The 57,671-nt window shown below is 61.3% G+C and carries 51 protein-coding genes and 4 pseudogenes; 3 read left to right on the forward strand and 52 right to left on the reverse strand.

The genetic code is table 11. The features are described 5' to 3' along the window. Positions 1-290: 290 nt before the first annotated feature. From rpmJ to N688_RS18610, 38 genes and pseudogenes are all read right to left on the reverse strand, one after another. Positions 291-407, reverse strand: coding sequence for a 50S ribosomal protein L36 (gene rpmJ, locus N688_RS18425; protein WP_052890652.1), 117 nt, complete (start codon positions 405-407; stop codon positions 291-293). Between the two features lie 568 nt (positions 408-975). Then, positions 976-1,197, reverse strand: a complete 222-nt coding sequence (gene infA, locus N688_RS18430; RefSeq protein ID WP_052890653.1) for a translation initiation factor IF-1 — start codon at positions 1,195-1,197, stop codon at positions 976-978. Positions 1,198-2,004: 807 nt separating this feature from the next. Then, on the reverse strand, positions 2,005-2,754 hold the full coding sequence (gene map / locus N688_RS18435; RefSeq protein WP_052890654.1) for a type I methionyl aminopeptidase: 750 nt from the start codon (positions 2,752-2,754) through the stop codon (positions 2,005-2,007). Between the two features lie 88 nt (positions 2,755-2,842). Then, the gene (locus N688_RS18440; protein ID WP_052890655.1) at positions 2,843-3,514 is read right to left on the reverse strand and encodes an adenylate kinase; all 672 of its coding nucleotides are present in this window, start codon (positions 3,512-3,514) and stop codon (positions 2,843-2,845) included. 51 nt (positions 3,515-3,565) lie between these two features. Further along, entirely contained in the window at positions 3,566-4,897 is a 1,332-nt protein-coding gene (secY, locus tag N688_RS18445) for a preprotein translocase subunit SecY (protein ID WP_052890656.1), read from the reverse strand. Positions 4,898-5,163: 266 nt separating this feature from the next. After that, the gene (rplO, locus tag N688_RS18450; RefSeq protein ID WP_052890657.1) at positions 5,164-5,700 is read right to left on the reverse strand and encodes a 50S ribosomal protein L15; all 537 of its coding nucleotides are present in this window, start codon (positions 5,698-5,700) and stop codon (positions 5,164-5,166) included. Beyond that, positions 5,697-5,882 carry a 50S ribosomal protein L30 gene (rpmD, locus tag N688_RS18455; protein WP_052890658.1) on the reverse strand — a complete coding sequence of 62 codons (186 nt, stop codon included), beginning with the start codon at positions 5,880-5,882 and terminating at the stop codon, positions 5,697-5,699. Before rpmD ends, rplO begins: the two co-directional genes overlap by 4 nt. 359 nt (positions 5,883-6,241) lie before the next feature. Continuing rightward, positions 6,242-6,739, reverse strand: a pseudogene (gene rpsE / locus N688_RS18460) (30S ribosomal protein S5); the annotation flags it as partial. Between the two features lie 33 nt (positions 6,740-6,772). Then, positions 6,773-6,928, reverse strand: a pseudogene (locus tag N688_RS24065) (50S ribosomal protein L18); the annotation flags it as partial. Positions 6,929-7,159: 231 nt separating this feature from the next. Beyond that, positions 7,160-7,402 (reverse strand): annotated as a pseudogene (locus N688_RS18470) (50S ribosomal protein L18); the annotation flags it as partial. A gap of 192 nt (positions 7,403-7,594) precedes the next feature. Continuing rightward, positions 7,595-8,179, reverse strand: coding sequence for a 50S ribosomal protein L6 (gene rplF / locus N688_RS18475; protein ID WP_052890660.1), 585 nt, complete (start codon positions 8,177-8,179; stop codon positions 7,595-7,597). Positions 8,180-8,194: 15 nt separating this feature from the next. Beyond that, complete coding sequence (rpsH, locus tag N688_RS18480) at positions 8,195-8,590, reverse strand: 30S ribosomal protein S8 (RefSeq protein ID WP_052890661.1); 396 nt, start codon at positions 8,588-8,590, stop codon at positions 8,195-8,197. A 266-nt stretch (positions 8,591-8,856) separates the two neighbouring features. Then, positions 8,857-9,042, reverse strand: coding sequence for a type Z 30S ribosomal protein S14 (locus tag N688_RS18485; RefSeq protein WP_052890662.1), 186 nt, complete (start codon positions 9,040-9,042; stop codon positions 8,857-8,859). 5 nt (positions 9,043-9,047) lie between these two features. Beyond that, positions 9,048-9,590 (reverse strand): 50S ribosomal protein L5, encoded by a 543-nt coding sequence (gene rplE, locus N688_RS18490; RefSeq protein ID WP_052890663.1) that lies wholly within the window; start codon positions 9,588-9,590, stop codon positions 9,048-9,050. Positions 9,591-9,595: 5 nt separating this feature from the next. Further along, complete coding sequence (gene rplX, locus N688_RS18495) at positions 9,596-9,994, reverse strand: 50S ribosomal protein L24 (protein ID WP_420341007.1); 399 nt, start codon at positions 9,992-9,994, stop codon at positions 9,596-9,598. 28 nt (positions 9,995-10,022) lie between these two features. Further along, positions 10,023-10,391, reverse strand: a complete 369-nt coding sequence (gene rplN, locus N688_RS18500; protein WP_052890664.1) for a 50S ribosomal protein L14 — start codon at positions 10,389-10,391, stop codon at positions 10,023-10,025. Continuing rightward, the gene (rpsQ, locus tag N688_RS24070; protein ID WP_420341023.1) at positions 10,388-10,717 is read right to left on the reverse strand and encodes a 30S ribosomal protein S17; all 330 of its coding nucleotides are present in this window, start codon (positions 10,715-10,717) and stop codon (positions 10,388-10,390) included. Before rpsQ ends, rplN begins: the two co-directional genes overlap by 4 nt. Positions 10,718-10,818: 101 nt before the next feature. Beyond that, positions 10,819-11,028, reverse strand: coding sequence for a 50S ribosomal protein L29 (gene rpmC, locus N688_RS22470; RefSeq protein WP_156025507.1), 210 nt, complete (start codon positions 11,026-11,028; stop codon positions 10,819-10,821). Continuing rightward, positions 11,015-11,446, reverse strand: coding sequence for a 50S ribosomal protein L16 (rplP, locus tag N688_RS18510; RefSeq protein ID WP_052890665.1), 432 nt, complete (start codon positions 11,444-11,446; stop codon positions 11,015-11,017). The genes rpmC and rplP overlap by 14 nt, the downstream gene beginning before the upstream one ends. A 687-nt stretch (positions 11,447-12,133) precedes the next feature. Continuing rightward, positions 12,134-12,862 (reverse strand): annotated as a pseudogene (gene rpsC, locus N688_RS23675) (30S ribosomal protein S3); the annotation flags it as partial. A gap of 41 nt (positions 12,863-12,903) precedes the next feature. Then, positions 12,904-13,254 (reverse strand): 50S ribosomal protein L22, encoded by a 351-nt coding sequence (gene rplV, locus N688_RS18520; RefSeq protein WP_052890666.1) that lies wholly within the window; start codon positions 13,252-13,254, stop codon positions 12,904-12,906. 61 nt (positions 13,255-13,315) lie between these two features. Further along, on the reverse strand, positions 13,316-13,603 hold the full coding sequence (gene rpsS, locus N688_RS18525; protein WP_052890667.1) for a 30S ribosomal protein S19: 288 nt from the start codon (positions 13,601-13,603) through the stop codon (positions 13,316-13,318). 48 nt (positions 13,604-13,651) lie between these two features. Next, complete coding sequence (rplB, locus tag N688_RS18530) at positions 13,652-14,485, reverse strand: 50S ribosomal protein L2 (RefSeq protein ID WP_052890668.1); 834 nt, start codon at positions 14,483-14,485, stop codon at positions 13,652-13,654. A gap of 14 nt (positions 14,486-14,499) precedes the next feature. Next, the gene (rplW, locus tag N688_RS18535; protein ID WP_052890669.1) at positions 14,500-14,799 is read right to left on the reverse strand and encodes a 50S ribosomal protein L23; all 300 of its coding nucleotides are present in this window, start codon (positions 14,797-14,799) and stop codon (positions 14,500-14,502) included. 3 nt (positions 14,800-14,802) lie between these two features. Continuing rightward, a complete protein-coding gene (gene rplD, locus N688_RS18540) occupies positions 14,803-15,558 on the reverse strand; it encodes a 50S ribosomal protein L4 (protein ID WP_081838996.1) in 756 nt (251 codons plus the stop codon). Positions 15,559-15,567: 9 nt separating this feature from the next. Continuing rightward, entirely contained in the window at positions 15,568-16,362 is a 795-nt protein-coding gene (gene rplC / locus N688_RS18545; protein ID WP_052890670.1) for a 50S ribosomal protein L3, read from the reverse strand. A gap of 263 nt (positions 16,363-16,625) precedes the next feature. Beyond that, positions 16,626-16,943: a 30S ribosomal protein S10 gene (rpsJ, locus tag N688_RS18550; protein WP_052890671.1), complete on the reverse strand. Its 318-nt coding sequence runs from the start codon at positions 16,941-16,943 to the stop codon at positions 16,626-16,628. 64 nt (positions 16,944-17,007) lie between these two features. Beyond that, the gene (gene tuf, locus N688_RS18555) at positions 17,008-18,222 is read right to left on the reverse strand and encodes an elongation factor Tu (protein ID WP_052887444.1); all 1,215 of its coding nucleotides are present in this window, start codon (positions 18,220-18,222) and stop codon (positions 17,008-17,010) included. Between the two features lie 571 nt (positions 18,223-18,793). After that, positions 18,794-20,869, reverse strand: a complete 2,076-nt coding sequence (gene fusA / locus N688_RS18560; RefSeq protein WP_052890672.1) for an elongation factor G — start codon at positions 20,867-20,869, stop codon at positions 18,794-18,796. Between the two features lie 9 nt (positions 20,870-20,878). Continuing rightward, the gene (gene rpsG / locus N688_RS18565; RefSeq protein ID WP_052890673.1) at positions 20,879-21,328 is read right to left on the reverse strand and encodes a 30S ribosomal protein S7; all 450 of its coding nucleotides are present in this window, start codon (positions 21,326-21,328) and stop codon (positions 20,879-20,881) included. A gap of 1,557 nt (positions 21,329-22,885) precedes the next feature. Then, positions 22,886-23,344, reverse strand: coding sequence for a 30S ribosomal protein S12 (gene rpsL / locus N688_RS18575; protein WP_052890675.1), 459 nt, complete (start codon positions 23,342-23,344; stop codon positions 22,886-22,888). An 82-nt stretch (positions 23,345-23,426) separates the two neighbouring features. Then, positions 23,427-27,773: a DNA-directed RNA polymerase subunit beta' gene (gene rpoC, locus N688_RS18580; protein WP_052890676.1), complete on the reverse strand. Its 4,347-nt coding sequence runs from the start codon at positions 27,771-27,773 to the stop codon at positions 23,427-23,429. 404 nt (positions 27,774-28,177) lie between these two features. Beyond that, complete coding sequence (gene rpoB, locus N688_RS18585; RefSeq protein WP_052890677.1) at positions 28,178-31,675, reverse strand: DNA-directed RNA polymerase subunit beta; 3,498 nt, start codon at positions 31,673-31,675, stop codon at positions 28,178-28,180. Between the two features lie 690 nt (positions 31,676-32,365). Continuing rightward, entirely contained in the window at positions 32,366-33,220 is an 855-nt protein-coding gene (locus tag N688_RS18590) for a hypothetical protein (RefSeq protein ID WP_052890678.1), read from the reverse strand. Between the two features lie 379 nt (positions 33,221-33,599). Beyond that, positions 33,600-34,535: a cysteine synthase A gene (gene cysK, locus N688_RS18595; protein WP_052890679.1), complete on the reverse strand. Its 936-nt coding sequence runs from the start codon at positions 34,533-34,535 to the stop codon at positions 33,600-33,602. A 27-nt stretch (positions 34,536-34,562) separates the two neighbouring features. Further along, on the reverse strand, positions 34,563-34,985 hold the full coding sequence (locus tag N688_RS18600; RefSeq protein ID WP_052890680.1) for a response regulator transcription factor: 423 nt from the start codon (positions 34,983-34,985) through the stop codon (positions 34,563-34,565). A 152-nt stretch (positions 34,986-35,137) separates the two neighbouring features. Further along, positions 35,138-35,578: an RrF2 family transcriptional regulator gene (locus tag N688_RS18605; RefSeq protein ID WP_052890681.1), complete on the reverse strand. Its 441-nt coding sequence runs from the start codon at positions 35,576-35,578 to the stop codon at positions 35,138-35,140. Positions 35,579-35,791: 213 nt separating this feature from the next. Further along, entirely contained in the window at positions 35,792-37,462 is a 1,671-nt protein-coding gene (locus N688_RS18610; protein WP_052890682.1) for a cytochrome c biogenesis ResB family protein, read from the reverse strand. A 450-nt stretch (positions 37,463-37,912) separates the two neighbouring features. On the opposite strand from N688_RS18610, the gene N688_RS18615 reads away from it, so the two are divergent. Next, on the forward strand, positions 37,913-39,016 hold the full coding sequence (locus N688_RS18615) for an aminopeptidase (protein WP_052890683.1): 1,104 nt from the start codon (positions 37,913-37,915) through the stop codon (positions 39,014-39,016). An 82-nt stretch (positions 39,017-39,098) separates the two neighbouring features. Here N688_RS18615 and N688_RS18620 read toward each other — a convergent pair whose 3' ends face one another. From N688_RS18620 to N688_RS18650, 7 genes are all read right to left on the reverse strand, one after another. Beyond that, positions 39,099-39,902, reverse strand: coding sequence for a class I SAM-dependent methyltransferase (locus N688_RS18620; RefSeq protein WP_052890684.1), 804 nt, complete (start codon positions 39,900-39,902; stop codon positions 39,099-39,101). 55 nt (positions 39,903-39,957) lie between these two features. Next, on the reverse strand, positions 39,958-40,269 hold the full coding sequence (locus N688_RS18625) for a hypothetical protein (RefSeq protein ID WP_052890685.1): 312 nt from the start codon (positions 40,267-40,269) through the stop codon (positions 39,958-39,960). A 66-nt stretch (positions 40,270-40,335) separates the two neighbouring features. Continuing rightward, entirely contained in the window at positions 40,336-41,268 is a 933-nt protein-coding gene (locus N688_RS18630; RefSeq protein WP_052890686.1) for a WD40 repeat domain-containing protein, read from the reverse strand. Positions 41,269-41,546: 278 nt separating this feature from the next. Then, positions 41,547-42,032 carry a molybdopterin adenylyltransferase gene (gene mog / locus N688_RS18635; RefSeq protein WP_052890687.1) on the reverse strand — a complete coding sequence of 162 codons (486 nt, stop codon included), beginning with the start codon at positions 42,030-42,032 and terminating at the stop codon, positions 41,547-41,549. A 9-nt stretch (positions 42,033-42,041) separates the two neighbouring features. Then, positions 42,042-42,788: a CpXC domain-containing protein gene (locus N688_RS18640; RefSeq protein ID WP_052890688.1), complete on the reverse strand. Its 747-nt coding sequence runs from the start codon at positions 42,786-42,788 to the stop codon at positions 42,042-42,044. A gap of 184 nt (positions 42,789-42,972) precedes the next feature. Further along, a complete protein-coding gene (locus tag N688_RS18645) occupies positions 42,973-44,244 on the reverse strand; it encodes a DNA double-strand break repair nuclease NurA (protein ID WP_052890689.1) in 1,272 nt (423 codons plus the stop codon). Then, positions 44,234-47,356, reverse strand: a complete 3,123-nt coding sequence (locus N688_RS18650) for an AAA family ATPase (RefSeq protein ID WP_052890690.1) — start codon at positions 47,354-47,356, stop codon at positions 44,234-44,236. The genes N688_RS18645 and N688_RS18650 overlap by 11 nt, the downstream gene beginning before the upstream one ends. A gap of 335 nt (positions 47,357-47,691) precedes the next feature. Here N688_RS18650 and N688_RS18655 point away from each other — a divergent pair, with 335 nt between their 5' ends. Next, a complete protein-coding gene (locus N688_RS18655) occupies positions 47,692-48,696 on the forward strand; it encodes a LolA-like protein (RefSeq protein ID WP_156025508.1) in 1,005 nt (334 codons plus the stop codon). A 278-nt stretch (positions 48,697-48,974) separates the two neighbouring features. Next, a complete protein-coding gene (locus tag N688_RS18660) occupies positions 48,975-49,919 on the forward strand; it encodes a DUF6612 family protein (protein ID WP_052890692.1) in 945 nt (314 codons plus the stop codon). A 192-nt stretch (positions 49,920-50,111) separates the two neighbouring features. On the opposite strand, the gene N688_RS18665 is transcribed toward N688_RS18660, so the two are convergent. From N688_RS18665 to N688_RS18690, 7 genes are all read right to left on the reverse strand, one after another. Continuing rightward, positions 50,112-51,659 (reverse strand): SPFH domain-containing protein, encoded by a 1,548-nt coding sequence (locus N688_RS18665; protein ID WP_081839000.1) that lies wholly within the window; start codon positions 51,657-51,659, stop codon positions 50,112-50,114. A gap of 33 nt (positions 51,660-51,692) precedes the next feature. Then, positions 51,693-52,745: a PSP1 domain-containing protein gene (locus tag N688_RS18670; protein ID WP_202901969.1), complete on the reverse strand. Its 1,053-nt coding sequence runs from the start codon at positions 52,743-52,745 to the stop codon at positions 51,693-51,695. A 398-nt stretch (positions 52,746-53,143) separates the two neighbouring features. Further along, entirely contained in the window at positions 53,144-53,725 is a 582-nt protein-coding gene (locus N688_RS18675; RefSeq protein WP_052890694.1) for an ANTAR domain-containing response regulator, read from the reverse strand. Between the two features lie 444 nt (positions 53,726-54,169). Beyond that, positions 54,170-55,243, reverse strand: a complete 1,074-nt coding sequence (aroF, locus tag N688_RS18680; RefSeq protein WP_052890695.1) for a 3-deoxy-7-phosphoheptulonate synthase — start codon at positions 55,241-55,243, stop codon at positions 54,170-54,172. 146 nt (positions 55,244-55,389) lie between these two features. Next, entirely contained in the window at positions 55,390-55,539 is a 150-nt protein-coding gene (locus N688_RS23030; RefSeq protein ID WP_156025511.1) for a hypothetical protein, read from the reverse strand. 260 nt (positions 55,540-55,799) lie between these two features. Next, a complete protein-coding gene (locus tag N688_RS18685; protein ID WP_052890696.1) occupies positions 55,800-56,705 on the reverse strand; it encodes a hypothetical protein in 906 nt (301 codons plus the stop codon). Next, positions 56,702-57,412 carry a GlcG/HbpS family heme-binding protein gene (locus N688_RS18690; RefSeq protein ID WP_052890697.1) on the reverse strand — a complete coding sequence of 237 codons (711 nt, stop codon included), beginning with the start codon at positions 57,410-57,412 and terminating at the stop codon, positions 56,702-56,704. The genes N688_RS18685 and N688_RS18690 overlap by 4 nt, the downstream gene beginning before the upstream one ends. Positions 57,413-57,671: the final 259 nt, after the last annotated feature.

The raw sequence follows: 57,671 nt of genomic DNA on the forward strand, positions 1-57,671 counted from the left end.
TTCGTGCGTGCGATCGCTCTGCTGGTCTGGTGATCACCACTGGCGGTGAACTCCACGTAGAGCTTGCTTCACCGCCTCCCCAGACCTTGCCTCTCGCAAGAGGCCACACGGACAAACGAACAAAGATAAGTGTAAGGCAAACACAGGCTACAGAGCGGCGCTCGCTGTTGGGCCGGCTGGCCTCAGCCAGCAATTGTCATTTGCCCGCTCAGCTCAGTCCGGCAGCCAGACCGCCACAGGGCCTGTCGGCTACCATTGCCGCTACGGCTCAGCCCGTACCCGAGCACACTCTAGCCCTGACGCTGCTTATGCTTCGGGTTCTTGGTACAAATCACGATCACCACGCGATTGCGGCGAATGATCTTGCAGTGCTCGCAGCGTGGTTTCACCGAGGCGCGTACCTTCACGGCTCCCTCCTTCCTTCCTTCGTTTCTGCTCTTGACTTCGCCAGTATCAATAGATATTGCGTTGCATCGAAGCGCTTGCCTGAAGCATCCAGTTACGTCGAGCCAAGCGAGAGAAGCGGAGCGCAGCAGCGCAGAGTCAGACCAGGCCGGCCCGACTAACGCAGGCCATCGAAGACGAAAGGGCGGGTGCCGACGCGACGCGACGCAGGCGCTGGCTCTTGCTCTCGCTCCACTGGCTGGATCAGTCGCCAGCCCGGCTTCGCCCGGTTTCACCCTGCCCCCCTCACCCGATGTGGAAGCCAGAGCGCGGGAGCCATCCCTGACGGTGCAGAAGCTGCACAGACGAATCTGAGCTGTGACATGGGAGCGAGGCGCCGGAGCCAACGTTCTGCGGGCCGGGCCGAACCACTCTCGTGTGGACTCAGGCCCAATGCTGTCTGCTCTCTGTCTGCTCTCTGCTAATGCTGAACAGCTCGCTTGCCTTGCCGTAGTAGGAAGCGGCGCAACAACAAGGCCGGTCTTGCTTTCTCTGCCTCTGCGGCTGCGGCGATCCAGGGAGCCGCTTCGGTCAGGGCTTGACGCGCCAGGTGATGCGGCCCCGTGTCAGGTCATAGGGCGAGAGCACCACCTTGACCCGGTCGCCGGGGACGATGCGCACGAAATTCATGCGGATGCGTCCCGACAGCGTCGCCAGAACCTGATGGTTCTCGTCGATCTTGACCCTGAACATCGCATTTGGGAGGGCTTCGGTCACCTCGCCCTCCACCTCGATCTCATCCTTTTTCGGCATAGCACCCTTTCGTCGTCACCTGTTGCAGTGGCTCATCGAAGCGTTCCAACAGCAGGTTGTACACAAACGATCCACTCCACTCCCTCCACCCACCTCAGCCAGGTCCACCCACTCATCTACTCTACGCTGCCGCCGTCTTCTCCTCCCCTTCCCCGCTTCCTGCTGGCGTTGGCTAGCTCGTTGGCTGACCGGCGGATACGGATTCGATTCCCCATACGAGGCTACCGGGCCGTTCTGCCTTGCCCGTCCGGGCAGGCAGACAGGTGACCCACTCCTGCACTACGCCGCATATGAGGAAACAAGGCGAGTTCGTTCTCTATGAGAAGGTCGTTTGTCCCTACGACTTGTGTGCTTTTCCAGAGTGGCAAAAAGCAGCAGGGAAGACTGCTGCGACCAACTGCGAATTATAGCACAAACCTTTGGGAAAGTCGAGGGGCAGACCCTCTTTCTACCACAACTGGATGCCTTGTTCCTCTGCTGAAGCAGCCAGTCGCCACCGTGCCGAAGCACCTGACGCATCGTTCACCCGTTTGCAGGCTGCTCCTGCCCGCGAGCCAGTCAGTCAATCAGTCAGCCAGTCAGTCAGTCAATCAGTCAGCCAACAAACAAACAAGCAGGCAAGCAAGTAGCTTCTTGGTGGCCTTCTTGAGCCTGCCCGTACCCTGGAGCCTGGCGCAGGAGAGGCTCACCAGGCCAAGCCAAGCCAAGCCAAGCCAGACCAGGCCAGAGAGGTCCACGTGGTAAGAGGCCTGCTCGCGCCGGTCCTGTCCGTCTCGCCATGCACGTCTGCCTTCTCCTGGCTAGTTGTCAGAGTGTCAGGATCTCAGCATCGCCTTCCGTGATGGCGACAGTATGCTCGAAATGGGCGGAGTAGCTATGATCAGCCGTAACCACGGTCCAGCGATCGGCGAGGACGCGCGTCTCCTTTCCACCCATATTGACCATCGGCTCGATGGCCAGCACCATTCCGGGCCGCAGGGCAGGATTGGGCAGCCCAGGCTCGACATAGTTTAGCACCTGGGGATCTTCATGCATACTGCGACCAACCCCGTGGCCGCCGTACTGACGCACCAGGGAGAAGCCGGCGCTCTCCACGAATTGCTGAATAGCGCGGCTAATATCCAACAGGCGATTGCCGGCCCGAGCCGCTGCAATGCCGCGATAGAGGGCATCCTCGGTCACCTTGAGCAGGCGCTTCAGCTCGGGGCTAATCTCTCCCACTCCGACTGTGACCGCGGCATCGGCATGCCAGCCCTGATAATGAGCGGCGAGGTCGATGCTGATCACATCGCCTTCCTGGAGCACGCGCTTGCCCGGGATACCATGCACCACCTCATCGTTGACCGACGTACAGAGGTGACCAGGGTAGCCGTGGTAGCCAAGCGAGCTTGATTTTGCCCCATAGCGCTGCAGGGCCTCCGCCGCCAGGCGGTCCAGGTCAGCGGTGGTGATACCGGGGCGGACCGCGCTGCGCAGCTCAGCCAGAACGGCGGCCACAATTCGCCCTGTCTCGCGAATGCGCTCGCGCTCTTCCTTTGATTTTAGGATAATCGCCACTATCAACTCTCCTCATGGGTGGCCGGGCTGGGGCGAGCCAGAGCGTGCACCGCCAGCCCTCCGGGCCTGCCTGCTGCGGGCTGACGGATCAGGCCGACCCATGCTGACCTTGTTCATAGCCTTTGATGGTCGAGAGCAACTCTTGATGAACCTCGTCAATGCTCTGATTGCCATTGACTTTGACCAGCTTCCCCTGTGCCAGGTAGTAGTCGAGCAGGCGAATGGTCTCATGAAAGAAGATATCCAGTCGCCGCTCGACCGCTTCGCCGACATCGTCGGAGCGCTGGTAGAGTTCGCTTCCATCGATATCGCAGACACCCGGAACCTTAGGTGGCTTGCTATAGATGTTGTAGACATGCTGGCGGGCGCGACAAATGTAGCGACCCGACAGCCGCCGCACTAATTCCTCCCGTGGCACCTCCAGATAAACGGTCAGATCGACCTGCCTCTGAACGGCCTGCAGCCTTTTATCCAGAGCCTCCGCCTGGGGAATGGTTCGCGGGAAGCCATCCAGCAAGGCCCCCCTGGCACAATCGGGACGGGCCAGTCGACCCATGATCATGGCGATCGTCAGCTCGTCAGGGACCAACTCGCCGCGATCCAGATAGTCTTTGGCTTTCAGGCCCAGCTCACTGCCTTCAGCGACTTCCTTACGAAACAGATCTCCGCTGGCTACATGCGGAATCCCAAGTTCCTCAGAGAGCGCTTTCGCCTGGGTCCCTTTGCCCGACCCTTGAGCGCCAATGAGAATGATCAGCACCGTTTCTCCTCCGATGGAAGCGGACGAGGCGCACCATCGCGCCTCGCCGACCTACGACAGGAAACCCGAGTAATTGCGCATGACAACTTGTGCTTCAAGCTGTCTGATGGTATCCAGCGCCACTGCCACGACGACCAGCAGGGCGGTCGAGCTGAGCATCTGGGTTCTGGCCAGATAGGGCAGGACCGCCAGAATGCCCAGGAAGAGAGCGCCGCCAAGTGTTATCCGCCTCAGCAGCGTTTTCAAGTAGATCCGCGTCTGCTCGCCCGGGCGATAGCCAGGAATGTGAGCCCCCTGCTTCTGCAGATTCTCAGCAATATTCTGCTGTTCCCAGACCAGATCGGCGTAGAAGTAGGTGAACCCGACCACCAGCAAAAAGTAGAATAGCCAGTACCAGGGCAGCGTTGTATTGAGCAAGGTACTGCTGAGCCAACTCGCCGCCGTCGTGAGCCAGCTGGCATTGCTGCTGGCCAGGTACTGGGAGATCACGGTTGGGAAGAGCAAGACCGAGTTGGCAAAGATCAGCGGGATCATGCCGGCGCTATTGACCATCATGGGAATATAGGTGGTCTGCGCCGAGCCGACCAGCATCCCCCGTCCCACGATGCGCTTGGTAGGATACTGAATCGGAATACGTCGCTGTCCCAGGTAGATATAGACGATGCCGGCAATGGTGACCACTGTGATGAGGCCCAGCACGACCAGATTGAGAATGCTGCTACTCGTGCCGCCTGTGGTGGTGCTGGAAAGGTAGCCCTGCTGCACCAGGGTGGGCAGACGGGTCACAATGTTGCCCAGGATGATAATGGAGATGCCATTGCCGACGCCATACTCCGTGATGAGCTCGCCAAACCAGACCAGGATCATCGTTCCCGTGGTCAGCGAGAGCAGAATGGCCAGCGTCTGCAGCCAGTTAGGGCCAAAGAGGTTGAAGGTGCTGGCGTCGAGAACGCCCACCCTCACAAAGATGGCCGCGCTACCCAGCGCCTGGAGAAAAGCCAGAGGGACCGTGATGATGCGCGTAATCTGGCTGAACTTGAGCCGTCCGGCCTCACCCTCTTCCATGAGACGGTGGAGAGCCGGAATGATCGGCGCGAGCAGCTGCATCACGATGGTCGCCGTGACGTAGGGGTAGACGCTCATGGCGATGATCGAGTAGGTCTGGAGCGATCCCCCTGAAAAAATGTCCAGAAGGCCGAGTAACTGGCCCAGATTCTGATTTTGACCGTTCGTGAAGAGGCTGGCCAGCGTTTGCTCCTGCTGGTGGGTCAACGGCACAGTGATGTGCGCTAGGAGCCGCATGAGCAGCAGGATGACTAGCGTAAAGATAATTTTCTTGCGCAGGTCGGGAATAGACCAGACACTGAGCAGCCGTCCTAACATGGATGGCTCCTTTCACAACAGGCGTCGCGCGGATAAGCAGCCTCCAGGCTCGGGGCCAGAGCCTGGGGTCCTTCCCTTCCCGGCCAATAGGAGCAGTAGCTCTGGCCGCGCTGATGGTTGGTCACTGCCCTCATCATGCTCCTCAGAGATCGATTCGATCGCCTGGCTGGTTGCTGCTCACCGCGTCAGACCAGGCTGGCCGGCCAGCGCTCTGGCTGACCCGCCGCCTGGGGAACAGGAAAGGCAGGCCCAGGCGGGCGATATGCTCAGGCCTGGGCCTGTGCGCCTTGGGCCAGCTTCCCTTGATCTTTGCGGCGCTTCGTCTTCTCGTAGACCTTGACCGGGATCACTTCGATACTGCCCCCGGCGGCCTCGATCTTGGCACGCGCGCTTTCTGAAAACTTGTGGGCCCGGACCGTCAGCGGGCGATGCAGCTCGCCGTCGCCCAGAATCTTGACCAGGCCGCGGCTCTCAGTTGACGAGAGCAGGTGCTTCTCGGCCAGCGTCTCTGGCGTCACCTGAGCCCCTGGCTCAAAGAAGCGCTCCAGGCTCTCGATGTTGACAACGGCGTATTCCTTTCGGAAGGGAGCGTTGCTATTGCCAATGCCCCGCAGGAAAGGCAGACGCTGCGACAGCGGCGTCTGACCTCCGCCAAAGGCCTGGCTGACCTTCCCGCCGGTGCGCGCCTTCTGACCCTTGGTACCGCGGCCCGCGGTCTTACCGCGTCCCGAGCCATGTCCTCGCCCAACTCGTTTCGACCGCTTATGCGAGCCAGGAGCTGGTCGCAGATCCGACAGTTTCATGAGGCTATCTCCTCCACCTTGACCAGGTGTCTCACCTTCTGAATCATTCCGCGAGTCGTGGGCGTATCCTCGCGCACCACTTCCTGCTGGAGCTTGCGCAGTCCAAGCGAACGGATAGTCTCGCGCTGATCCTGCGCGTAGCCAATCGTACTCTTCACCCACTTGATACGCAGCTTTGCCATAACAGTCTCTCTCCTCAACACTCCGGCGTTCATCCTGCTCTGCTCAGCACCGCTCTGCCGCCGACCCCAGTCTGCAGGGCCAGGGAGGGCCACCTCACCAGCCTCAGCGCTACCAATCGAGCAAGCCAGGTCAGGCTCGAGCGAGCGGCGAGGCTGAGCAGAAGCAAACGAACGAGCGAGCAAGTGAGTGGGGTCTAGCGACGGCGTTCCCCACGGCGTTCCCCGCGCTCGGCGCGCTCGCGGGCAGCCCGGCGGAGGGCACGCTGCTCGCGCGCCTCCTCTTCGCGGGCGGCACGCAGGGCCGCTGCCTGTTCGGCAGCGCTGGCCGCAGCCGCCGCCAGGCGTTCCGCACGGCGCCGTCCCAGGAGCTCGACGACGGTCTTTCCACGCAGGGCCGCCACTTCCTCGGGCGAGCGCAGCTCCTTGAGGGCCTCAATGCAGGCGCCAACGGTATTGGCGCGGTTGGAGCTGCCAATCACCTTCGTGAGGATATCGCGAATGCCAGCCAGCTCCACTACGGCGCGCACCGCTGCCCCAGCGATGACCCCGGTACCGGGTGCGGCGGGCTTGAGCATCACCTGCGAGGCCCCGAAGGTCGTCCTGACCATGAAGGGGATGGTGGTGCCGGTCAATGGAACCTGAATCAGATGCTTTTTGGCATCCTCAGCGGCCTTGCGAATCGCTTCGGTATACTCGGCGGCCTTCCCCATGCCATAGCCAACGTGGCCATTGCGGTCCCCAACTACCACGAGCGCCCGGATACTGAAACGGCGCCCGCCCTTAACGACCTTGGAGACGCGGGTGACTTCGACCACGATCTCTTCCAGGTTCAGCTTCGACGCATCTATTCTCGGCATGTTCCTCCTCGTGCTCGTGCCTACCTACCTGACCTAGAACTGTAGGCCGCCTTCACGCGCCCCTTCGGCGAGGGCGGCTACGCGCCCGTGATAGGCGTAGCCTCCACGATCAAAGACGACCTTCTCGATCCCCTTCTCTTTCGCGCGCTGCGCGAGCAACTTGCCAACCTCACGCGCAACAGCGACTTTGCGATTATAGGCAATAGCGGCCAGGGCCTCGACGGGCGTTTTCTTCTCGCCTTTTTGAGCGCTGGGCAGAACGGTCTTGACCTGAGTCGGCGGGCGGCCCCGCTGCTGCTGACCACCTTTGCCACCACGGGCCGGCTGCGTCTGAGCCTGGGCCCGCGCCGCCCGAGCAGCCTTGCGCGAAGGAGCTGCCTCCGCCGCGCTCTCAACGACTACCTCCTCCTCCGCAACGGCTTCCACCTGCTGGGAAGCCGCCGACTCAGGAGGCAGCGCCGGCTGGAAATCGCGCAACGCTGACTCCAACGAGGAGGCCGCTACAAGTGTCTGACCCAAGGTATCATCGATAATCTGGGCATAGATATGACGAGCACTGCGGAACACATTCAAGCGTGGCCGTTCCGCTGTGCCCTCGACTCGGCGACGTATCCGCTGGTGCCGACGCAGCCGCGCCTTGTTCGCATTGAAGGTCTTGATCATGAGAACGTGCCCCTGTTCTTCTATAAGAGTAATAAAGAAAGATGAACCGACGCTGCAAGGGACGTGATCGGCACTACGTCCCTCCTCGTCGCAGCCGTGCTTGTGCCAGCACGAGCGAAGCCCGGCAAACCGGCCCGCCTGGCTGGCAGATCAGCCGGCGGCAAGGCCGACCAGCTTTCCAGCCAGCGCCCCTTACTTCTTCTTCCCGCCAGCCTTGCCCGTCTTGCCGGCCTTACCAGCCTTGCGCCGGATCTCTTCGCCAGCATAACGGATGCCCTTGCCCTTGTACGGCTCCGGCTCGCGAATGCGGCGAATGATGGCCGCCATTTCGCCCACCTTCTGCTTATCGATCCCGACCACGCTGATCTTGGTGGCCTTGGTCACGGAGTCAACCCCATCGACCGTGAAGGAGATGCCTGGCGGCGGAGGCACCTCAATCGGGTGGGAATAGCCCACCATGATCACCAGGTTGTCGCCCACCTTCGTGGCGCGGTAGCCAGTGCCGTGAATCTCCAGCTGCTTGCTGTAACCCTGAGTCACACCGACCACCATATTGTTGATCAGCGTGCGATAGAGGCCATGCTGAGAACGATGCAGCTTGTTATCGGACTGGCGCGCCACCTTAAGCGTGCCATTCTCCAGGGCCAGCGAGAGGGACGAGGGGATCTTGAGAGACAGCTCGCCCTTGGGGCCTTTCACAGTGACCAGATTCTCCTCGTTCCAGCTGACTTCGACCTTCGGCGGGATCGGGATCGGCATACGCCCTATACGCGACACGTGTCTACCTCCCGTCTACCAGACGTGACAGATAACCTCGCCCCCAAGACCGAGCTGATAGGCTTTGCGTCCCGTCATCACGCCCTTGGGAGTGGACAGAATGGCAACCCCCAGCCCACCCCGCACCAGGGGAATATCCTTGCGCCTGGTGTAGACACGCCGTCCAGGCTTACTCACACGCTCCAGCTGGGTCAACACCGGCTTCTTATCGACATAGCGCAAGGTGATCCGGATCGTCCCCTGGGGATTATCCTTGATCACTTCGATATCCTTAATGTAGCCCTCTTCCTTGAGCACACGCGCAATGGCCAACTTCATCTTGGAGGCCGGAATCGAGACCCGCGTGTGCCGCGCGATGATCGCATTGCGGATGCGGGTGAGCATATCCGCGATGGGATCGGTCATGTTCATAGTACAACACCTCCACGATCATGAAAGAACGAGCGTTCGTCGATCAGTGCCACTCTCACCCAGTTCGTTCACGCATTTCTTCGTTCGTGCGTTCGGTCGTTCGTTCGTTCGACTAGCTAGCCCAACAGCTTCGGACAGGCGCTTTGCTCGTGTGCTGGCTGGAGCCATGCGGCCCAGTAGCTCGCCCGCCCCGCTGCAGGCAGTTCGCATGCCCGCTCGTGCGCTCGCTCGCTCTTTCACGCTGCCAACCTGGGCGATAGCTGAACCTACCAGCTTGATTTCGTCACACCGGGCAGCTCACCACGCAAGGCCCGCTCACGGAAACAGATGCGACACAGGCCGAACTTGCGCATGTAGGCACGCGGGCGACCGCAGACCCGACAGCGGTTGTGCTTGCGCACCTTAAAGCGGGGCTTGCGTTGAGCCTTGACGATCATCGAGATCTTGGCCATCGATCCTACCTCCTGAAGGGCATCCCGAGCAGGCTGAGCAGGCGCCGCCCTTCCTCATCGGTGCGTGCCGTGGTCACAATACTGACCTCCATGCCCCGGACCTTATCGATCTTGTCATAGTCAATCTCGGGAAAGACGAGCTGCTCACGCAAGCCTAGCGTATAGTTGCCACGCCCGTCGAAGGAATCAGGAGAAACTCCCTGGAAGTCGCGCAGACGCGGCAGAGCGACATTCATCAGCTTATCAAGAAAGTAGTACATGCGCTCGCCCCGCAGCGTCACCATGCAGCCGATCTGCATGCCCTTGCGCACCTTAAACGAGGCTACCGAGCGCCGCGCATGGGTAATGACCGGGCGCTGACCAGTGATGAGCGAAAGGTCGTTCACCGCCGCTTCCATCGCCTTGGCGTTCTGAATGGCCTCGCCCATCCCAATATTAATGACCACTTTGTGGATGCGCGGCACCTGCATCGGATTCCTATAATTGAATTCCTTCTGCAGGGCCGGTGCCACCTCCTTGAGATACCTCTCCTTCAAGCGTGCTGCCATAATCTCTACGCACTCCTCGTCCGATCAGCAATGACCTTGCCACATTTCTTGCAGATACGCACCGGGCGGAGCTTCTGATCCGCCCCCATCGGACGACGCTCGTGGGCTACACGCGTTGGCTGACCGCACTCTGTGCAGACCAGCATCGTGTTAGAGACATGGATGGGCAGGGCTTTCTCGATAATCCCCCCCTGACGCAGCTGTCCTTGCGGCTTCTGATGCCGCTTCACAAGGTTGACTCCCTCGACAATGACCTTGTTGCGCTGCGGCAGTGCCCTGACCACCGTCCCCTGCTTGCCCCGGTCTTTGCCCGCGATGACCAGCACGGTGTCGCCCTTCTTGATGTTCATTTTGGCCCGGTGCAGAGGCCGCTTCTCTTCCTTCGCTTTCGTCTTGACAGCCATCGTCTCTACCTTCTTTCCTCACCTTCCCTCAGAGCACTTCTGGCGCGAGCGAGAGGATACGGACATAGTTTTTCTCGCGCAGCTCGCGGGCCACCGGACCAAAGATACGTGTTCCTCGGGGGTTGTTGCCAGCGCCGATCAGGACGGCAGCATTATCGTCAAAGCGAATATGAGAGCCGTCCGGGCGCGCGTATTCCTTGGCAACGCGCACCACGACCGCGGTGACTACCTCGCCTTTCTTGACCTGGCCGTTGGGCGCGGCACTCTTGACGCTGGCCTTGATGACGTCACCAACCGTGGCATATTTCTTGTTCGAGGTGCCAAGGACACGAATGCACATGATCTCCTTGGCCCCCGTGTTGTCGGCAACCTTGAGACGAGTCTGGGGCTGGATCATTCGGCTCCCTCCTCTCCTTGCTGCTCACCCGGCCCGCCCAACGCCGCCTGGCCCGTACCCTGCTGTACCCGCTCCAGCTCGCTGGTGATCTCCTGGCCCAGCACTTCTTCAACAGGTACAACACCGCTACCGCGCTTGATGATCTCGACCAGGCGCCAACGCTTGAGCTTGCTCAGCGGGCGGCTCTCCTCAATGCGCACAATATCTCCAATCTGACAGAGGTTGTGCTCATCATGCGCATAGAAATGCTTTGTCTGACGATAGGTTTTCTTGTAGACTGGATGCATCTTGAGCCGCTCAACCGCAACGACGATGGTCTTGTCCATCTTGTTGCTGATCACCAGCCCCACCTTCTGCAGGCGACGGCGCTGCGCTTGCCCTGCGGTCGAGCTGAGCGTGGCCGCATGCTGCTCGGTCGTTCTCTGGGTCATTGCTCAGCCTCCAGTTGTGAGATATGGTGGAGCAGGCGAGCGATATCTTTGCGAGTCTGAGCGAAGATGCGCGTGTTTTTAACCTCCCCGCGCTGCTTCTGCAGGCGCAGATTGAAGAGCTTGGTACGCAGCTCTTTCAGCTCGCGCTGGGCTTCTGGTAACGACATCTCACGAATCTGCTGGCGACGCTCCTTAAGCTTCGGCACGCTCCGCCTCCCCTTTGACTACAAAGCGTGTGGCGATCGGCAACTTATGGCTTGCCAGGCGTGCAGCTTCCCTGGCGATCTCCTCGCTCACGCCACTGATCTCGAAGATCATATGTCCGGGCTTGACCACCGCTACCCAGTGGTCGAGGGCGCCTTTCCCCTTACCCATGCGCGTCTCTGCGGGTTTCGCGGTCACGGGCTTATCGGGGAAGACGCGAATCCAGACTTTGCCGCCGCGCTTCATGAAGCGCGTGATGGCAATACGAGCGGCCTCGATCTGGCGCGCTTCCAGCCAGCAGGGTTCCAGAGCCTGCAAGCCATAGTCGCCGAAGGCGATCGTATTGCCGCGATGAGCGGTCCCCTTGAGGCGACCGCGATGCTGTTTGCGATACTTTGGACGTCTCGGTGCCAGTAACATGGCTGCCTTTTCTCCTCTTTGCCACAGCTAGCCCCGCCTCTTCGTCTGCCTGCCGCTGCCCTCTGCAGCGGTCGGGGCTGATGCATCGGCTCTCCTCGACTGTCGCTAGCCGTCGCTAGCTATGCCAGCTTGCTCTCTGCTGGGCCTGGCTCGCTCGCCTGGCGAGAGCACTCCGCGGCGCTGGCCGCCTATCCACCGCGTCTCTTTCTCCAGCCTGCCCGCTTACTCCTCGGCGCGGCCTGCAGAAGACTGCTCGCCGCCCTGTGGCTGCTCAGGCGCAGGCGGTGGGGCTGTCTGCTCAGACGGGGCAGCCGGTGCCGAGCCCTGGACAGGCTGCTGTGGTTGCGGTTGCCGTTGCTGCTGGTGCTGGTGCTGTCGCTGCTGGTGCTGCTGGTGCTGAGCTGACGGCTGGTTCTCGGACTGCTGGGCCTGGCGCCCCTGCTCGCCGCCGCGCTGACCCTGATCGGCCCGTGGCGGACGAGGAGGACGTGGCGGGCGTCCCTGGCGCCCCTGCTGGCCCTCGCGCTCACCGCGTGGAGGGCGCGGACCGCGCTCGCGCTCCCCTTGAGCCTGGGTCTGTTGACCACCCTGAGCCTGACCGCGCTCCCGCCCAGGACGTCCCTGAGCATGCTCAGGCCGGGGGCGAGGTCCACGCTGCTCAGGCCGCTCGCGGCGCTCGGGTCGCTCGCGGCGCTCGGGTCGCTCACGACGCTCCCCGACACCGACCTCACGCGGCAGCAGTGCTGGCTGGGGGGCCGCCTCGTGTCCCTCGGGACCGGGGCCCTTGCCGGGGAGTACGTCCCCCTTGTAGATCCAGACCTTGACCCCAATCACGCCATAGGTCGTGTGGGCCTCCGTCTGCCCATAGTCGATATCGGCGCGCAAAGTATGCAAGGGAACCTTCCCCTCAACCTCTTTCTCGCTGCGGGCGATCTCGGCGCCTCCGAGGCGCCCACTGACAATGATCTTGATCCCCTTGGCATTGGAGCGCATCGCCTTCTGCACCGCTTGCTTCATGGCGCGCCGGAACGAGACACGCTTCTCAAGCTGCTCAGCAATCGTGCGACCAACCAGGTAGGCATCCAGCTCCGGCTGGCGAATCTCCACAATGTTGAGGCGCACCCGCTTATGGATCTTCGACTCCAGCAGATTGCGCAGCCGGTCCACCTTCTCGCCATTCTTACCGATCACGATGCCCGGCCTGGCGGTATGAATGGTCACCGACACCTGCGTCGCCGCCGCACGCTCGATCTCAATGCGCGAGACCGCCGCGTTGGCCAGCTCGCGATTGATCGTCTCGCGGATCAGCATGTCCTCCGCGAGCAGGTCTTTGTAGTCACGCTCAGCATACCAGCGAGAAAGCCAGGTCTTGATAATGCCGAGCCTGAACCCTGTGGGATGAACCTTCTGTCCCACTGACGTGCTCCTCCTTCACTGCACTTCGCTCGCTCAATTCGTTAGCGTCCCAGGTCGGCTCGATCATCCGAAACGATGACTGTGACATGACTGAAGCGGCGGATGATGTACGACCGCCGTCCGTGCGAACGGAACTTCAAGCGCTTCAGACGTGGCCCTTCGTCTGTCACAATGTTGAGTATGTACAGCTGGTCGGGATCGAGATTGTAGTTGTTCTCTGCGTTAGCTACCGCCGACTGGATCACCTTCTTGACCGGCCTGGCCCCGGCATTGGGCAGGAAATCAAGAACCGGTAGCGCCTCGCTGACGCGCAGTCCCTTGACCGCATCGGTGACCAGGCGCAACTTACGCGGCGAAATGCCTATGTTTCTCGCAATAGCCCTGACTTGCATCTCCTACTCCATCAAAGATGGCTCCGCTGGCCTTCCGCCAGGGGTGGGAGGAGAGAGCAAGCTAGCGAACCGAGGTGGTTCGCTCGCTCTTCCCACCCGAGTGGCCGCGGAAGTGCCGCGTGGGAGCGAATTCTCCCAGCTTATGGCCTACCATGTTCTCGGTGATATAGATCGGCACATGGGTTTTGCCATTGTGCACGCCGATGGTCAAGCCAACCATCTCGGGGAAGATGGTTGAGGCGCGCGACCAGGTCTTGATCAGGCGACGCTCACCGCTGCGTCGCATTGCCAGGACCTTCTTCCTCAGCGATTCGTGGATGTATGGTCCCTTCTTACGCGAGCGCGACATGCTGTCTTTCTCCTCCTCCTACCTGTGCCTGTCTGGCCGGCTTACTCGCTAGCGTCGACCAGCGTTGCGCCGACGGACAATGAAGCGATCGGTCCGCTTGTTGCGCCGCGTCTTGACGCCGAGGGCGGGCTTGCCCCAGGGCGTCTGCGGCTGACCGCCGCGCGGAGCGCGTCCTTCGCCACCGCCATGCGGATGGTCACAGGGGTTCATAGCCGCGCCGCGCACCGCAGGCCGTCGACCCAGATGGCGGGAGCGGCCCGCCTTGCCGATGGTGATGTTCTCATGGTCGGGATTGCCGACCTGGCCAACGGTGGCCATGCAGCGGCTGTGCACGTAGCGCAGCTCGCCCGAAGGCAGGCGGATGAGGGCGTACTCACCCTCTTTGGCCATGAGCTGGGCCCCCACGCCAGCGCTGCGCACCAGTTGGCCCCCACGCCCCGGCACCAGCTCGATGTTGTGAACAGTGGTGCCAACCGGAATGTTCTTGAGCGGGAGAGCATTGCCGGGCTTGATGTCAGCCTCCGGCCCCGACATCACGTGGTCGCCGACCTTCAGCCCAAGCGGCGCGATAATGTAGCGCTTTTCTCCATCGACATAGTGCAGGAGGGCAATGCGGGCCGAGCGATTGGGATCATACTCGATCGCGGCCACTTTGGCTGGCACGCCCAGCTTGTTGCGCTTGAAGTCGATGATGCGATAGGCTCGCTTCGCGCCCCCACCCCGATGGCGGGTGGTGATCCGGCCCTGGTTGTTGCGACCGGCATGCTTCTTGAGCGGCTTGATCAGCGACTTCTCCGGCTCCGTCTTCGTGATCTCTTCGAAGGTGGAAACCGTCATACCGCGCCGCCCGGGTGTCGTTGGCTTATATTGCTTTACTGGCATTGTCTTTCTTCCCCTTACGCCTTCAACGCCTCAATGGTCTGACCCGGCTGGATGGTCACGATGGCCTTTTTCCAGCGCTGCTCGTGGATGACGCGCGGCATGGCGCCCCGTCGGCGCAAGACGCGCTTCTTGCCGGGCACATTGATGATGTTGACCTTGAGCACTTTCACATTGAAGAGCTGCTCGACGGCGCGGCGCACGTCGATCTTCGTGGCCTCTGGCGCCACCTTAAAGGTATACTTGTTCTGCTGTTCCTGGAGCTTGACCGATTTTTCTGTGATGATTCCGTGACGCAGAACCTCGGTGATCTCCACGGCCTACTCCTCCTCGCTGTCGCCGGCGGCCTCACTCTGAGGCTCCTCCTGCGTCTCAGCCTCCGCCTGGGCTTCGACCTCGCCCTCGGCTTCGGCAATCCGTTGGCTGGCCTCCTCGGCGCTCAATCCTTCGCCGAAGACGTATTCCAGCCAGCGCACAGCCGGCACCGGCATGATGACACTGTCGTGCTTCAGCAGCTCCACGACATTGATGGCGCAGATGTGCTCAACCTTGGTGCCCGGAATGTTGCGCGCCGAGAGCAAGACGTTCTCGTCGCGCTGCGGCAGCATCAGCAGCACACGCTTGCTGTCGCCGATGGGCAGCTTGCTGAGCACCTCTAGCATCTCCTTGGTACGTGGCTGCTCCAGCTGGAGCCGGTCCACGACAATTAGACGGTTGTTGGCCACTTTATCCGAGAGCGCCGAGCGAATTGCCAGGCGCCGCATCTTGCGTGGCACATCGTGATGATAGATGCGAGGCCGCGGCCCAAAGACCACGCCACCGTGGCGGAAGTGGGGCGCGCGAATGCTTCCCTGGCGCGCCAAACCGGTGCCTTTCTGCCGGTACGGCTTCTTATTTCCTCCCGAGACCTCGCCGCGGTGCTTGGTGGAGACGGTGCCCTGGCGGCGGTTGACCAGCTGGGCGGTGACCACCTGATGGAGCACCGGGATATGGGGCGTGATCCCAAAGACCTGCTCGTTCAGCTCAAGCTCTCCCACGGCCTCGCCGGCCATGTTATAGACTGTCGTCGAGGGCATCGCCGTTACCTACCTCTTATGCTTCCTAATCATGAGCAGGCCGCCATTCGCACCGGGCACCGAGCCCTTGACTACCAGCAGATTGCGCTCCGGGTCGGCCTGAATCACACGCAGCCGTTTGACTGTGACGCGCGCATCGCCCATGTGACCGGCCATGCGCAGGCCCTTGAGCACGCGCCCGGGGGTGGTGCCGGAGCCAATGGAGCCGGGTGCACGATGACGATCCGACTGTCCATGCGTCTTGGGGCCGCCAGCAAAGCCGTGGCGCTTGATGCCGCCCTGGAACCCTTTTCCTTTGGAGGTGCCGATCACATCGACAAATTCGCCGACCTTGAAGAGGCTGACGTCAAAACGGGTCCCCAGCTCTAGCTTGTCAGGCTCAGCCCCTTCCTGCAGCTTGACCTCCCGCAGGACGCGGAAAGGTCCCAGCTCCGGCCCTGGACGACGCTGGCGGTTCTCCTGCAAGGCCAGCAGCTTCTGAACCTGCTTGTCTGGCTTCTTCTCTTCGGACGCCTGGGCTACGCTCCCGCTCTCAGCTCCCTCTTCCTGGCCGCGGGCCTTGGTGCGCTGCTCCTGCTGGTACTGTTGCAGGCGGCGGCGCTGGGCCCTCAAGAGCGGCAGCCGGTGACCAAGGTGCCCGAGCAGCGGGCGCGTCGCACGCTTGACGGGAATCGGCTCAAAACCGATTTGGACTGCTTCGTAGCCATCACGGGCAGTGGTTTTGATCTGGGTAACGATGCACGGGCCCGCTTCGATAACGGTTACAGGGATGGCATTGCCATCCGGCCCGAACACTTGCGTCATGCCCACTTTCCTGCCCAACAATCCATTGAGCATACTCTCTACCTACTCTCCTCTGCAGGGAGGGATGGAACCAGACGAGGACTCTTCGCCCTGGCTCATCCGCCTCAGCCCACCCGCGCTCGCTCACTCTCTCTGAGGAGAGTGAACGGGACCGAGCGACCTGAGCGACCGCTTGCGCTGCTGCCGTTCTGTCCCGTTCGCTTGCGCTTTGCTGGCAGGCTGACGGCCAGAGGCGAAGATGTGGCTCTCTCTGGCCTATCCACCTACAGCTTGATCTCGATGTCGACGCCTGCGGGCAGATTCAAGCGCGTGAGCGCTTCGACCGTTTTGTTGGTCGGATCGACAATGTCGATCAGGCGTTTGTGGGTGCGAATCTCAAACTGCTCACGCGAGTCTTTATCGATAAAGGGCGAACGGATCACGGTGAATTTCTGGATCTCCGTGGGCAGCGGTACGGGACCAGAGACACGCGCCCCAGTCTGCTGCGCCGTGTCGACGATCTGCATCGCCGACTGATCCAGAATGCGATGGTCGTAGGCCTTCAAGCGAATGCGGATGCGCTGTTTCGCTCCGGTAGCCATTGTCTCTTGCCTCCTTCTTGGCCTGGCCTTGGCCTGTGATCAGGTGAGCTTCTGGCTTCGCCGCTTATTCGAGCACCTCGGTGCAGACGCCCGCGCCGACGGTGCGGCCACCCTCGCGAATGGCAAAGCGCACCCCCGCCTCCATCGCCACCGGATAGATCAGCTCCACCGTCATGTTCACATGATCCCCCGGCATCACCATCTCTACCCCTTCTGGCAACTGGATCGTCCCCGTCACGTCCGTCGTCCGAATGTAAAACTGCGGCTTGTACCCCGAGAAGAACGGCGTATGCCTCCCCCCCTCCTCCTTCGACAACACGTACACCTGCGCCTTGAACAGCTTGTGCGGCTTAATCGACTTCGGCGCCGCCAACACCTGCCCTCGCTCCACTTCGTCTCGCTCCACTCCTCTCAGCAGACACCCCACGTTGTCCCCCGCCAGCCCTTCATCCAGCGTCTTGTTGAACATCTCCACTCCCGTCACCACCACCGTCCTCACCTCATCGCTGAAGCCCACAATCTCCACCTGCTCGTTCACCCGGATCTTGCCTCGCTCAATGCGCCCCGTTACCACCGTCCCTCTCCCCTTGATCCCAAACACGTCCTCGATCGGCATCAGGAACGGCCTGTCTATCGGTCGCTGCGGCGTCGGAATGTAGCTGTCCACCACATCCAGCAGCTCCCAGATGCAGCGCGCATCGGGATCGCTGCGCGTCAGATCCCCTTTGCTCTCCAGGGCCTTGAGCGCCGACCCTCGGATCACCGGCACCTCATCCCCCGGAAACTCGTACTTCGCCAGCAGCTCCCGCACCTCCAGCTCCACCAACTCCAGCAGCTCCTCATCCTCCATCATATCCACCTTGTTCAAAAACACCACCATCGCTGGGACTTCCACCTGCCTCGCCAGCAGAATGTGTTCCCGCGTCTGCGGCATCGGCCCATCGGGCGCGCTCACCACCAGGATCGCCCCGTCCATCTGCGCCGCTCCCGTGATCATGTTCTTGATGTAGTCCGCATGCCCCGGGCAGTCCACGTGCGCATAGTGCCGCTTCTCCGTCTCGTATTCCACATGCGAGATCGAAATGGTGATCCCGCGCTCTCGCTCCTCGGGCGCCTTATCAATCTGGTCAAAGGCAATATACTTATTCACGCTGCTGGGCAGCACCCGCGAGAGCACCCGCGTGATCGCCGCCGTCAGCGTCGTCTTCCCGTGGTCAATGTGCCCGATCGTGCCCACATTCACATGCGGCTTCGTCCGCTCAAACTTCTGCTTCGCCATTGTTCATCCTCACTTCTTAGTGCTCACATGCTCAGTGCAACAGACATACGATAACGTGCCCAGGGGGTGCACCTTGCAACGGCATCGCCTCACGATTACCAACCAAGATAGGGCAGCACGCACTCGCTCAGCGCGAGCCAGGCTGCGTGTAGTGCGAGCGCTTTCGGGAAGCGAGCGCCGCACGACGCGACCAGAGATAGAGTTAGCCAGCGGTCGACTCCTCGCCAGAGGAGGGACCAGGCGAGAGCTGGGCCGGGGCAGCAGCGGGCCTGGTTTGCTCGCTCGTCAGGCTCCATCTGCGGCCTGGACACAGCGCTCGCTCAGAACAGCGCCCTGGGAGGCCGTCCCCTGGCATCGGCTCCAGGGCTGGTGAGTGAGAGCCGGGTCAGCCAGCAACCCGCTCTTCTTGAGGGGCGGGACCGTCCCGCCCAATCAGCGGCGTGAGAGGCGCGGCGCGGACGCGGTTCTTTCTTCTCCCCGGCATAGCTGCCAGGAGAGGGCGCCGGACCTTCAGGCACGCCCATCCCACAACGGGAAGGGAGGCGCTGCCAGTAGCAAGTACGCTCTCTTCCTAGCTGGCAGCCGCCTTAGCGATAATGTCGTCCGCGATATTGCGCGGCACTGGCTCGTAGTGGTCAAACTGCATCGAATAGCTGGCGCGCCCACTGGTCAAGGAGCGCAGATCATTGACGTAGCCGAACATCTCGGCCAGCGGGACATGGGCTCGCACCACATAGACGGAGCCACGGCTCTCCATGCCGAGGATTACGCCACGGCGACGGTTGAGATCCCCGATGATATCGCCATAGAACTCCTCGGAAGTGGTTACCTCGACCAGCATCACCGGTTCCAGCAAGATGGGGCCGGCCTTGCGCGTCGCCTCTTTAATGGCCAGAGACCCGGCGGTCTTAAAGGCCATCTCACTCGAATCGACCTCATGATAGGAGCCGTCGAAGAGCGTGACCTTGACATCGATCATGGGGTAGCCGGCGATAATGCCATTCTCCAGCGTCTCCCGGATACCGATCTCGACCGGCTTGATATACTCCTTGGGGATGACGCCACCGACAATGGCGTTGACAAACTCGAAGCCCTTGCCGGCATTGGGTTCGACGCGAATCCAGACATCGCCGTACTGGCCGCGCCCACCGGTCTGGCGGACATAGCGACCCTGGGCGGTCGCTTCGCGTGTGATGGTTTCGCGATAGGCCACCTGGGGGCGTCCGATATTGGCCTCAACCTTAAACTCGCGGAAGAGGCGGTCGACGATCACCTCCAGATGCAGCTCACCCATGCCGCGGATAATCGTCTGACCACTTTCGGGATCGGTGCGCACCTGGAAGGTGGGATCTTCCTCAGCGAGCTTACTGAGGGCGATCGTCATCTTATCCTGATCCCCGCGCGTCTTCGGCTCGATGGCAATCTCGATCACCGGCTCCGGGAAGGAGATCGATTCCAGGATCACCGGGTGCTGCGGATCGCAGAGGGTGTCGCCGGTGAAGGTATTGCGCAGCCCGACGGCAGCACAAATATCGCCGGCGCGGATCTCGTCGATATCTTCGCGATGGTTGGCATGCATGCGCAGCAAGCGACCGATGCGCTCTGCCTTGCCCTTGGCCGTATTTTCGACCGATGAGCCTTTGGTCAGCGTACCGGAATAGACGCGCAGATAGGCCAGGCGGCCCACGAAGGGATCGGAGACGATCTTGAAAGCCAGGGCGCTGAACGGGGCATCGTCGGCAACCGTTAGCGTGACCTGTTCACCAGTATCGGGATTAACGCCGACGGGAGGAGGAATATCGAGAGGGGAAGGAAGGTAGGCAACCACCGCATCCAGCAAAGCTTGAACACCCTTATTGCGCAGGGAGGAACCACAAAGTACCGGCACCAGAGTGCCGGCAATTGTTGCTTTGCGGAGGGCAGCCCGGATCTCGTCCTTGGTAATCTCCTCGCCCTCAAGATATTTCAGGGTCAACTCCTCGTCGGTCTCGGCGACACGCTCAATGAGCGCATCCCGATGACGCTTTGCCTCTTCTTCCAGACCGGCAGGAATGGGAGTCGGCTCGGGCCGCGTGCCCAACTCGTCGAGGAAAATGACAGCATGCTGCTCGATAAGATCGATGAAGCCCTTGAAGTCGCTCTCCGCCCCGATCGGCAGTTGGATCGGAAGAGGGTTGGCCCCCAGACGGTCACGGATCATCTGAACGGTGCGCCAGAAATCAGCTCCGACGCGATCCATCTTGTTGACAAAGCAGATGCGCGGGACATTGTACTTGTTGGCCTGGCGCCAGACGGTCTCAGACTGAGGCTCGACGCCGGCGACAGCGTCGAAGATCACAATGCCCCCATCGAGGACGCGCAGCGAGCGCTCGACCTCGGCAGTAAAGTCGACGTGACCAGGCGTATCGATGATGTTGATGCGATGGTCGAGCCAGAAGCAGGTAGTAGCCGCAGCGGTGATAGTGATCCCGCGCTCCTGCTCCTGTACCATCCAGTCCATCGTCGCAGCCCCTTCGTGCACCTCACCCATGCGGTGAATCTTCTTTGTGTAGAAGAGGATGCGCTCGGTCGTTGTCGTTTTTCCCGCGTCAATATGGGCGATGATACCGATATTCCGCGTTCTTTCGAGTGAGTATTCTCTAGACATGATTAAGTATTACCAGCGATAATGGATGAAAGCCTTGTTGGACTCTGCCATCCTGTGGGTTTCCTCCCGTTTCTTGATGGTCGCACCCTGTCCAGAGGCAGCGTCCATGATCTCGTTGGCCAGCTTCTCCACCATGCTCTTGCCGGTGCGAGCGCGAGCAGAGCGGATGAGCCAGCGCATGGCGAGGGAGAGGCCGCGCTCTTTGCGAACATCGACGGGCACCTGATAGGTCGAGCCTCCGACACGGCGGGGCTTGACCTCGACCGTCGGCGTGGCGTTTCTGATGGCCTGCTCGAAGACCTCCAGGGCTGGACGCTTCTGTCGCTGCTCGATTACGGCGAAAGCCTGATAGAGGATGCGCTCGGCCAGGCTCTTCTTGCCATCGACCATCAGCTTCCCGATGAAGCTCGCGACGTTGCGGTTCTGATACTTGGGGTCCACAACTTCGAGCCGGCGCACTCCACGCCGATACTCGTACTTCTTGGTTTCCTTGCTATGCTTGTCCGACTCTGACCGACGGCTAACACGTTTGCGTCTTGGCAAGGTCTCTTTTCCTCCCTTTCGCTTCGCGGTCAACACACATGCTCGCCGCCGCTCCTGCTGCCGGCCTGGGCCGACAAGCGTGGCCGCAGTCCGCTTACGCGCGCAGACGAGCATCTACGCTACGCTACGTACGTACGTATGATACCTGCCTTGTGCAAAGCACCAGAAAAGGCGTCGCTTCGATTGTAGCTGACACCTGGGTCTACAACAAACAATACTGGTTGTCCTACCTGGCCGCGCTCCCTCTCGCCAGACCTGCTGGTCGCAGCGGACAGAAGGGTCAACGCGAGCTTCTGGGAGGCTGCCGAGGCCGCCATCCCGGAGGTAGGGCACCCACCTATCGCGTTAGAGGAATGCGCTTCTGCTTCTGCTGCTCGTCGATGAGAACGGAAGCTACAATCGGATACGAACGCCTACAGCATCAGCAACGACGGTCGCCGCACCAGATCGCTGGCCACCTCACGCGCTCACGGCATCGCCTCATCCCGACCTCAATCAACTGAGCGCGGCGCAGGTCCTTTTCCACCTGTTCAGGTAGGGCCGCAGATCTGCTGCCACGAACGTCGCTTGTTTTCCTCGCTGGCCGCTCTGCTCTTCCGTTGCTCTCCTCCCTGGTACCAGCCAGACGAGTGGTCCGCTTAGACCTCTCTACCGCTCTCTTGTTCGCTCGCTCTCGTCAGCCAGCGCTCTTGCAGGGTACGGTAAGCGTTTTCATCCTCGCTCGCCACCGCGGCTGGCCAGACGTCAGCGCAAGGCGAGCTAGCTAGCCCGGTGCTGCAGAGAGAGCGCCTCTCGCTTTTCCCTTCCAGCTCCAGCGGCTCCACTTGCCAGGGCAGAGGCAGGCAAGCAACGCAACGGACTGGAGCCACCGGTGCGCTCTGCCTCTCCATGCGCTTGCGCGTCTTCGTGCAGGTATTGTACTGTTCGACTCGACGCTCTGGCCCAGCCCCATCCGCCGACCCGCCCGGGGTTAGGCGCTAGCAGTTTTCTTTTCCAACCTTCACTTCACCACAGGCTGCAGCGAGGATTGCCTTGCATGTTTGCCTTGTTGGCTGGCTTGAGAGATGAAACCAGGCCAGGAGTGGTAGCCAGCCAGTCAAGCCAGTCAGTGATCAGTCACACGACGGCGACCACGGCATCGCCGTCTTCGCGCTGGCCCGCTTCTCCTGCGGCGACGCGAGTGCGTGGCGCAGGCGAGCGAGCAGACAAACAAACGAGCGTCTCTTTCCACGTGACACGCCAGAGCGAGCGCACATTTTTTTGTTGCCTGCCTGGCAGAGGGACAGACGTGGAGGACACTCGACACGCATCGACCGTGAAGAACGCCGATGTGTGTGATCGAAAGTGATGCACGACCTGTAAACCGACCTACCTGAACGCTCTCAGGCGGTATCGGGCAGGGAAGCGGGGAATGTGGCGGGTCGGATGGCTATGCTTCTGGCATGCTTCTGCGCTTCAGCAGCCGCCCACGCGCTACTTCTTACCACCCCTGGCGGCTGAAGTGGCCGCCGCCTGCCCAGGCTTGGGCCGTTTGGCTCCATACTTTGAGCGACCGCGGCGACGCTTAGCAACTCCATCGCTATCGAGCGTACCGCGGATGATATGGTAGCGCACACTGGGCAGATCCTTAACGCGCCCACCGCGGATCAAGACCACCGAGTGCTCCTGGAGGTTATGGCCCTCGCCGGGGATATAGGCCGTGACCTCCATCAAGTTACTCAAGCGCACGCGCGCGATCTTGCGCATGGCTGAGTTGGGCTTCTTGGGCGTCATGGTACGGATCTGCGTACACACGCCGCGCTTCTGCGGCGCGCCCTGCATGCGCATGACACGGTTCTTCAGCGCGTTGTAGGAATACAACAGCGCTGGAGCCTTCGAGCGTCTGACCTTCTTGGAACGGCCCTTTCGGACCAGCTGATTGATCGTTGGCAACGAGCAATCCTCCCCTAACTGTCCTCTAAAGGGGCGCGCTGATGCGCGCCCCTTCTCAATCTATGCGCGGTTGTATATGGTATCACTCATCACTCAGGCTGTCAAGAGCCATGCCGGGGGTACCGCTGCTGTGGCCGTTGCTGCCAGAGCTTCCACCCAGGCCAGCCCCCACGCCGGCCACGCTGGGCGCGCCCGTCAGGCGTTGCTGGACCTGTTGCTGGCGCGCTAGCTGTTCGCGGCGTCGCTGCAAGAAGCCGGAGCCAGCCGGAATGAGCTTGCCGATGATGACGTTCTCCTTGAGACCCACCAGGTGATCGGTCTGGCCCTGAATGGCCGCCTCGGTCAGGACGCGCGTGGTCTCCTGGAACGAGGCTGCTGCCAGGAAGCTGTCGGTGTTGAGCGAGGCCTTGGTGACGCCCAGGAGGACGGTCTGGGCGCGGGCCGGCTCGCCGCCCTCGGCCAGGACGCGCGCGTTGGTCTCAGCAAAGGCGAAGCGGTCGATCAGGTCGTTGGGCAGCATGTCGGTATCGCCTGGTTCCTCGACGCGCACGCGGCGCAACATCTGCCGGATGATGATCTCGATGTGCTTATCGTTGATGCGCACACCGGTGTTGCGGTAGATGCGCTGGACCTCTTTGACAAGGTACATCTGGACCGCTTCGCGCCCGAGGATGCGCAGGACATCCTGCGGGTCGAGATGGCCGCTGGTGATGGGCGTCCCGGCTTTGATGTACTGCCCCTGAGCGACGGCCAGGCTGCGGGCCGCTGGTACCGGATAGCTGCGCTCGTCGCGCTCCTCGGAGCGGATGGTCAGCACCCCGTTCGCGTTGAAGAGGACTTCGCCGCTGGTACGGGCACGCACTTCGCGCGGCTCGCTGCCGTTCTGCGGCGGCTCCAGGGCCAGCAGCTGATCCTTCTGGACCCGCTCGTGCTCGCTGACGAGGATCTCGGCCCCCGGCGGCAGGCGGTACTCGTCGAAGATGGTGTTGGTCGAGACGACGCGCACGGTGCGGCTGCCCGTGTTTTCGTCTTTGATGATCTCGACGACGCCATCGATCTCACTGATCTCCGCCTTATCTTTGGGGACGCGCGCCTCGAACAGCTCTTCGATGCGCGGTAGACCCTGGGTGATGTCGCCCTGGGCACCAGCGATACCGCCAGTGTGGAAGGTACGCATGGTCAGCTGCGTGCCCGGCTCGCCGATGGACTGGGCGGCGATGATGCCAACGGCCTGGCCCAGGCGCACCAGGCTGTTCTCCGCCAGGTCGCGGCCATAGCACTTGCGGCAGACGCCGCGGCGGGTCTGGCAGCCTAGCACGGAGCGGACGCGCACCTGCTTGACGCCCGCCGCCACCAGGGCATCGGCAATGTCCTCGGTGATTTCGTCGCCGACCTCGATGAGGTGCTCGAAGCCAGGGATGGGCTCCAGCAGGATGCGCCCGGTGATGCGCTGGCGGATGTCGGGCAGCATCATCTCCTTGCTGTCCTCATCGGTGATGAGGATGCCTTCGGTGGTCTGACAATCCTCTTCGGTGACGATGACGTCCTGGGCCACGTCGATCAGGCGCCGCGTCAGATAGCCCGACTCGGCGGTACGCAGTGCGGTGTCGGCCAGTCCTTTGCGCGCTCCGTGGCTGCTGATAAAGTACTCGAGCACGCTCAGCCCTTCGCGGAAGTTGCCCCGAATGGGCACGTCGATGATCTTACCGGATGGGCTGGCCATCAGACCACGCATACCGGAGAGCTGACGGATCTGCTGGAAGCGGGCCTTGGTGGCGCCAGACTTGGCGATGGTGAAGATGGCACCGTAGGGGTCTAGCGTCTGCTCGACCATCTTGGTGATGTTCTCGGTGACTTCGTTCCAGATGTCGATGGTCTGCTGGTATTTCTCGAAGTCGGTGATGAGACCCTCACGGTACTGCTCATCCAAAGCGGCGATCTTGGCGTCGGCTTTGGCCAGCTCCTCGGCTTTGCCTTCCGGTACCTTGATGTCACTGACGGCAATGGTAGCGCCAGCCTTGGTGGCGTAGGAGAAGCCGAGACGCTTGATCTCGTCCGCCAGCTCGCAGGTCTTGACGCGCCCATACTCCTTGTAGCACTCGGAGATCAGCGCGCGCAGGTCATCCTTCCTCATCGGGTAGTTCTTGAAGCGCATGCGCTCGGGCAGCGATTCGTTGAAGATGATGCGCCCGACGGTGGTGGTAATGAGCTGGCGCTGCGCATACATGGTCGGCCCCGCCGGCGGCGGCTCATCGAAGATTTGCACACCATCCATGCGCACTTTGATGAGAGCCTGCAGGTCGATGACGCCGTGATGGTAGGCCAGCAGGGCCTCGGTCGGGTCGGTGAAGACGCGCCCCTCGCCCTTCTTGCCCGGACGATCCTGCGTCAGGTAGAAGCAGCCAAGAACCATGTCACCGGTGGCCCCAATGGATGGCTCGCCAGTGGCTGGCAGCAGCAGGTTGCGCGTGGACATCATGTACTGCCGCGCTTCGTCCTGGGCTTTCTCGGACAGCGGGACGTGGACGGCCATCTGGTCACCATCGAAGTCGGCGTTGAAGGCCGAGCAGACCAGCGGATGCAATTGGATGGCGCTGCCTTCGACGAGCACGGCCTCGAAGGCTTGCAAGCCCAAACGGTGCAGGGTCGGCGCACGGTTGAGCAGGACGGGATGGTCCTTGATGACTTCCTCTAGAACATCCCAGACTTCGGGCCGGACACGCTCGACGAAACGCTTGGCGCTCTTGATGTTGTGCGCATCTCCACGCTCGACGAGCTTGCGCATGACGAAGGGCTTGAATAGCTCGAGCGCCATGCGCTTGGGCAGGCCACACTGGTGCAGCTTCAGCTCAGGGCCGACAACGATCACCGAGCGGCCAGAGTAGTCGACGCGCTTACCGAGCAGGTTCTGACGGAAACGGCCCTGCTTCCCCTTGAGCATGTCAGAGAGGCTCTTGAGCTTGTGGTTACCCGAGCCAGCGACCGCTCGACCGCGGCGCCCGTTGTCGATGAGGGCATCGCAGGCCTCCTGCAGCATGCGCTTTTCGTTGCGAATGATGATCTCCGGCGCGCTCAGCTCCAGCAGCCTCTTGAGACGATTGTTGCGGTTGATGACGCGGCGATAGAGGTCGTTGAGGTCCGAGGTGGCGAAGCGCCCGCCGTCAAGCTGGACCATTGGACGCAGCTCGGGCGGCAGCACTGGCAGCACCGTCAGGATCATCCACTCGGGACGGTTGCCCGACTTGCGGAAGGCTTCTACGACCTTGAGGCGCTTGGTGGCCTTCTTGCGCCGCTGGCCAATGGTCGAGCTGATTTCCTGACGCAGCTCCATCGCCAGTTTGTCGAGATCAATATCGGCGATTAGTTCGCGCACAGCCTCGGCACCCATGCCGGCGCGGAAGACGCTGCCGAAGGCCTCCTTCAGCTCGCGATAGCGATTCTCCTGGAGCAGGTCCATCTTTTTGAGGTTGACCAGGTCGCGGCGCAGCTGCTCCAGGCGATGGCGGCGGTCGGTGCGCTGCGATTCGAGCTGCGACTGCAAGAGGTCGATCTGGCCCTGGTAGTCAAGGTTGAGGCGCTCGGCCTCGCGCTCGCTCTCGGCGCGTACGGCCTCCAGGGCATGGCGGGCCTGCTCAGCAATATCGTTGCGGCAGGTCTCGGCTACTTGCTCCAGCAGCTCGATATGCTTGAGGGTGACGACCTCGCCACGCGAGACGATGATCTGACCGGTCGGCTCGTAGACGATATCGTCTTCCGCCGGCTTGCCACGCTGGGTGCGCAGCTCAGCCAGGGTCTCGCTCTCGGCCTGGCGAGCCCGTTCTAGATCACGCTCGCGCTCCTCTTGAATCTGGCGGATGCGGGCCGCCAGGCGGGCGCGCTCGTCCTGAATCTCGCTGTCGCGCTGCTCTTTGAGACTGTCGACGCGCTCGACAACCTCTTCCTCGGTCGTCTGCTGAAGATTGGCTAGCTCGCGATCCAGCTCCATCAGGGCCTTCTGGCGCGCTTCTTCGTCGATGTGGGTGACCACGTAGAGCGCAAAGTAGAGGATGCGCTCCAGGTTGCGCGGCGACAGATCGAGCAAGAGGCCAATGCGGCTGGGAATGCCCTTAAAGTACCAGATATGGCTGACCGGCGAAGCCAGCTCGATATGGCCCATGCGCTCGCGGCGCACCTTTGAGCGCGCGACCTCGACGCCACATTTATCGCAGACGATGCCCTTGAAACGGACGCGCTTGTATTTGCCACAATAGCACTCCCAGTCCTTGGTGGGGCCGAAGATACGCTCACAGAAGAGACCGTCCTTCTCTGGCCTGAGAGTGCGGTAATTGATGGTCTCCGGTTTCGTGACCTCGCCGTAGCTCCAGCTGCGAATCTGCTCGGGACTGGCGAGACTGATACGAATTGCGTTGAAATCGTTGACTTCGAGCATGCTGCCTCCTGATGGGAAAGGGGAAGGCCCCGGCCATCTCCTCGACGCGCTCTTGTTGTCTCTTCTCCTACCACTATTTTGCCGGCCTTGCCTTAGTGCGGGCTGCTCCGTCCGTCTTCTGCCGCTCTGGTTACTCCGCTCATCTCACTCACTTCACCCCGGTAGTTGACTCAGCCAGCTCTCTGGCCTGGAATGGAACCTGCCTTGTCTGACCTGGACGTGGGCGCTGATGACAGGCAGGCACCAGCCAACTGGCAAGCAGCACTGAATATGCTGGTTCAGGCTTGCCGGCCAGAGAGCGAGCCGACAACGGCACAGCCCAAGACGGCAGGGGAACCGGAGGGAGTACTGCGACCGCTCGCCGTGCCGGTTGATTGATGGCACGGGCACCTTCTCCGGTTCCCTTACTGATCTCCCTCGAAACCGGACAGATTAATGCCTAGCTCGGGCATGACGTCGTTCGAGCTGTCCTCAACGAACTGGATCTTCTGATCGTCCTCGCTGAGAACGTCTACGTTGATCCCCAGGCTCTGCAGTTCCTTGACCAGGACCTTGAAGGATTCGGGTACGCCCGGCTCGATGATGTTTTCGCCCTTGACGATGGCCTCGTAGGTCTTGACACGCCCCACTACGTCATCCGACTTGACGGTGAGGATCTCCTGCAGAATATAGGCCGCGCCGTAGGCTTCGAGCGCCCAGACCTCCATTTCTCCGAAGCGCTGGCCACCGAACTGCGCCTTACCGCCCAGCGGCTGCTGCGTGATCAGGCTGTAGGGGCCAGTCGAGCGGGCATGGACCTTGTCTTCGACCAGATGGGCTAGCTTGAGCATGTACGTGTAGCCCACGGTGATCGGCTGATCGAACGGCTCGCCAGTGCGTCCGTCGAAGAGCTGGATCTTGCCGCTCTCCGGTAGGTTGGCACGGCGCAGCAGTTCAGAGACATCGGCCTCGCTGGCACCATCGAAGACGGGCGTCGCGATCTTGATGCCCAAGGCTGTGGCGGCCCAGCCCAGATGGGTCTCCAGGATCTGCCCAAGGTTCATGCGGTGTGGCACGCCCAGCGGGTTGAGAATAATATCGACCGGAGTACCGTCGGGCAGGAATGGCATATCTTCAATGGGCAGGACGCGCGAGATGACGCCCTTGTTACCGTGGCGTCCAGCCATCTTGTCGCCAGCGCCGATCTTGCGCTTCTGAGCAATGCTGACGCGCACCAGCTGGTTGACTCCGGGGGGTAGCTCATCGCCGTTCTCACGCGAGAAGACCTTAACCTCGACGACCTTGCCGCGCTCGCCATGAGGGACGCGCAGCGAGGTATCCTTGACCTCACGCGCCTTCTCACCGAAGATGGCGCGCAGCAGCTTCTCCTCCGCGGTCAACTCGGTCTCGCCCTTGGGCGTGATCTTGCCGACCAGGATATCCTGCGGTCCGACCTCAGCGCCGACGTAGATGATGCCACGCTCGTCCAGGTTGCGCAGGCCCTCCTCGCCAACGTTCGGGATATCGCGAGTAATCTCTTCGGGGCCAAGCTTGGTGTCGCGCGCATCAACCTCGTACTTCTCGATATGGATCGAGGTGAAGAGATCCTCGCGGACAATGCGCTCGCTGATCAGAATGGCGTCCTCGAAGTTGCCGCCCTCCCAGCTCATAAAGGCCACCAGAATATTCTGCCCGAGGGCCAGCTCGCCATCCTGGGTCGAGGAGCTATCGGCGATCACCTGACCGGCGCGCACGCGGTCGTGCTTGCGCACGATAGGCCGCTGGTTGATGCACGTGCCAGCGTTGGAGCGCATGAACTTGCGCAGGCGATAGGTATGGATCTCGCCCTGATAATCCATGATCTCGATGACACGCGCCGTCGATTTGACGACCTCGCCATCGACCTCGCTGACAAGCACCTGACCCGAGTCAATGGCCACCTGACGCTCGATGCCGGTGCCACAGACCGGCGCCTGCGGTCGCAGCAAAGGCACCGCCTGACGCTGCATGTTGGCGCCCATCAGCGCGCGGTTGACGTCGTCGTGCTCCAGGAAGGGGATCAACGCGGTCGCCACGCTCACCGCCTGACGCGGCGAGACGTCCATGAAGTCCATGTTGTCCGTGCTGTCCATGATAAACTCGCCCTGGTAGCGAGCCAGCGTGCGCTCTTCGGCGAACTCACCGTTCTCCAACAACGGGGCGTTCACCTGGGCGATCTTGTAATTCTCCTCGTCGTCGGCGGTCAGATACTGGACCTCGTCGGTGACGAAGGCCCGGACATGGACCCAGGCGTCGCCAAGCATCTTCGACAGCTTCAAGAAGAGATCCTCATCGACGCGCACACGCTCATGGGCTTTGACCAGCACCTGGCCGTCCTCGTCGACCACATTCTCTCGTTCTCGCCCCACCACGCCGCGGAACTCCCGCCCGATCAGGCGCGGGTCATTGGCCCGCAGACGGCGGTAGACCTTGCGATAGGGGGTCTCGATGAAGCCGTAGGGATTGACCTGTCCGTAGGTGGCCAGGTAGCCGATCAGGCCGATGTTGGGACCTTCCGGCGTCTCGATGGGACAGATGCGCCCGTAGTGCGAGCGATGGACGTCGCGCACATCCAGCCCGGCGCGCTCGCGCGAGAGGCCACCAGGACCCAGGGCCGAGAGGCGGCGCTTGTGGCCAATCTCCGCCAGAGCATTGGTCTGCTCCATAAACTGCGAGAGCTGGCTGCCACTGAAGAACTCGCGCATGGCCGCCACCACCGGGCGGATGTTGATCAGAGCGTTGGGCGTAGCCTGGCCTGGCTCCTGGATGCTCATACGCTCCTTGACGACACGCTCCATGCGTAAGAGACCAACGCGGAACTGCGACTGAATCAGCTCGCCGACGCAGCGCACGCGGCGATTGCCCAGATGGTCGATGTCATCCTTACGCCCGTGACCGTTGTTGAGACGGATCAGGCGACGGATAATATGCACCAGATCGTCCAGCGTCAAGACACGGATATGCTGCGGCACGGCCAGCTCTAACTTGCGGTTGAGCTTGTAGCGGCCCACATTGCCCAGGTCATAGCGTCGCGGATTGAAGAAGAGGTTGCGCACCAGCGAACGCGCATTATCGAGGGTGGCAGGATCGCCAGGGCGCAGCTTCTTGTAGAGTTCGAGCAGGGCCTCCTCCTCACGCTTGACCGGATCACGATCCAGCGTCGTCTGGATATAGCGCACGTTGGGATCGTCATCAGCCTCGCTGAAGGCCTGAATCATGCCCTGATCCGTCGTCAGATCAACGTCTTCGGTATGCCACTGCTCGCGGGCAATGCTGGCGACAGCGCGCAGCAGGGTAGTGACAGGCAGCTTGCGCTTGCGATCAATTTTGACGGAGAGGAGATTCTTATTGCTTGTTTCAAACTCCAGCCAGGCACCGCGATTCGGGATCAACTTGGCGGCGAAGAGCTTGCGCCCGGTACTGGCATCCTCTTCAGCGGTAAAGTAGACCCCCGGCGAGCGCACAAGCTGGCTGACCACGACGCGCTCGACGCCATTGATAATAAAGGTGCCCTGCTTGGTCATCAGGGGGAAGTCCCCCATGAAGATATCTTTCTCGATGACCTCGCCCGTCTCCTTATTGATCAGGCGCGCCTTGACCGTCAGCGGGGCGGCATAGGTGGCATCGCGGTCGCGACACTCATCCTCGCTGTACTTGGGCTTGCCAAATGGCTCGGGCGGGACAATAAACTCCAGACTGAGATTTTTGCCAGTGAAATCTTCAATAGGAGAGATCTCTTCAAAAACTTCGCGCAGACCTTCTCGCTTGAACCATTCAAAGGAGTCGAGCTGGATCTGGATCAGGCCCGGCATTGGCCGTATATCCGGAATACGCGCGAAAGAAACACGCTCCGGGAGCGCCACGGCCTTGCTGCTCACTGTCATGTGTGATATTCTCCTCTCACTAGAGCTTCACGGAGGAAAACCTTCCTTGCGCGACAGACGGCCTCTCCTTACGTAGCCCAGCTTCCTGTCTTGCCCATGCAGACAGACCAAAGCAAGCCAGGCGGTTGCTGCTGTTGGTTCGTCAGGCTACAATGGGAAAGGCAGTTACCAGGGAGGGCCTATCTGCCCGCCAGGTCACATCTGCGTCTGCTGTCGTGAAGGGAAAGTTGTCCCGAGAGGCGCCTCGGCGCACCTCTCCGGAGGATCGTGAAATCGATGATTGCTGCTGTTGTTTACGGTTGCTGATAATTCCTGTGCCGGGAGCATTGCATGACAAGAAAAGTAACCGCTTCGTGCTCCCACAAGCGGTTACTCGGAATTGCGTTGTCGTCTTCGTCGTCGTTCAGTTGGTTGCTGAATCACCCACATGCACGGCCCTACACACTGACTCAGAGAAAAAAACATGCTGTGTGCCGACCCTTTCCGGCCAGGGTTGCACCCAGTCACTCCTTGTCAATTGGCAATTTGAAAGTATATCCCCTACCGACGACTTTGTCAAGTCCCCCAAAGGGGGAATTTTTTGACGACCCCAATTTTCCCCTCCCCCCTCCAGCTCCCAAGCTCCGCCTGATCCAGGCACCAGCTCAGCGAGTGGCGAGCCAGGACGCTCGGGCCGGGCGGAGCTGAAGCTCAGGCGGAAAGGGCCAGCTGCTTTTGATGCTGGACCTCGGCGAGGGCCGCCTCGATCTCCTCGCCCAGAGCTGGATTCCAGGGCCGATCGGCGTCGATCCAGCGTTTGCGCAACAAGGCCAGCAGGCGCTGCTGGTCGGCACTGGAGAGCAGCTGTAGCTCTAGCAGGGACTCCGGCTCGCCAGGTGAGAGAATAGAGAGCATGAAGTCATGAATCCAGAGTGATGTATGGCTATCGAGCCGGTAGGTCCGCGGCGCCGCCATCTGCCGGCCCAGCGAGCAGCAACTGACCAGAATGCAAGCCAGCAGCCCTAGCATGCCGACACTCAGCGCCAGCCCGGGCAGGCTAAGCAGCAGGAGCAGACCAGTGCCAAGGGTTGCCAGGACGGGATCAGCCCAGCTCTGCACCCAACCCAACAGGACTAGCGGGATCAGGCCCCCCAGCACTGCCAGAAAGCAGAGCAAGGTGGTGCCAATCATCCAGAAGATACTGCCCAGATTCTTATGCGACAGATCGCGCACTGTCAGGCTCTGGTCCTCAATGAGCAGCATTTCTCGGCGGTAGCCCATTTGTAGAGCATAGAGATAGCGCAGACTCATGAGGCAGCCAGCCAAAGCGCTCAGGACGAGATAGGCCAGCAGGGCCAGGAGGACATCCTGCCACTTCAGATAGGGCGTGAAGGCATGTCCGTAGCTTCCCCAGAGCCAGCGTCCCACTCCTAGCAGTCCCACTGCCGTCAGCAGGAAGGCTGTCGCTGTCAAGAGGGCCAGCAGGCTGTTGCGCACATAGGCGGAGCGCTTCAGATGAAAGCGTTGGACCTCTGTCCCGCTTTGGTGCTGTGTGATTGTGGACATCGCGCGTACCATCCCTCCCCATGTGCAGCAAAAAACATCTCGGCTGGCCAGCGTCATCAGGTCTGCTGCCAGGCCGGCGCGCCTTGCTTGGATTGGGAGAAGAGAAAGGCAAGGCACCGCGACCGGCTACGGCTTGTTCGTTGAGTGACGTTGAGTCGCGCTGGTACTCCCTGGCATTTGCCCTGGAGGCTGGTCACAGCCGCTATGATTTAAGACGAATCAGGGGGGACTTCGGTCTCATGAGCAGGCAGCGGACAGAGCTGATCGCCAGCGATCTTGTTGCATCCGCTTTGCTGAGACTGACTCACTCTGTGTCATACCCAACCAGTACCGCTCACAGGCCAGTCAGGGTGTACCACGAGGTCGGAGGGCGGTGATCTCAGACGCGCAGGTCGTCGAACAGGATCGTGTGCAGGTAGCGCTCGGCGGCGCTGGGAAAGATAGTCACGATGATTTTGCCCTCGTTCTCTTGCTTGCGAGCTTCCTGGAGAGCAGCCCAGGCTACAGCACCGCTACTGATGCCAACCGAGAGGCCCTCTTGCTCCATGATGGCACGCGCGGTGGCGACAGCATCGTGATCGCTGACGGGAATGACGCGATCGATGAGATCGACACGCAGGGTGTCGGGGATGAAGCCGGCCCCAAGGCCCTCAATGCGATGAGGCCCGGGACGCCCGCCTGAGAGAATGGCACAGGCCGCAGGCTCGACTGCTACCACCTCCACCGTTGGCTTGCGGGCACGCAAACCTTCGGCGACTCCGGTCAGGGTTCCACCAGTGCCGACGCCGATCACTACCATATCGACAGCCCCGCCGGTGTCTTCCCAGATCTCAACGGCGGTGCCCTCGCGGTGAGCGCGAGGGTTGGCCTGATTATAAAATTGCTGGGGATACCAGGAGTTTGAGAGCGAGGTGCGCAGCTCAATCACTTTATTGATGGCGCCGCGCATCCCCTGGTTGCCCGGGGTCAGAATCACCTGGGCTCCCAGACGGCGCAGGAGCAGACGACGCTCCAGGCTGATAGTGTCGGGCATGGTGAGAATGCAGCGATAGCCACGGGCGGCGGCGATCCAGGCCAGCGAGATGCCCATATTCCCGCTCGTTGGCTCGGTGATGACTCCCCCCGGGCGCAGGAGGCCCTGCGTCTCCGCCTCGCAGACCATCTTGAGGGCTGGACGATCCTTCAGACTACCTCCGGGGCTGAACATCTCTAGCTTGGCCAGCACGCTGGCTCCGCAGGAAGCGGCAAAACGCTTCAGCTCAACCAGCGGGGTACGACCGATCAGCTCTGTTGCATCCTTGGGCCAGCGCGCCATGTTCACCTACCTGCCTGCCTGTGTGATCTAGCCTTGGGCTGGCTCGGCTTGCTCCGGCTCCTCGGCGAGCAGGGCGCGCATGAGAAAGAGGAGTTCTTGCACGCTGAAGGGTTTACGCAGCATCAAACCCGTATGCAAGCCCATGCGATGCAGCTCCCACTCGTAGCTACCGGTGATGACAATAATTGGAATATGTCTGGTTTGACTATGGCCGCGCAAGATCCTGTAGAGGGAGACACCGTCGAGGTTGGGCAAACCTACATCGAGTAGGATCAAATCAGCCCCAATACCGGGCAATTGCTCACGGGCTTCCTGCCCATCAGGAAAGACGTGCAGCTGCCAGGAACTGATGGTCGCGATGACCGCCTGAACCATCTCGATGAGGCGCGGATCGTCCTCTACTAAAGCGATTACCTTCGTCTTCTTGGCTTTTTGCACAGGAACAGCCACGTCTTACTACCCTTCCCCTTCAGGCCAACGGACAACTGCCGCTTGCCTGCTGCTGGACATCTCTAGTCCAGGCCACCAATCGGCTCCTACCCACCAACCAGTCTGCCGCTGCCACGAGCGACAGCTTGCTTTGCCAGGACTAGCCAGAGCTACTAGATATAGTACATGGTCTCTGCAGCAGCGCCCGTGCGATGGCGCTGCGCCAGCTCCTCGATGGTGGTCGAGAGCAGAATCTGCCAGGTCATCTCGTCGATTTTCTGCCAGACCTCGCGCAAAGCACAGCCTGGTGACAGCTCACAAACACCAGGCGAAGGTAAACATTTCATCGGTGGTACGTAGCCTTCCAGGGCTCGTACCACTTCAGCCATCGTAATCTGAGAGGGCGGCCTTGCCAGCATATGCCCACCTTTGGGACCGCGCACGCTCTTGACCAGCCCCTCCTTGCGCAACGCCATGAGGATCTGATCAAGGTAATGCTCAGGAATATACTGCCGACTGGCAATATCCGCACTTTCAACCGGTCCCTGTCCATAGTAGGCCGCCATGTCAAGCATGGCCCGTAGTCCGTAGTCACCTTTCATAGTAAGCTTCATAGGCCTATTCCTTTCTTGAGTATCCTCTCGCTTGCAGTATCCTCTCGCAGATGGACAGGGCTACGAACCTTTTGACCCCTGCTGCTTGCTCTTGCCTCTGTGCTACAGGACAAGGACGTGCTTCTAGCGCTAGGATATATCAATTGTGAATCACTGTCAATGGCCGCTTCTATGACCGCTGCCCCCCCGAACGCCGTCCTCAAGCCCCCTCATTTACTGCTTGCTTGGAGGGCCAGGTGAGGCGCTGGCCGCCTCGGCCACTCCCTCACTCCGCTCCTGGCAGTCTGCCGAGGCCCGGGCCTCGCGGGCGATGCTCAGGAGATCAGTGCGGATGTTGATGAAGTGTTCACGCAGGGCCGCCATTTCAACCTGGTCGCCGCGGATGCGCAGCCAGATGCGCCGCTGGGGGAAGTAGAAGGTGATACATAGGCTGAGCACCAGGACGACGGCAATCGGCCAGATGAGCGGAGCCCCGGCGTCGCGCGTGACCAGCAAGACGGTGGCGTCGCTGGCGGCATCCAGCTTGATGGTCCACTGACCGTCGACGCTCTTGCCGCTCTGGCCAGGCGAGAGACGCAGCAGGGCCTTGTCTTCGTTGTTGCTGGTGCCCGGTGTGCCAATGGCGATGAGCAGCACAGGATGGGCAATCTGCGAGAGATGCTGTCCTTCAGCATGGATGAAGAAGACGCCCATCGTGTAGTTGGTGCCACCGATAGGGACGCCCCGCGCATAGTCGACGACGCCATTACCCGAGGGGAGAGTGCTGCTGCTATCGAGAATGACGGCATCGTGATAGAGGACGTTGCCCTGGGCATCAGTAATGGTGACGACCGCCGAGGCGACCAGTGAGGATTGATGGAAGGTGATGCCATCGTAGGTCAGTGGGTCGTTGACGCGCAGGTGGTCGCTATGGGCCACAAGTTCACCGTCACGGTAGACGCTGAGGTCGGTGACGTAATCGACAGGCTGGCCAGTCCGCGGATCAAAGCGCGCGGTGAAGTGGTTGACACGAAAGCTGATGTTGTGAGGCGTGCCGCGCGGGTAGACGACGGCGCTCTCGCCGGTCGGGAGAGCCTGGTCGAAGCTGAAGCCGGCCAGGGCGTCGCTGAGGCTGATAATAGGGGCCGGCAGGATGCGCCGCGCCGGGCTGTTGAGCGGGAAGCCATGCCATTGGCTGATCATGCCCGCCAGTAAGAGGGCCACGAGCGAGGCGTGGAAGACGAAGGTGGAGAGGGTGGCCCAGGTGTTCTTGTTGGCGTAGAGATAGGTGACTTCGCTGTTGCTTACGGTGTCGCTTTCGCTGCGGACGCGGTAGCCACGACGCCGCAGGGCCGCCCCGGTCCAGGCAACGGCCTCAGGATGGCTGAAACTGGCTCGCTCCAGGGCATTCTGATAAAAGCGCTCGCTGCGTCGGATGAGCGGATGGGCAAAGTTTTGCCAGATGGCCGGCGCCCGATTGAGGGTGCAGACAACAATGCTGAGCGCCAGTATGCCTAGGAGGAGCATAAAGTACCAGCTTGAGAAGATGGTGAAGAAGTGCAGCCAGTCGTAAATGGGCGTCAGCGAGCCGTACTGCGGCAGGGCGTTCTGCTGCAGCCAGGCCTGATAGGCTGTCGGGTCGTTGAGGACTTCGCCCGGCGCCTGCGGGAAGTAGATGCCCAGGATGCAGACGATGATGATGCTGACAATCAAAAAAATAGCTGTGCGCACCGAGCTGAGCCAGCCCCAGAGGGCATCAAGCGGGTGCCGTATCACGTAGGCCAGACGCTTCTTGAGGCGCTGGCCAGGGCTGAGCCGGGGTGCGACAGGCCGTTTCTTGCTTGCCGCGGGCCGCGATCGCCGCGCCGCGGGGCCGCGCCGCGGTTGCTTGAGCAGTGTCGCCATGAGAATCTATGGTCTTTCCTTCCTGCCTGCTGGCTGAAATGGAACGGTCCTTGCCTGCTTGCTTGTATGTGTCAAGTGCCACCGGTTGCGTCTCGGGTTCTTGTAGTATGATAGAGCAAGGGTGGTATTCTGGCAAGCGTCCGCCCACTGTATCGCTCCTAAAGAGAGCATCCTCGCACGGCCCTGCAGCACTCCGTCCCCATAAGTAGGAACCTCAACGGACGCCGCGCTGGTGCAGAAATTCTATACTACTTGTTGTTGAGCAGATGAGACAGGACAAGCTGGCAACCGCATCTACACGACCCCTCGCTGCGCGCAGAGGGGCATACACGTCATCGTATCTTGGGGAGAGCTATGCTTGAGCACTGCTGCGCCCGCCCCTCACCGTTGCCAGTTTTCCGGCTTGAGGCATGCTGATTCTTGCTTATAGAACAAAGAGGAGTTCTTTTCATGGCCGACGAACGTCATCAGAAGTTGGCTCAGGTGCTTGTCCACTACTCGCTGGAGCTGAAACCTGGCGATCGATTGCTGATCCAGGCTCCTACCGCAGCTTTTCCACTGACCCGCGAGGTTTTTCGCGAGGCGATCCGCACTGGCGCCTATGTGGTGGCAGTGGAAACTCTGCAGCCGGAGTTGACCGAGCTGCTGCTACGCGAGGGCAGCGACGAGCAGCTGACCTATGTCTCCGAGCTGGATCGCTTGCGCGTCGAGCAATATACGGCCCGCCTCTACGTTTGGGGCGAAGAGAATACGCGCGCATTGTCTTCGGTTGATCCCAAGCGCCTGGCCCTCTACCAGCGAGCGCGTCAGGCCCTGGTGAGCCGCAGACTAGAGCGTGAGGCCAGTGGCGAGGCTCGCTGGTGCGGGACGCTTTTTCCGACACACGCTTATGCCCAGGATGCCGGAATGTCTTTGAGCGCCTATGAGGAGTTTGTCTTTACGGCTGGCATGCTGGATGCTCCTGATCCGATTGCGGCCTGGCGCCGCGTTTATGAGGAGCAGGAGCGCATCGCGGCTTTTCTGGAGCAGCATGATGAGCTGCATATTGTGGCCCCCGGAACCGATCTACGGCTGCGCGTGGGAGGTCGCCGCTGGATTAATTGCGCCGGCAAGGAGAATTTCCCAGACGGCGAGGTCTTTACCGGCCCTATCGAGGATTCGGTCTCGGGTACCATTCGTTTTAGCTATCCAGCCTTCTATGAAGGCCACGTGGTTGAGGACCTAAGCCTGACCTTCGAAGAGGGGCGAGTGGTGAAGGCCACGGCCCGCTCCGACCAGGCTTTTCTGGAGGCCATGCTGGATGTTGATCCCGGCGCCCGTACAGTCGGCGAGATAGCTTTCGGCTTGAATTATAATATTCAGCGCTTTACCTGTCATACGCTCTTTGATGAGAAGATTGGGGGGACGATGCACCTGGCCCTTGGGGCCTCGCTGCCGGAGAGCGGCGGACGCAATCAGTCGACGATCCATTGGGACATGGTGAACGATCTGCACGAGGGCCGTGTCTATGCCGATGGCCAGCTTTGCTATGAAGATGGGCGCTTTTTGATCTGAGCAAGGGAGCCAGATCCGCGGCTCTCCAGAGGCGAGCCACGGATCTGGCTTTTGTTTGTTCTCTTTCTTTCTTCCTCTCTTATCACGCTTTGCGTCCGTGCCAGAGGGTCCAGCACTCCTGAGCGATAATCTCGCCTCCGCTCTGCTCGTGCTGGGCCAGATGCTCTTCAAGAAAGGCGATGTAGGCGAGCAATTCGTTGACCTCCTCTTCGCTCATTTCGTAGAGGGGGGCGTTCAGTACGTAGCTCACCAGTTCTTCGGCCAGGGCGCTACTGTTGGGATAGGCGCCGCGCGTCTCCCAGAGCGTGCGCTGTTGAACGTCGCGAAAGCCAACGTCTTGCATGATCTGGCGTACCTCTTCGCGCTTGAAACGCGCCAGGACGTACTGGTCGACAAGATGCGGGTAGCGGGCAAAGAGGTAGCCCCAGATATGGGTTTTGCTGCCTGGTTCCAGGAGATCTTCGGGGGTCTGGTCCTGGACAAGCAGGTAGCCACCGGGTTTGAGCAGGCGATAGGCTTCGATGAAGCAGGGGCGCAGCTCTGTCGGACGCAGGTCGCGCAGCAGGGCGCGCATGAGGACGATGTCGTAGCGCTCGGCCAGCAGGCCCGTGGCCAGGGCGTTGGCACGCAGAAATTCGATGTTGCGATGGCTTGCGCAGCGCTGGCGCGCCTGCTCTAGCTGCTCTTCAGCGCTGTCGAGGCCGATGACATAGGCGGCCCCTAGCTCGGCCAGGGCCTGGGAGTAGAGACCATCGCCGCAGCCAAGATCGAGGATAAGCTTGCCGCTGGGCGGGATGAGGGTGGTGACCGCCTCCAGCCAGGCGGGATCAGGGCGGTCGCTGATCTGTAGCAGCCCTCTTTTTTCTGGGTAGACTCGGGTCGCCATTGTTCCCGCTCCTTCCTGTGTGACGCACACCAGCTCGGCGCGCACCGCTCGAGGCTCAGGTGAGGTGCCGGGGAGCGCTCAGCCCGCCCTTGATGTAGGCTTTGACTCCCTCCGGTCCGCGAATGCGCAGCCAGAGCGGACCGCGCTGCGGTGCAAACTGCAATTCAAAGGTGAGCAGGGGAGCACACTCGCGCTCGATGCTGATGAGCGCAAGAATGGCCGCGAGCTGTTCTTGTCTGTCTCTGAAGCGAAAGGCGTAGCCGTCGCTGAGTTCTTTGACCTCCTCGGCCTCCCGGAAGAGGTCGAGGGTGCTTTCGCGGCGCCGCATGATCCGCCCCCGCTCTCCGCTGCTCTCTTCGCTAGACATCGCTGATTCTCGCACGCTCGTGTTAGGGCTGACTGTGACTCAGGTCCCTTTGTTGCTACTGTTGAGCTAATCTACATCTATCTCTATGATATGTATCAGTGTATCACTGGCAGAAGCAATTTGCCTACCCTGGGGGGACCAGGCCAGACAGCGAATCCAACGCTGGTGCCCGTTGTAGCTGAGGAGGGTTGTGCCAGTGGTGGCTTGCCAGAGCAGGAGAGCGCAGTCGTCTCCTGCGGAGGCGAGGAGCTGGCCGTCCGGCGACCAGGCCAGGGCTTTCAGGGGACGGCTATGACCAAGGTAGGTGGTGATGAGCTGTGGCTGAGGAGCTTGCGGTCGCCAGACCAGGACCCGCCTGTCGGCTCCGCCCGAGGCGATGAGCCGGCCATCTGGCGACCAGACGGCACAGTAGACAGGCCGACCATGCTCGCTGAAGCGTAGATAACGCTTAGCCTGGAGTGCAGCATTGGGGCCGCTGTTGACGGTCCAGATATCTACGTAGCCGTCAAAGCTGGCGCTGAGCAGCTGCTCCGCGCTGGGTGACCAGTCGACGGCGAAGAGCCGGTACTGTTGCTGGTCGCTGAAGAGGCAGCGTCCGCTACGACTTTCCCAAAGCTGGAGGCTGCTATCGCCGTAGTCGCCGCCCGAGATGAGATAGTCGCCGTTCGGGGACCAGGCCAGGGAGCGCACGAAGCGCCGATGTCCACGATAGATGAGCAGGCAGCGCTGAGGCGAGGCGACTTCCCACAGGTGGACGGTACCCGCGGTGTCGCCCGAAGCGAGCAGACGGCCATCGGGGGACCAGGCCAGGGAGAGAATACACTGCCTGTGACCTGTGTAGACGGCGAGGGGTTCAAGGGCGCCTTCCGCGGAAGACTGCCAGAGGCGCACGGTTCCGTCGCGTCCGCCAGAGGCGAGGAGCTGGCCATCCGGCGACCAGACCAGGGCAAAGATCGCGTCGCTGTGGCCGGGGTAGTGTCTGGCTCTTCTTGCGCGCATGACTGACTGCCGTCTCTCTTTTTTTCCTGGGGTAGCAGGGCTGCCGTTTTCTTCCATCCTGCCTGCATGTGCAGGCTCTCCGAGGGCGAGCACTCAGGAGGCTGCCCATCACGCTGGCCAGCGCCTCCTCTTGGTCCGGTCGCCAGCGATGGGCAGCGCTTCGATCTCTGGCCGGGACACGCCACCCATCCAGGATAGCAGGGACGAGCGCGCAACCGCAACGCAGTCCACAAAAGGGTCAGCCAGCGGCTGCGCTCTGTTGGTAGGCTCCGCTGCGGCTAGTGTTCACTGGGGCCACCGGTCAGGAGGTTGATCGCGTGCGGCAGCACGGGCAGGATCGTCTCCAGGCACTCCTTGACGGCTTTGGGACTGCCCGGCAGGTTCACAATGAGCGTCTGGCCGCGCGTGCCAGCGATTCCGCGCGAGAGCATGCCGAAGGGCGTATGTTGCAGGCTGGCGGCACGCATGGCCTCGGCCAGGCCAGGGGCCTCGCGCTCGATGACGGCCTTTGTTGCCTCGGGCGTGACATCGCGAGGGGCCAGGCCGGTGCCGCCGGTCGTCAAGATCAGGTTCAGCCGTTGCTCATCGCACCAGGAGCGCAGCACGGCCTCAATCTGATCCCGCTCATCGGGAACAATAGCGGTGGCGCTCACCACTGCCTGTGGTAGCTGGGCCACGAGAGAGCGAATGGTCTCGCCACTCGTATCCTGGCGTGTCCCACGGGCGGCGCCGTCACTGATGGTCAGCACGCCAACCGTAATCATCGTAGCTCTTCACCCCCTGGGGGCCAACGCGCGCATAATGGCTCCGATCTGCCGACGTGGCCCATAGAGCCAAACCGTGTAGGTTTCTCCCTGCTCTTCTTCTTCAACAATGCACTGCATCTCACGTGCCAGACGCCGGGCGATGTCGAACATCTGGCCGCGCTGAGCGACGCTGCGACTTTGCGTGCGCAGGGCAATCTTGCCGAGCCGCTCATCTTGACTCAGGCTGGCATTGATCAGGAGGGCTAGCTGATCCAGGCCAAAGATCACCTGCAAGGGAGGGATCTCCTCGCCCACGCCTCGGACAGCAGCAGCTGCTGCGAGAGAAGCAGCCATCTCCTCCTCGCCTGGCGCTTCAGACGCTTCGACTTCATCCGCTTTCTCCCTGATCTCCGCTTCCTGTCCTGCCAGTGAGGCCGGGGCCTCTTCCAGCTCCTTCTGCCGCTGGGCGACGCGCCCGTAGACCTCGTGCAATTTGGCCTCGATCAGCTCGCGCCCTTCTGGCGGCACGTTGTCGCGAGGATGGACATAGGCCAGCAGATGGTTGGGCGGATCGGAGTAGATGAACGGTCGCCGCGCTAAAGCTCGTCGCCCACAAGAAGGGCAGGTGACTACGTTGAGGCGACCCGCCAGGACGGCATAGCGCAGCTGCGGGTCACGCGCGGCGTTGACATATTCATAGACCTGGCATTCAAAGCCATGTCCACAGCGACAGGTCAGCTTGTAGCTGGCTGTCCGCGATGCTAATTGCGACATAGATGATAGCGCTTCGAAAATGACATCCTCTCCAACGAAATGAACCACACGAGCACGAAACATCTCTATCATATCACATCGAGGCCGGCCCCCAGGGCCAGGGCAAGCCCACAAGAGACCCGTCACAAGCCCTATCTTCTCCTCTGGCGCCCTGTCGCCAGCGCCCACTCGGCCCCGCGCCACCTCAGCGCCGACGGCTTTTACTGAGGGCCTTGGAGGAGAAGGTGAAGTTCAAGCCCTGACTCTCGATGAATTGTTGGAAGTGCGCATAGAACTCGCTGCGATCCTGGAGGGTGATGACGGCAACAGCGTCGGCAGTCTCGATGGCATAGGGATAGCCCTGACCTCCGGCGATGATCTCGGCTCGCACGACATCAGTAACAGGATCAAGCAGTCCCTCGTCAACGATCCAGCGCGGGAACTCCAGGCGGGCTGGTGGGCGCTGACTGACGGTCTGTAGATAGCAAAAGGCGATCCGCTCGCGGTAGGGACCGTAGTGATCGAGGACGTCACCGCGGGCACAGATCATGGCCGGGGTGCGATCGCCCCAACGCAGGCGCCCCTGCCACAGTAGGGCGTCGTGAATGCGCTTGGTCTCGCGCAGCAAGGGCTGAGGCTGCATGGTATCCAGGCGTAAGAGCATGGTGATGATATCGCGCGCATAGCTGGTGTCGATGTAGCCGATGAGGGGCACGCGGAAACGCTCCGAAGCCTGCAGCAGGGAAACGGCCCCGGCGATGTAGCGCTCGCGGTAGGGACTGGGCATTGTCAGGGCAAAGGAGACGACCAGGGAGCCATCGAAGAAGACCACGGGACTGTGGGCCGGTTCGTCGGGCCGGCGTTGACGGGCCAGCTGTTCCATCTGACTACAGAGGGTCTCGACTTCGAGCTGGAAGCGGCGCAGCGAGACCTGCAGTTCGGAGTAGGGGTAGCCGCTGGGATCGACGCTTTCGCCGGAAGCCTCTTCCAGGATTTCATCGGGTGCCAGCACTTCGAGGCGTACGTCTTTGACGTAGGGACGCCCGCGCTGGTGAGGATTGACAAAGAGACCAACCTGGACCAGAGCCACGGGAATCGAGGCGTCGCGCCAGGGCTGAAGCTGGCTGCCATCCACGGCCAGAGTCGTAATCCCCTCGATACACTCCGCCCACTGCCGCGCCTGCTCGTGATTGGCAAAGCGCTCGGCAAAGCGAAAGACGGGGCCGTGATAGTCCTCCTGAGTGGCCGTGACAAGCCAGCGATCGAACTCGATCGTTGGGCGTGCTCCCGCCGGCGGCAAACCCTCCCCGCCAGGCGGTAGGTGCTGTTCTAGCTGGGCGCTTGAGCGGTAGCGACGATAGAGGGTCTCGAGAGCATGGCGATAGGCGCCCAGCTGATCGCTGTAGGTCCCACCATAGAGCGTGAACTGGTCCCGTTTGCTGGCCAGGGCGGCTAGTAGCTTCCCTCTATGGAGCATGGGCGTGTTCCTCCTCCCGCTCAAAGGCAGCCTGCCATTCCTCGTCACTGACCAGGAGCGTCTCACCGTTTTCTTTACGCAGGCGGATCAGGCTGTCCAGTCCCTGCTCAAAGGTATCGTCATGGCTGATGACGATGAGCTGATCAAAACCGCGGACACGCCGAATCTGCTCGGCGAGATTGGTGCGCCGGGTACTGTCCATGTTCTGTGTTGGTTCATCGAAGAAGGCAATGGTCAGGTTGGAGAGCTTCTTGAGCAGCGCCAGGCGTACAGCCAGGGCAGCGCTCATCTGCTCGCCACCGCTGAGCTGGGCAAAGGTGCGCGTGGCGCTGCGGCTGCGGACGACAATCTCGTAGTCATCCTGCCAGCTCAGTTGCGCGCTGCGATCGCCCATGATCTCCCCAAAGATGCGATTGGCCTCGGCGGAGATCTCAGCCAGGCGGGCACGCAGGATCTGCGGAGCGGCTTCTTTGAGCAGTTGGCGGAAGAGATCGATCGTGCCGCTCAAGTCTTCAAGGGTGCGATATTCCTGCTGTGCGGCCTCCAGGGCGAGCAGCAGGGCTTCCGCCTGGCCAATGCGCGCCTCCAGTTCCGCAATGCGACCGCGCGTATGCTGGAGAGCAGTGGTGTAGCCCTTGAGGTCGGCACGCAGCTTCTTGATCTCTTCGTCGGTCCGTTGGAAGGCGGCTTCATCAAAAGCGATCTGGGCCTGGCGATAGCTGCGCTCGGCCTGCTGCAATTCCTGCTCTGCACCCTGATAGTCGGCAGTTGCCCGTTCGTATGATTGCTGACGCTGAGGCAACTGAAGCGCTCCTTGTTCGTGAGCCAGATAGGTCTGATAGCCGACCTGAGCCTGCTGGCGCCGGTGCTCTTGCTCGGCCAGGCGCCCATCAAGGTCCTGATAGGCCGCCAGGCGCTCGGCCAGCGCCTGTAGCTCTTGCTCCAGCCCGGCTTCTTGCCGGAGCAACGCAGCGAGTTGCTCGCGCAGGCCAGGCTCTCGCTCAATGGTAGTCAAAAGGCCGCGAATCTGGCCCGCCGGGTCATCCAGCTCTCTCAGCTGGGCCTCGACCTCCTTGAGGCGCTCACGGACCCCTTGCAGCTGCTGGACCTGCTGCCGACGCTCTACAAGCTGTTCTTCTAGTTGCTTGAGCAGCTCCTCAAGCTGTTCCACCTTCGCTCGGAGAACCGGCAAGGCCCGCACGCGCTGATCTGCCAGCTCGCTGGCGCGCCGTGCCTGCTCTGCCTGAGCGATCTCTTGACCGAGGTTCTGTAGCTCATCCAGGTCCTGGCGGAGGTCATTGACATCGCGCTGTAAGCGCAACAGTTCACCAGCCAGTTGGCGCAGGCGCTCCGCACACTCGCTCTGCTGGGCTCGATAGTGGCCCAGGCGCTCGTATTCCTGCGCATAGACGCTGAGTCTGGCGATCTGCTCCTCCAGCTCCTGCTGTTGCTGGCGCAGGTCGGCCAGCTGGGCCTCGTCACTGGCAATGAGCTGCTCGAAATAGGATTCAAGGCTGGCCAGACCTTTCTGGCGAATATTGAGGCATGGCTCATGGAGCAGAGGGCAGAGGCCGCCGCGCGAACGGCTGTAGGACTCGCGATAGCCATCGATGTTGCCTTCCAGACGATAGCGCCGGGCCGTCAGCTGGGCTTGCTCTTCGCGCAAAGTGGGCAGGCTTTCCACCTCCTGGCGGTGGGATTCGACCGCGGCTATGGTCTCCTCCAGGTTCCGCAGGCGCTCAGCGGTTCTGGCACGCTCCTCTTCCTTCTGACGCAGGGTCTCTAGCTTCTCTTGCAGCTGAAGCTGCTTCTGACTGCGCTCCGAGAGGCGAGCCTGCAGCTGGGTCAGGAGGGCAATGCGTTCAGGAAGCTGGCCAGCCAGCTCCTGCAGTGGCTCGATCTCACGGGCCTGATGCTGCAGTTCTTGTAATCGCTTCAGTTGCTGTTCTTGTTGACGGCGCAGGCTCCGCCCCTCCTCGACCAGCTCATCATAGCGCTGGACTTGCTGGCGCAGCTCTTCGCGCCGGCGTTCCAGCTCGCGCTGACGGTCGGCCAGCGGCGATAGCTCAATCACACGCTGGCGAGCCTGCTCGATCTCCTTGAGGGCGGCCTCTACATGGGCTTTGTTGGCGCTCAGGCCGGCCTGGCGACGCTGAAGAGCAGCCTGTTGCTGGCGCAGGGCGTTCCGCTGGCGCTCGGCCTGGCGCAGCTCCTGCAGAGTGGCCTCCGCCTCCTGATAGGCCAGATAGGCGGCGCGATTGGCCTCGACCTGGGCCTGGGCCTGGCGCGCCAGCGCCAGCTCCTGCTCGCACTGGCGCAGCCGCTGGCGGGCAGCCTCGCGTCTCAGCTGGGCCTGCTCGAAGCGGTGGCGCAAATTCAGCAGCTCGTCGCGCTGGCGCTGCAAGAGGGCATAGTGGTTCTCCAGCTCCTCTAATCGGCGCGTGCCATTGGCGATCAGCTCGGTCTGGCGCTGCTCCTCCTGGCGGGCCTGCTCCCGCTCCTGTCGCCACTGGCCCAGGTCGCGTGTCTCAAAGCTGAGGCGCTGAATCTCCTGCTGTTGCTGCTGCATCTGATCCTTATAGTAATTCTGGACCTCGCGCAAATAATCGGAGGCGAGGCGGTAGTCCTCGATCTGCAGCAGCTCATCGAAGGTCTTCTTGCGCTTGGCCGGAGCCTCCAGAAAGATCGCCGTGAAGGTGCCCTGCGGCACGCCGAGGGCGTCCTGAAAGAGCGTCGGCAGGGGGCGCTCGCGCTCAATGCCGAACAGCTCATGTAGCTTATCGAGCACATCGGTGCGCTGCTCCAGGTGATAGTCGGCTTCGCAATCGTAGAGCTGCCAGTAAGCGCCGGCGCCACAGCGGCGCTCGACCATATAGCGTCGCTCGTCGTTGCCCAGCAGGTGGACGCGAATCAGGCCATATTTTTCGCCCTCGCGCACAAACTGGCTATGCTTATAGGGCAAGGCATCGAAGAGGGCAAAGCCAATGGCCTCGACCAGGGTGGTCTTACCAGCCCCATTGGCTCCCTGAATAGCTGTCGTCCCCCGTCGGAACTCGACGGCCAGATGACGATAGCTCTTGATATTCTCCAGCTCAAGACGAGTAATCAACATGCCACACTAGCCTTCTGCACTGCACTACACTGCCCTGCTCCCTGCGGGGAGTCTGCAGCGATCTTTCCTCTGGCTCCCCTCTGTGGACGAGGCGCACCATTCACCCTCCTGCACTGGTGGGCAGCGGCGAGAGGCGAAGGCAGCCCAAAGAGGACGCAAAAACCCTGCTCAGGAACAAGGCTATGCTTGTTGTTTCTTCTCTGCGAGGCCGAAAGCGGTAGCTCCCAGGCGCATTATACCATGCCCGCGCCTGAAACACAGCATCGCCTTACCGCGTGTCAGGGGAAGGAAGACGAGAGAAGAGAAACAGGACAGCACAGACAGAGGAGTCTTTCATGCAGCACCTTCCATCTCTTTTCAAGACGAGCAAACGAACTCGCAGAGGAATAGCGAGTCTCCTGCTTCTGGGAATGAGCCTGGCCCTGGTTCTCAGCGCCTGCCAGGTAAGCCTGACGCCGGTGCAGCAGGGCAGCGGCCAGCTGCCTGTCGGTCAGGTCTTGCAGAAGAGCAGCCAGACCATGCAGAAGCTGAAGAGCTTCGCCTTTAACCTCACCGCCAGCGGCACGCTGCAGGGCACCGCTCAGGGAACGGCCACCGCCGTCAGCGGCGCAACCCCAGCGCCAGCGTCCGCCACGCCTTCAGCCACGGCCAGCGCCACCCCCACGGTCAGCCTGAGCTTCAATCTCACTGGCAACGGACAGCAATCGCTGCCCGATGGCAAGCAGGCCCTGAATCTAACGCTCAACCAGAGCACCAGGCTGGCAGAGATCATCATCGGCCAGCAGGTCTACCTGCAGAATCCGCGTGGCCAGTGGTACGTCATCGACGCCTCTCGACTGGAGACAGCCAGCGGCAACCTCCTGGCTGGCTGGAAGCTAGACACCAATACTCTCCTGGCGCTGGCACTACACAGTAGCATCGCGGACCACGGGGACGAGACCCTCAATGGCCAGAGCCTGCGCCATATCAGCGCCACCCTCGACAGAGAGGGCCTGCGTCAACTGCTCACGAGCAATACCCAGCTCAGCAACCTGCTGGGAAGCCAAAATCTCAATAGCCTGGTCGATCATACGCGCAGCTTCCAGGCTACGCTCGATCTCTGGATCGACGAAACGCAGTTCTACCTGCACCGCGTGCAGCTCAAGCTCGCCATGAATGCCGACACCAGCGGCCTGCTGACCCCAGTCGCCGGCGTAGCAACCACGCTGCTGCCTCCGACCTTGCTGGTGAATCTCAGCAGCAGCGCCGACCTTAGCCAGTTCAACCAGCCTGTGAACATCAACGCCCCGGCGAACGCTATCCCGACCGACGACCCTCGCACCGTCTTCGAGATGAGCTAAGGCGAGCTGTGCCTTCACCAGAGGCGGAAGAGAAAAACGGCCACGCGCAGCCGCGATGCGGCCCATGCAGATGGCTTGCTCGCAGGCCGCGCGTGGCTTTGTCTGATTGCAGCCTCACTCACTACAGCCCACGGTGGTACGGCGGCAGCATGGCAAGGCTCACTGCCCGGGCACCAGATCACCGGGTGCCACTTGTGATAAAGAAGATTTGATAAGGAAGAAGGCAGTGCGTCTATCTTTCCACAGAGAAAAAGAACACCGTACGAAAGGAGCTTGCCATGCTTATCCGCCGGCTACCGATCAGTTCGCTTCTTGCCGTTCTGCTCGGTCTGACGCTTCTGCTCAGTGCCTGCGGAACCGCCAGCAGCAGCAACAGCGGCGTTACCAAGAGCACACTCACTGCAGGGCAGGTACTGCAAAAAGCGGTTACGAGCATGCAGCATCTAAAGACAGCGCATTTCGACTTTTCCCTAACGGAAAACTTCCAGATGCAAAGTCAGGGAACAGCTACGCCAACCAGCCAGAGCAGTGCCATGCCCAACAACCTGACCCTGTCAATGCAAGGCAGCAGCGATGAGGCTTTTCCAGGGGAGGCTTCGGCCCAGATCAAAGTGAGTGTGCCCGGCCTTGGCACGAACCAGCAGCTGAACGAGATCATCAAAGATGGCAAGGTTTACATCCAGAACAAGCAAGGACAGTGGTACGTTCTCGAGCAAAGCAGCCTGACCGGCACGAGCAGCTTCCTGGGAGCGATTAACAGCGACCAGTACAGCCGCCTGCTCGCCCTGGCGCAGAAGGCCCAGCTTACGGACCACGGTGATCAGAGCCTCCACGGCCAGAACCTGCGCCACATCAGCGTCACCTTTGGCAAGGATGCCCTCAAAGACCTGCTCAACTCCTTTGAACAGCTGCCCAGCGGCCTCAGCCAGAGCGATCTACAGCAGATTGAGCAGGCCACGACCCTGCAACAGGCCAACCTGGAACTCTGGATCGATGAACAGAGCTTCTACGTCCACGAACTGGGGCTTAACATGAAGATGGACCTCGATCTGAACAAGCTGGTGCAGGCCACGCCGACAACCAGCAGCTCCGGCCTCAGCGGCGTTTTCGCCATTCAGACCAATGCCACCGTGGACTACAGCAAGTTCAACCAGCCCGTCAGCATTAACGCGCCGGCCAACGCCACACCCACCGATAACCCCTTGACCATCTTCCAGCAGTAAGCGTCAAAGCAGGATGGGTAGCCGTCATCCTCCGTCCGCTGAGGAGCCCAGCGAGACAAGACAGCCTGCCCCCTGCCCCAAAAAAAGCGAGGGCAGAGCCGACCGGGCAGCGGTCGGTCATGTCCTCGCCCTACCTTCCTTAGAAGGCGTTTCTCTCCGAAACCTGAAGGCAGCCGGAGTCAGCCAGGCAGGCTAGTCGCGGCCTGGGCGCTCCAGCTCAGTCTGATCGGCATACTGCGGGGCATAGGCGCGCATCCGCTGCTGCTGCTCACGAATCAGCTCGGCCCGCTGACGCAGCGCGCGGGCGGCTCGTGCGGCATCGAAGCTGACCAGACGACTCAGCTCAGGATCGTTGGCCACCGCCTCAAAGCGCGCCGCGAACGAGGCAATCGTCTCCGGATCAGTAATACGTCCCTCCCGGACCGCATTATACGTGCTGACCAGGATTTCCTCTTTCAAGGTCCTGGGAGAGGACGGAGCAGCGGCAGCCTTACCTGACTCAGAGGGTCCGGCGGAGGCTTTCCCCAGGACAGGGCCAGGGGCGAGATCAGCCGCGCGAGCTGTAGCCGCCAGGCTCTGGCCAGCGCCGGCTCCAGCCGGTGAACTCGCTCCCCCCACGCCCTCAGCGCCGTTGCCCGTCCTGGCGCCGCTGGCCTTGACCGTCTCCATCGCATCCGTATCGGGCGGCAGCGAGCCACGCGGTACCACCGCCACATCATGAATATGTACCCAGTGGACCTGGACACCCCAGATCGCCACCTGATCCTGCATACGCTCCGTCAGCTCGCTGTTGATCACCTCCCAGCTCGTAGCCCCTTCCTCATAAGGGGAGACCTCGTAGACCGGAGAGCGACGCGCCAGGAAATACCCCACGCTGAAGGTCGAGGCCACTGCCTGGATCGTTGTCAGCAAGAGCTGCTGAAGGCTGACCTCCCAATCGTTGACCTCGGTCACCGCCAGATGGGCATCTTCTGGCAACAGCTGATAGCAAACTGTCGCCGAGAGATAGACATCCTCCTCGGGGGTCAGATGCACTACCTGGGGCGGGCAGGTCCACTGCGTGCGCCGCGTATTCAGGCGCTGAGCCACCCGCTCCCAGGGGAGGAGCACATTCGGCCCCGGGAAAAGCGTGCGTCGATATTGCCCAAAAGCGAAAACCAGATCGACATAGCCCTCGGGGACAGGATGGAGCAGATAGCGCAGCAGGAGAACCCCAGCCACGACCATCAGCAGCAAGAGGATCAGACTGACCAGAGGACCGAAGAGCGCAAAGGAGCCAGCCACAAGAAAGAGCCCTACGCCGCAAGCCAGCGCCAGCGACCACAACACCACGTTATCGGCGGCATAATACAACATGACGCCGTGCAGGATCGCGATCGCCAGCAGGATCAGAGCCGCCGGCAAGAGGCCAGCATGGGACAAGTAAGCCTTGCCATGCAAAGCAGCTGGCACCAGGAGCAAGAAGGTCACAGCACCAAATAGCAGCGGAAGGAACAGCGGAGAAAACTGCTTGAACGTCAGCCACAGCGTTTCAATGCGTGAGGAAGGATAGCCATCATCGGCCAGTCCTTCGGTATCTGCCTCTGTCTCAGGCAGAGGGGAAACGGATGGTGAGGCATCAGGGGTATATGGACCCTGGCGGGCGGCGAAAGCCGCCTGCGATTCCTGGGCCGGGGCTGCCCAAACCGCGCTGGTCACGGGATCATCAGCCTGGCCCGGGTCCATCCATTGTGAAGACATAGACGCGCCTCCCTCTCTCAGCACCTGAAGAAGTTAATCGGCCCGTTGCTGATTGCTAGTTATATTGCCGGCGCTGCAACCCGACCTGCAGCCGCCCTGGGAGCCGCAGCGCGGACAAGGGCCAGCGCCCGAGCTACCGCAACTACAACTGCCACTCGCGCTGGAAGTGGCAGGCTCCTCCTGGCGATGAGGATTCAGTCGGCAGGTCTGGCAACAACCGCCCCCCCCGGATGAGGCACGCCCTGAACCTGGGCCAGGGCCTTGCTCTTGTCGCTGGGGAGCAGGGATCTGGATGGTCGCCCCGCTCTCCAGCATGACCTCGACCGTTTCCTTGGGCACATTGATCGAAACCACCTTGCCAGGTCCACTCGGCGTCTCCAGGACCGTTCCGATCTGCGGCATACGCTTCTTGGCCTGAATATAGTTCTCATTCTCGTATGACAGGCAACAGAGCAAACGGCCACAGACTCCCGAAATCTTGGCAGGATTGAGGGGGAGTCCCTGCTCCTTAGCCATCTTGATTGAGATGATGCCGAAATCACTGATCCAGGAGCTGCAGCAGAGCGTCTTGCCACAGGGACCAACACCGCCCTGAAGCTTGGCCTGATCGCGAGCCCCGATCTGACGCAGCTCGATGCGCGTGCGAAAGGTCGCTGCCAGGTCGCGCACCAGGGCCCGAAAGTCGACGCGCTCATCCGAGGTGAAATAGAACGTCAAACGGCTCCCATCAAAAGTATACTCCGCCTCCACCAATTTCATAGGAAGCTTGTGCTGAGCAATACGCTGCGCACAGCGGACCAGCGCCTCCTTCTCCTTACTTTTATAGGAGAGCATCATGCGCAGCTCTTCCTCGGTTGCCAGGCGGAGCACAGGTTTCAGGGGGTCACTCAGCTCGCTTTCTGCCACCTTTTTCGCGGGGATCACTACGCGGCCCGCCTCCACCCCACGCACCGTCTCGACGATCACATACTGGCCTGTGCGATAGGTTTGTCCCTGGGGATCAAAATAATAAATGCGCCCGGCGGGACGGAACCGGATACCGACAACCGTCACAACGTTCTCAGTAGCAGAAACTGTCGGCTGCATCGCTCCCGTCTGCTGCCCTTCTTCTTTTTCCTTCGTCTCGGCTGCTTCTGCTTCTCTCGCTCTCGCCTTGCTGACGCGCCACGCCCGGCGCCCTGGCTCCCGAGGGGAGGAGGTGGACGGGACAGACAGCTGGCTCCCCCTAAGCCGATGCGACCTTACAGGACGCCCAACGAGGACAACCCAGAGGGAATGGGGACGGCGGCAGTGCCGCCCCCGACTAGAGCCTTCTCTGCTCGCTCTGCTCTCATGCTTCTCCTGCCAGCTCGCTCGCTTACTGCCGCCTGGAGAGAGCGTAGAACTCAGCTCCGGCTGCCGCCGCCAGCGCGAGCGGCGCGGTGCGGCGCGGTGCCAACTTACGAATCAGGTCAGCCAGCAAGCAGCTCGATCGGCAGGTCAGGCTACATCTCGTTGATCTCGTTCGTCAGCAGGATAGCCTCCGCCACCTCGCGCATCGACTTGCGATTGTTCATACTGGCCTTCTGGATCTTACGGAAAGCCTCCTGCTCACTCAGGCCATAGCGCTGCATCAGCAGCCCCTTTGCCCGCTCCACCACCTTGCGCGTCTCCAGCTGCTCGCTCAGCTCCTTTGCCTTCCCCTCCATCGCGCGGAACTCGTTGTAGCGGGCAAGTGCCACCTCGATGGCCGGGGTCACCTCGCTCTCGCGCAGTGGCTTCACAATATAATTCACGACACCAGCCTGCTTCGCACGCTCGACCAGCGGTTGATCGCCAAAGGCGGTCAGCAGCAGCACCGGCGCGATGCGTTCCTGCGTCAGAATCTCGGCGGCAGCAATGCCGTCCATATCGGGCATGCGAATATCCATGATCACCAGGTCCGGGCGCAATTCGCGAGCCAGGTTCACAGCGCTCTGCCCGTCACCGGCCTCACCAATGACCAGGTAGCCCTGCTTGGTGAGGACATCCTTCAGGTCCATGCGTTGAATGGGTTCATCATCGGCAATGATCACACGTGTTGGCATGCTCGTATCCTGTCCGTATGACTTCAAACAAACCAGACTTGCAACTTCACAAACGACATATTCGACCTGGCCGCTAGCACAGACACAAGACCGTCCCCCGGTCGTTGCTCTGTGCTCTCTGGCTTGTATCAAGAGTATACCACAGGTGTTTGATGAGAGTCGAGATAGAGTTTTCTGCCAGTTGTTTGCACTCACGGTCTTGCCGAGAGCCATTCCCACTCGCTCGCTCCTTCGCCCGAATCTCGCTCTTCCCCAGCATCTATCTGCCACCCGCCGCCCCTGTCAGCCCAGACACTGGCTCAGGCCCACCAAAAAAAAGGGCGCTCCATCGCACCCTCTCCTTCTCTCTCCTGCCGCAGGCCGCCCTGCAAGACGGCGCCGCTCCTTCTGTCCTCCTTGCTTACGCCGGCGACGTCGCCAGCGGAGGTGGTGGCAGGCTGTCTGTCAGGCTACCTGTGACAGTCTGTCGGCCTCCTGCATGATCTGGACCATCAGACGCGCCTCGTGGACGATGGTGCGCAGCTCAGCCGGCGTGATGGACTGGCGGCCATCGCAAAGGGCACTGTTCGGATCGGGATGGACCTCCAGAATCAGACCCTCGGCCCCAGCAGCGATGCCGGCACGGGCCATAGTGGGAACCAGTTCACGCCGTCCCGTGGCATGACTGGGATCAACGATCACAGGCAGATGGGTCAGCTCATGCAGCAGTGGAACACAGGCCAGGTCGAGCAGGTTGCGGGTCTGCGGGTCAAAGCTACGCACGCCGCGCTCGCAAAGGATGACGTTGGGGTTACCGGCGGCGACGATGTATTCGGCAGCAAGCAGCCACTCGTCAATGGTGGCGGAGAGACCTCGCTTGAGCATCACCGGTTTGCCCCGCCCTCGGCGGCCCACAGCCTGCAACAAGGGGAAGTTCTGCATGTTGCGCGCCCCGATTTGCAGGATGTCAGCATAGTCCGCTACGATCTCTACCATTTCCGGCTCCATGACCTCTGTAATCACGGGCAGACCTGTCTCTTGACGCGCCTCCGCCAGCAGACGCAGACCCTCGATGCCCAGTCCCTGGAACTGGTAAGGCGAGGTGCGCGGCTTGAAGGCCCCACCACGCAGGACCATCGCCCCTGCTTCCTTAACAGCCCGTGCAGTTTCTAGCAGCTGCTCGCGGCTCTCGATGGCACAGGGTCCGGCCATGATGACAGGCCTGACCTGCTCTCCACCGATGACGACGGGATCACAGTGACGGGCATCCCCTACAACGATGCGGCTGGGACTGGTCTTGAAGTGACGGCTGACGAGCTGGTAGGGAGTGGTGGGGGTAAGGATCTGGGCGACAGCGGGCTGGCAACGGATGGTCTCCAAAGCCTGGGTATCGAGGACGGCGTGGTCGATGGCGATGACTTCGCTCTCCCCAATACAGGTGATGGCCAGAGGTCGCCGTTGACCGGCAACCTGCTCTACAAGCGACAACAAGGCAGCGCGTTCATCCTGGGTGGCCTGTGCTTCAATGACGATGATCATACGGCTGTCAGTTCCTTTCTCCTGAACTCCTGACTGCATGCTCCCAGACAGGGCAAGATTCCAGGGAAATAAAAAAGCAGAGGTTTTTCGCCTCTGCTTACTCCAGCATGCTGGGGATCTGCACGGATTAGGTGGTTCTGCTCAGCTCAACCTGAAGCGGCCCACCAGCATGCTGGAGGGCTAAAGTAAAAGTAGTAATAAAAAGCGCAGGCAACCACCGCGCGCTGACTCTGCCAGAAACGCGCCTCTACTGGCTGCTGAAGTTGCAGTTGTGGTTGCCAGGGCTTGCTGAGCATCAGATCGTCTATCCTGCTTCCTGTTTGTCTCGGTGCCACGCTGCGCGCCTCTCGACGCGCCCACGTGCCGTGCAGAGCTGCTCTTAGTGGCGCACTCTCTCGCCACTTCCTGAGAATCAGGCTGAGGGCGGATTTCCGCCGCCACTCGCATAGTCTTCTGTAGGAGAAGTATAGGCCCAATTAGCCCGGCTGTCAAGGCCAGTGCCTAAAGGTCCGACCCGGCCAGCGCTCAATGGCCTCTCCCCACAACGAGTCGAAGACTAGCGCTTGCGCGCTCGTCGCCGCAGATAGCGCCGCAGATCACGGTAGTCCTCGTAGAGGTGATCGTGCTCGCCCTTGCTGGCCTCCTTCCTCCCCGCGCTGGCCTTGCTACGGCTGCTGCTCCCCTGGGACGCGCCCCTTCGACGCTCCTCCGCTGGCCGGCCAAAGGAGGGGAAGAGGTCGAAGCGGTTCAAAACAAGCAGCAGAGCAACGAGCAAGACCAGATAAATGACAAGTGCATGAGTGATGGTTACTGGGAAGTTGAAGATCGAAAACTGGATCAATACCTGGTTAAGATGCAAGATTGGTGAGAGATAAGCCAGCGGTATCTGCAGCAGAGTAGCAGCGAAGATGTAGATGAACAGGCCCACAAAGTGACGCGATTTCAGGAGGGGACGGCTTGCCTGATCAGTCGAGCTGCCTGCTGCCTGCCCGCTGCTTCTGGCCGCCGTCGAGGAAGCCTGTGTCTTTGTCATGTTCCGAACGACCTTTTGCTGCTGCCCCTTGGTTGCTGCCTCGCTAATCTTCTTGTTGGCACGCTCTGCGCCGCCAGACTCGCCTTCGGGACTCGCCCCCCGGTACAGACGCAAAGCCCGCCAGAGGCGCATTTTGCCCGCATCGGCTGGCGATCGCTGACGCTCCGTCTGCCCTTGCTCGGCAGCGGTTTGCGTGACCGAGGCGAAAAAGCCGGGCTGGCGGCGGGCGCTGGTCGCTTTAGCCGCGCTTGCTGCTTTGGCCGCGGCAGAAGAAGCCCGCTCCTCCGCCCGGGCCGAGGCCTGCTGTGTCCCTCCTTCGGCTCGTTGGTTAGATTGTTGCTCAGCGGCAGGACTGGAGCTACTGGAGATCACCAGTAGCGGACGCTGCCGCCGCGGATTAGCCGGGCGCTGGTCGGCATCACGGGTCATGAGGGACCTCCCGCAAGGTGTTTCCGCAAAGTTGCATTTCCATCATCGCTCTGGGGAATCTGCTCGCTGCGCTGTCCGCTCGACTCGCTCTCGCCGGCTGTCTGCTTGACAGCAGGTTGCTCCTGGAGAGCATAGTCGGCAGCGTTAGCCGCCCCCGCCAGCTCTTGCAGGGCATTGGTCGCGCTGGGCGCGCTAGCTGGATAGGCCAGGGAAGGCTGCAGGAATGCTTGAGCTGGGGAAGGGGCTCCAGCAGGCTGAAACTGAGGCTGCGGCTGCGACTGGGGGGCGAAGGCAGGAGCCAGAGCCTCCAGGACCGCCAGACCGGCACGCGCAATTTCATCATCGCGCCCTGGCGCATTGCCCCCGCTGATTCCTATGCCCCCTATGGTAGCCCCGCCAAGACGAATCGGCCAGCCACCCGCTGCCATGATGAAGCGCCCCTGAGTCATCTCCGCCAGGCTGGAGGCAAAACCCGGAATGGCTGATCCCCACTGCGCTACAGCATCCGTCGGCTGGTTGAACATCACTGCCGTGGTGGCCTTGGCAATGCTGATGTTGGCCGTGGCCCAGCCATATGGAGCCATCATACGCTCAAACAGAACGAGATGCCCACCAGCATCAACAATGGCGATGCTGACAGGACTGCGCAATTCTCTAGCGCGCTGCTTGCATGCTTCTGCGATTCGGCGCGCAATCTCAACTGACATGCTCACGCGGTTTGCTCCTCCTTGACACCAGCAGGCCGGCTCTCTTCGCTCGCCAGCAGCCTCCGCTTCCAGTATATCCTCTGGTGCCTATTCTGCTGCTTCAGCCGGGACCATCCCCAGTGTCCATTGCATTGCGTTCATTGTATCGCACTCGTTTAGACGGTGCAATAGATAGAAATTTACGGCTCCTTTGCCGCGCCACATACTTTCTCCGGCGTCGCTCTCTGGCTCGAGGCGCCGGGCAGCGCCTCGACCAGTC

The organism is Thermogemmatispora carboxidivorans, assembly GCF_000702505.1.
GTDB classification, from domain to species: domain Bacteria; phylum Chloroflexota; class Ktedonobacteria; order Ktedonobacterales; family Ktedonobacteraceae; genus Thermogemmatispora; species Thermogemmatispora carboxidivorans.

Bases quoted from the DNA above. Each gene is read 5' to 3' on its own strand.
- rpmD (WP_052890658.1), bottom strand. From the start codon at position 5,882: ATGGCAAAGCTGCGTATCAAGTGGGTGAAGAGTACGATTGGCTACGCG.
- rpsS (WP_052890667.1), bottom strand. From the start codon at position 13,603: ATGTCGCGCTCGCGTAAGAAGGGACCATACATCCACGAATCGCTGAGG.
- rplB (WP_052890668.1), bottom strand. From the start codon at position 14,485: ATGCCAGTAAAGCAATATAAGCCAACGACACCCGGGCGGCGCGGTATG.
- N688_RS18690 (WP_052890697.1), bottom strand. From the start codon at position 57,412: ATGTCAGTTGAGATTGCGCGCCGAATCGCAGAAGCATGCAAGCAGCGC.
- rplN (WP_052890664.1), bottom strand. From the start codon at position 10,391: ATGATCCAGCCCCAGACTCGTCTCAAGGTTGCCGACAACACGGGGGCC.
- N688_RS18620 (WP_052890684.1), bottom strand. From the start codon at position 39,902: ATGGCGACCCGAGTCTACCCAGAAAAAAGAGGGCTGCTACAGATCAGC.
- secY (WP_052890656.1), bottom strand. From the start codon at position 4,897: ATGTTAGGACGGCTGCTCAGTGTCTGGTCTATTCCCGACCTGCGCAAG.
- aroF (WP_052890695.1), bottom strand. From the start codon at position 55,243: ATGATCATCGTCATTGAAGCACAGGCCACCCAGGATGAACGCGCTGCC.
- N688_RS18615 (WP_052890683.1), top strand. From the start codon at position 37,913: ATGGCCGACGAACGTCATCAGAAGTTGGCTCAGGTGCTTGTCCACTAC.
- N688_RS18590 (WP_052890678.1), bottom strand. From the start codon at position 33,220: ATGTCCACAATCACACAGCACCAAAGCGGGACAGAGGTCCAACGCTTT.
- cysK (WP_052890679.1), bottom strand. From the start codon at position 34,535: ATGGCGCGCTGGCCCAAGGATGCAACAGAGCTGATCGGTCGTACCCCG.
- N688_RS18660 (WP_052890692.1), top strand. From the start codon at position 48,975: ATGCTTATCCGCCGGCTACCGATCAGTTCGCTTCTTGCCGTTCTGCTC.
- N688_RS18685 (WP_052890696.1), bottom strand. From the start codon at position 56,705: ATGACCCGTGATGCCGACCAGCGCCCGGCTAATCCGCGGCGGCAGCGT.
- N688_RS18645 (WP_052890689.1), bottom strand. From the start codon at position 44,244: ATGCTCCATAGAGGGAAGCTACTAGCCGCCCTGGCCAGCAAACGGGAC.
- N688_RS18485 (WP_052890662.1), bottom strand. From the start codon at position 9,042: ATGGCCAAGATCTCGATGATCGTCAAGGCTCAACGCAAGCCCCGCTTT.
- rplP (WP_052890665.1), bottom strand. From the start codon at position 11,446: ATGTTACTGGCACCGAGACGTCCAAAGTATCGCAAACAGCATCGCGGT.
- rplC (WP_052890670.1), bottom strand. From the start codon at position 16,362: ATGACGCAAGTGTTCGGGCCGGATGGCAATGCCATCCCTGTAACCGTT.
- rplD (WP_081838996.1), bottom strand. From the start codon at position 15,558: ATGCCCTCGACGACAGTCTATAACATGGCCGGCGAGGCCGTGGGAGAG.
- N688_RS18675 (WP_052890694.1), bottom strand. From the start codon at position 53,725: ATGCCAACACGTGTGATCATTGCCGATGATGAACCCATTCAACGCATG.
- rplX (WP_420341007.1), bottom strand. From the start codon at position 9,994: ATGGCTGTCAAGACGAAAGCGAAGGAAGAGAAGCGGCCTCTGCACCGG.
- N688_RS18655 (WP_156025508.1), top strand. From the start codon at position 47,692: ATGCAGCACCTTCCATCTCTTTTCAAGACGAGCAAACGAACTCGCAGA.
- rpoC (WP_052890676.1), bottom strand. From the start codon at position 27,773: ATGCTCGAAGTCAACGATTTCAACGCAATTCGTATCAGTCTCGCCAGT.
- N688_RS18630 (WP_052890686.1), bottom strand. From the start codon at position 41,268: ATGCGCGCAAGAAGAGCCAGACACTACCCCGGCCACAGCGACGCGATC.
- rplE (WP_052890663.1), bottom strand. From the start codon at position 9,590: ATGGCAGCACGCTTGAAGGAGAGGTATCTCAAGGAGGTGGCACCGGCC.
- N688_RS18665 (WP_081839000.1), bottom strand. From the start codon at position 51,659: ATGTCTTCACAATGGATGGACCCGGGCCAGGCTGATGATCCCGTGACC.
- rpsJ (WP_052890671.1), bottom strand. From the start codon at position 16,943: ATGGCTACCGGAGCGAAACAGCGCATCCGCATTCGCTTGAAGGCCTAC.
- rpoB (WP_052890677.1), bottom strand. From the start codon at position 31,675: ATGACAGTGAGCAGCAAGGCCGTGGCGCTCCCGGAGCGTGTTTCTTTC.
- N688_RS18625 (WP_052890685.1), bottom strand. From the start codon at position 40,269: ATGTCTAGCGAAGAGAGCAGCGGAGAGCGGGGGCGGATCATGCGGCGC.
- N688_RS18610 (WP_052890682.1), bottom strand. From the start codon at position 37,462: ATGGCGACACTGCTCAAGCAACCGCGGCGCGGCCCCGCGGCGCGGCGA.
- rpsQ (WP_420341023.1), bottom strand. From the start codon at position 10,717: ATGGACAAGACCATCGTCGTTGCGGTTGAGCGGCTCAAGATGCATCCA.
- N688_RS23030 (WP_156025511.1), bottom strand. From the start codon at position 55,539: ATGCTCAGCAAGCCCTGGCAACCACAACTGCAACTTCAGCAGCCAGTA.
- infA (WP_052890653.1), bottom strand. From the start codon at position 1,197: ATGCCGAAAAAGGATGAGATCGAGGTGGAGGGCGAGGTGACCGAAGCC.
- N688_RS18640 (WP_052890688.1), bottom strand. From the start codon at position 42,788: ATGTCGCAATTAGCATCGCGGACAGCCAGCTACAAGCTGACCTGTCGC.
- rplO (WP_052890657.1), bottom strand. From the start codon at position 5,700: ATGAAACTGTCGGATCTGCGACCAGCTCCTGGCTCGCATAAGCGGTCG.
- mog (WP_052890687.1), bottom strand. From the start codon at position 42,032: ATGATTACGGTTGGCGTGCTGACCATCAGTGACGGCGCCGCCCGTGGG.
- N688_RS18670 (WP_202901969.1), bottom strand. From the start codon at position 52,745: ATGCAGCCGACAGTTTCTGCTACTGAGAACGTTGTGACGGTTGTCGGT.
- rpsH (WP_052890661.1), bottom strand. From the start codon at position 8,590: ATGAACATGACCGATCCCATCGCGGATATGCTCACCCGCATCCGCAAT.
- N688_RS18650 (WP_052890690.1), bottom strand. From the start codon at position 47,356: ATGTTGATTACTCGTCTTGAGCTGGAGAATATCAAGAGCTATCGTCAT.
- rplV (WP_052890666.1), bottom strand. From the start codon at position 13,254: ATGCAAGTCAGGGCTATTGCGAGAAACATAGGCATTTCGCCGCGTAAG.
- tuf (WP_052887444.1), bottom strand. From the start codon at position 18,222: ATGGCGAAGCAGAAGTTTGAGCGGACGAAGCCGCATGTGAATGTGGGC.
- N688_RS18605 (WP_052890681.1), bottom strand. From the start codon at position 35,578: ATGAAGCTTACTATGAAAGGTGACTACGGACTACGGGCCATGCTTGAC.
- fusA (WP_052890672.1), bottom strand. From the start codon at position 20,869: ATGTCTAGAGAATACTCACTCGAAAGAACGCGGAATATCGGTATCATC.